Origin of the sequence: Streptomyces sp. NPDC088766 (assembly GCF_044750845.1) — a bacterium.
Lineage (GTDB): Bacteria > Actinomycetota > Actinomycetes > Streptomycetales > Streptomycetaceae > Streptomyces.
Window position 1 is genome coordinate 88,226 of record NZ_JBIVKQ010000003.1, and the last position, 56,494, is coordinate 144,719.

Below are 56,494 nucleotides of genomic sequence, written 5' to 3' on the forward strand. Positions count from 1 at the left end.
GGCAAGTCGATCATCCGGGTCACGCCCGAGCGCTGGGGCCCCGTCGCCACCGGCGGCTTCCCGGCACGACTCGCACCCCAGGACTGACCACCACCCCGGCCGACGGACGGAGTCCGGCGCGGCGTCCCGAAGCCTGCGCAGCAACGCGAGGGACGCAACAAGAAGGGGCCCGGGCGGCGATGGTGAAGCAGGGCAAGTCGATCATCCGGGTCACGCCCGAGCGCTGGGGCCCCGTCGCCACCGGCGGCTTCCCGGCACGACTCGCACCCCAGGACTGACCACCACCACCCCGGCCGGCGGACGGAGTCCGGCGCGGCCTCAGCCGCGTTCCACCATCGCCTCGATGCCCGCGACCAGCAGGTCCAGGGCGAAGGTGAAGTCGCGGTCCAGCATCTCCGCGACCGTGTCGCCGCCGCGGGCCGCCATGAGGTTCCTGGACTCCTCGACGACCTCGGCGGTCCGCGGCGCCTCGGTCGCCTCGCTCAGGGAGTGCTGGAAGTACTCGTCCGGGGTCATGCCCGCGTCCGCGACCCGGCCGAAGAAGTGGCCCTCGATCGTGCCGTAGCCGTACACGAACTGGAAGACCGCCGCGATCGCGCTCGTGATGCGGTGGTCGGGCAGGCCCGTGCGGCGGACCACCCGCTGGACCGTGCGGGAGAAGACCAGGGAGTTCGGCCCGATGTTGAGGTACCGTCCGGCCAGCGGCGACAGCCACGGGTGCCGCACCAGCAGCGCCCGGTACGCCGACGCCAGCGCCCGCAGCTGCCCGCGCCAGTCCTCGCCCGCCGCCTCCGGATCGGGCAGTTCCAGTTCGCCGAAGGCCGCGTCCAGGGCGAGTTCCAGCAGGTCGTCCTTGGTGTCGACGTACCAGTAGACGGACATCGCCGTCACGTTCAGCTCGGCCGCCAGGCGGCGCATGGAGAACCTGTCCAGGCCCTCCGCGTCCAGCAGCCGTACGGTGACCTCGGTGATCCGGTCCCGGTCGAGTCCCGACGGCTGGCTCCCGCCCCGCCCCCGGCGCGCCTTGCCCTCCAGCCACACGCTGGTCCGCCCGGCCTGCGCGGCAGCCTTCACCATGGCGCACCTTCCTGGGGGTTCTCCGGGTCGTTCCTGATGACGATGCTAGGTGGCGGCCGGGCCTTCAAGGCCGCGGGCCCGCGGCGCGGCAGCGCGACAGCGCCGCGCGGCACCGCCGCCACCGGTCCGCCCGGCGGTTCGGCCGGCGGTCCGCCCGGCGGTTCGGCCCCGGCGCGGCACGCGGAAAGGGGCGGTGACCGCGGTCACCGCCCCTCCCCGTGCCACCTGGCGGACGTCAGCGGGTCGCCTCCTGCGTCAGGTCGTAGAACGTGGCCGAACCGACCGTGACCTGCTTGAAGTTGGCCTCGATCCACTCGGTGATCTGTGCGGACGTGCCGTCGGCGCTGCCGCCCGTGCCGCCGCCGGATCCGCTGCTGATGAAGTAGTGGATCCTGCCGTCGGCGACGTACTGCTTGAACTGCGCCAGTGTCGGGGACGGGTCGGTGCCGTTGAAGCCGCCGATGGCCATCACCGGGTCGCCGGTGGCCAGCTGGTAGCTCGCGGCGTTCTGGGAGCCGATGGCCGCCGCGGCCCAGGTGTACTTGTCGGAGTCGGTGTCCAGCAGCTTCTTGGCCTCGTCGGTGACGGTGGCACCGTTGATGAGGCCGCCCATGCCGCCTCCGCCACCGCCCGCCGGGCCGCCGTCGCCGCCGGTCTGTCCGCCGGGGGCGGTCTGGCCCTGCCCCTGGCCCTGCCCCTGTGTACTGCCGTTGCCGTTCTGCCGGCCGGGCATGCCGCCGCCGGGGAAGCCGCCGTTCTGCCGGCCCTGGCCCTGGCCCTGACCCTGACCCTGGCCCTGCTGGCCGGGCATGCCGCCGAGGCCGCCACCTCCGCCGGGACCGCCCCGGCCGCCGCCCATCATGGACGCGCCGGCCGGGCCCGCCGTCGGGATGGATCCGGTGTGCGCGGAGTTCACGGTGCTCAGCGTGTACGCCGTCGGTCCGGCCAGCGCCGCGACGATGCTCGCGGCCGCCGCCACGAGGGCGAGCCACCGGGGCAGCCGGCCGGCGAAGACCAGGCCGAGCGCGCCCGTCAGGCCGCCGACCAGCACCAGCCACTTCAGCCAGGGCAGATGGTCCGGGGTGCGGTCGAGCAGGACGTATCCCCAGGCCGCGGCGGCCACCGAGGCGGCGGCGAGGGTGAGCGACGCCCAGACCTCGGTCCGCCTCTCCCACAGGAGGCCGGCGCCCATGCCGATCACGGCGGCCAGGTAGGGGGCCAGCGCGATCGTGTAGTACTGGTGGAAGATGCCCGCCATGTAGCTGAAGACCACCGTGGTGATCAGCAGCGAGCCGCCCCAGACCAGGAACGCGCCGCGGGTCACGGAGGTCCGCTTCCGCCCGCGCGTGGCCACCAGGCCCGCGACCAGCAGGATCAGCGCGGCGGGCAGCAGCCAGGAGATCTGGGCGCCGATCTCGGAGTTGAACATCCGGTCCCAGCCGGTCTCGCCCCACCGGCCGGTGCCGCCACCGCCGCCACCGCCGCCGACACTGCCGGTCTCGTCGCCGCTGAGGCGGCCGAGCCCGTTGTAGCCGAAGGTCAGCTCCAGGAAGGAGTTGTTCTGCGAGCCGCCGATGTACGGGCGGGAGGAGGCGGGCCACAGCTCGACGATCGCGACCCACCAGCCGCCGGAGACGACCAGCGCGGCCGTCGCCAGGGCCAGCTGCGAGAAACGCCTCCGCAGCGGAACCGGCGCGCAGACGGCGTACACGATCGCCAGCGGCGGCAGGATCAGGAAGGCCTGGAGGGTCTTGGCGAGGAACGCGAAGCCGATCGCGACACCGGCCCACACCAGCCACTTCGTGCGGCCGTCCTCCAGGGCGCGGACCACGAGGTGGCAGGCCACGGCCATCAGCAGGGCCAGCATGGCGTCCGGGTTGTTGAACCGGAACATCAGCGCGGCGACCGGGGTGAGTGCGAGCACGGCGCCCGCGATCAGGCCCGAGGCGGGGCTGAAGCGGCGGCGCACGGAGGCGTACACGACAGCGACCGAGCCGACGCCCATCAGCACCTCGGGGACGAGGATCGCCCACGAGTTCAGGCCGAAGATCCGCACGGACAGCGCCATCGGCCACAGCGCGGCCGGCGGCTTGTCGACGGTGATGGCGTTGGCCGAGTCCAGCGAGCCGAAGAAGAACGCCTTCCAGCTCTGGCTGCCGGCCTGCACGGCCGCGGAGTAGAAGGAGTTCGCGTAGCCGGAGGCGCTCAGGTTGCAGAGGTACAGGACGCAGGTGGCGAGCAGCAGGCCGAGGAGGGCCGGGCGCGCCCAGCGGGGGTCCTCGGGCCGGCCCCGCCACAGTCTGCGGGCGAGGGGCTGCTTCGGCTCGTCCGCGCCGGGGACGGGGGCGTCGGGTTCCCGCGGCATCGCGGGAGGGGCGGTCTCGGGCGGGCCCCAGGCGGTGGGCGTGGCCGGGCCGTCGGTCGTCCGCGCCGTGTCGTCGAGGTGGGTGGTCATCGGGCGTCCCCCGGATCGGTGTCGTGGGGGCGCACCGGCTGCAGCCGCATGGTGGCGTCCCTCCCCCACTCTCGGCTTCGCTCGAGCGGGGGCAGCCCCACGGTGCCGTCCGCGGCTTCGCCGGCGCGGAACTGGTTCGTGCCGCTGTCGCGCGGCGGGGTGTGGGGGTGCTGCGCGTGGGGGTGCTGCGCGTGGGGGTGCGGCCGCTGCGGCAGCGGACCGGGCGCGGGGTACGTCGGTGGGGCGGCGGTCCGCCCCGGGGGCTGGGACGGGACCGGGGCCGGGGGCTCCTCGTCGCCCCGCCGGTCCGGGAACACCCAGGCGCGGAAGAGGAGGAAGCGCAGCACGGTCGCCGCGAGGTTGGCGGCGACGAGGACGGCCAGTTCGGTGGCGTGCGCCGGGTCGGACGTCGCCGCGTCGAGCGCGACGAGCGAACCGCTGGTCAGCGCGAGGCCGATGCCGAAGACGACGAGTCCCTGCGCCTGGTGGCGGACGGCACCGCTCCGGCCGCGCACCCCGAAGGTGAGCCGGCGGTTGGCGGCGGTGTTGGCGACCGCGGAGACGAGCAGCGCGAGCGCGTTGGCCGTCTGGGAGCCGGAGAACTGCCGGAAACCGCTGTAGAGCAGCAGGTAGAAGAGGGTGGACAGGCCACCGACGACACAGAAGCCGACGAGCTGGCGGGCCAGGCCCTTGGGTACGTCCATGATCTCGCGGTCGCGGGGATCGTCGCCGAACGGCCTGGTCAGCCGGTCCAGGGGAAGCGAACCGGTGGCCAGCGCCCGGCCCACGCGCCATACCCCTTTCAGGTCGTCGGTCGCCGTCCTCACGATGTGCACCGTGGAGTCCGGGTCGTCGACCCAGTCGACCGGCACTTCGTGGATACGGAGACCGGCTCGTTCGGCGAGCACCAGCATCTCAGTGTCGAAGAACCAGCCGGTGTCCTCCACCAGCGGGAGCAGAAGTTGCGCCACGTCGCGGCGGATCGCCTTGAAGCCGCACTGCGCGTCCGAGAACCGGGCCTGGAGCGAGCCGCGCAGGATCAGGTTGTACGAGCGGGAGATGAACTCCCGCTTGGCCCCGCGCACCACCCGCGAGCTGCGGGCCAGCCGGGAGCCGATCGCCAGGTCGGAGTGGCCCGAGATCAGCGGTGCCACCAGCGGCAGCAGCGCGTTGAGGTCGGTGGACAGGTCGACGTCCATGTAGGCGAGGATCGGGGCGTCCGAGGCCGACCAGACGGTCCGCAGCGCCCGGCCGCGGCCCTTCTGCTCCAGGCGGACGGACCTCACCTGCGGGACCCGCGTCTCCAGCAGCCGCGCCACGTCGGGGGTGCTGTCCGTCGACGCGTTGTCCGCGATGGTGATGCGGAACGGGTAGGGGAACGTCCGTGTCAGATGGTCGTGCAGTCTGAGCACGCAGGGCTGGAGGTCCTTCTCCTCGTTGTAGACGGGGATCACTACGTCCAGGACAGGCGTACCGGCGGTGGCGGCCGGGAGGTGCTCCCGCGCCGGCAGGGTGCCGGGAGAAGAGTCGGTTCGCATGTCGACGACTCTCCTCAGGCGCCCTGTTGCACCCATGTGCCGGCCCTGTGCTGGCCCTGTGAGTCCCGTTGCCAGTCGGTTTCGGGCGCGGGCCGGGGCACGGCGGGGGCGAGGGCGGGCAGGTGCACGGTGAAGACGGTCCGTCCGGGCACGCTGTCGACGGTCACGGCGCCGCCGTGCGCGCCGGCGACGGCCTGCACGATGGCGAGGCCCAGGCCGGTGGAGCCGGTGGTGCGGGAGCGGGCGGAGTCGCCGCGGGCGAACCGTTCGAAGACGCGTGGGAGCAGGTCCGGCGGGATGCCCTGGCCGTTGTCCTGGACGTCCACGCACAGCCAGGGGCCGCGCCGTTGCACGCGCGCGGTGACGGTCGTGCCCGGCGGTGTGTGGGTGCGGGCGTTGGCGAGCAGGTTGACGAGGACCTGTTGCAGCCGCGCCGGGTCGGCGGACACCAGGGCGGGTTCCTCGGGGAGTTCGAGGCGCCACACGTGGTCGGGTCCGGCGGCGCGGGCGTCGCTGACGGTGTCGATGACGAGGGGGACGAGGTCGGTCTGCTCGAACTGGAGCGGGCGGCCCGCGTCGAGGCGGGCGAGCAGCAGCAGGTCCTCCACGAGGAAGGTCATCCGGCCGGCCTCGGACTCGATCCGGCCCAGCGCGTGCCGGGTGTCGGGCCCGACCTGCTCGCGTCCGCGGCGGGTCAGTTCGGCGTACCCCCTGATGGAGGCCAGGGGGGTCCTGAGTTCGTGGCTGGCGTCCGCGACGAACTGGCGGACCCGCATCTCGCTCTCCTGGCGGGCGTGCAGGGCGCCGTGGACGTGGTTCAGCATCCGGTTGAGCGCGGCGCCGACCTGGCCGACCTCGGTGTGCGGGTCGGTCTCGGACTCGGGGACCCGCTCGGAGAGGTTGACCTCGCCGGTGTGCAGGGGGAGTTCGGAGACCCGGGTGGCGGTGGCGGCGACCTTGCGCAGGGGGCGGGTGGCGAGGCCGACGAGCACGTAGCCGGCGATGACGGCGGCGCCGAGACCGGCTGCGGTGACGCTGATCTCCACGAGGATCAGCGTGTTGACGGTGCTGTCGACGGCGGCGGTGGGCAGGGCGACGTAGTAGCCGGAGCCGTCGTCGCCGTGCACGTACGTCACGAGGTAGTCGCCGAGGCCCGGAAGGGTCACGGTGTGGGTTCCGGTCACGGGCACGCCCTCGAACGCGGTCCGCTGGGACGCGCTCAGCTCGGTGGCGTTCATCCGCTGGCGGATGTCGTCGGACACCCGCTCGGCGACGACGGCCCTGGAGACCGTACCGTCGGCGGCGACCTCCGCGGCCACGGTCCGCTCCTGCGTCGGACCGTTGGTGACGAAGCCGTCGACGCGGTCCTCCGCCAGGGTGCTCTTCTCGCCGTCCCGGCCGAACGGCGGTCCCGACAGACGCTTGCCGGCTTCGACGACCTGATCGCCCAACTGCTCGTACAGGTGCGAGCGCAGGGCCAGCGTCGTCACCGTGCCGATCACCGCGCAGACCACCGCGATCAACACCACCGACGCCACGACGAGCCGGGTCCGCAGGGTGCGGGGCTTGCGGGACCTGCCTGCTCGCCTCTGCGCACGCGGCCGTCGTCGCCCGCTCATGACACCGCGGGCTTGATCAGGTAACCGGCGCCGCGCCGCGTGTGGATCATCGGCTCGCGCCCCGCGTCGATCTTGCGCCGCAGGTACGAGATGTACAGCTCGACCACATTGGCCTGGCCGCCGAAGTCGTACGACCACACGCGGTCCAGTATCTGGGCCTTGCTGAGCACCCGCCGCGGGTTGCGCATCAGGAAGCGCAGCAGCTCGAACTCGGTGGCGGTGAGGTGGATGTTGTCGCCGCCCCGCGAGACCTCGTGGCTGTCCTCGTCCAGGGTGAGGTCGCCGACGACGAGCACCGACTCGGAGCGGCGGTCGGCGGCGCCGGAGCGGCGGATGAGCCCGCGCAGCCGGGCCACGACCTCCTCCAGGGAGAACGGCTTGGTGACGTAGTCGTCGCCACCGGCGGTGAGGCCGGCGATCCGGTCCTCCACGGCGTCCTTGGCGGTGAGGAACAGGACGGGGACGTCCGGCAGTTCCCGGCGCAGCCGGCCGAGGACGGTCAGCCCGTCCATGTCGGGCAGCATCATGTCCAGGACGACGGCGTCGGGCCGGAACTCGCGGGCGGTCTGGATGGCGCCCGTGCCGTCACCGGCGCTGCGGATCTGCCATCCCTCGTAGCGCAGGGCCATGGACAGCAGTTCGGTGATCGACAACTCGTCGTCCACCACCAGCACGCGGACGGGGCTCCCGTCCGGCCTCAGCAGTTCGGTGCGCCCCTGGGGCGAGGTCGTGGTCATGCAGGACACCATGTCGGGGTCCTCTGAGAACACGCTTTCCGCTGTCTGTGATTTACCTGAGAAACACACAGGAAGCTCTCAGGGAAGCGCGGTGCGGGCGCGGACCGGCGGCCCGTCCGCCGCTGTTCGCCCCGGTCGCGCGGCCGGGGCGAACCTGTGAGGTGCCCGACTCCGTGCGGCGGACCCCTGGGGGTTCCTGTGCGCTCCTGGGAGTTGTCTGAGGAGACCCGTCCGGTCCGGCGCCCGCCCGGGGCTCAGTCCGGGAGGGCGGCGAGCCACTCGACGAGGATGCGGTTGACGTCCTCGGGCCGCTCCTGCTGGATCCAGTGGCCGCAGTCGTCGAGCAGGTGGGAGGAGACCAGGCCGGGCAGGGTGGTGGCGTGGGCGTCGATCGCGTCGGCGAGCCAGGTGGTGGAGGCGTCCAGACGGCCGGCGACGAACAGGGACGGCTGCGTGACGGGGGCGCCGTCGTGGTCGGCGAGGTCCTCCCAGTCCCGGTCCATGTTGCGGTAGCGGGCCAGTGCCCCGCTCAGCCCGGTCCGCTCGAACTCCGCCGCGCAGAGGTCGAGTTCCTCCTCGATGAGCCAGCCGGGCAGCCGGCCGGCGGGGAAGCGGTCGCGCATCCGGCCGCCGCGGGGCACGAAGTACGGGCTCGGCGCGTCGGGGGCGGGCATGGTGTCGGCGGACAGGGCCGCGTAGAACCCGGCGAGCCAGCCGCGTACGTCGGGCTCGATCTCGGCCTCGGCCCGGCCGGGCTCCTGGAAGTAGGAGACGTAGAACTCCTCCTGCGCGCCCGCCATCTGCGCGAAGACCTCGCTGGGCCGCGGTCCGCCACGGGGCGTGTAGGGGACGCCGAGCAGTCCGGCCGCGCGGAAGACGTCCGGGCGCAGCAGCGCGGAGTGGGCGGCGACGGACGAGCCCCAGTCGTGGCCGACGACCACCGCGCGCTCCTCGCCGAGGGCGCGCACCACGGCGGCGTTGTCCTCGACCAGTTCCCGCATGCGGTACGCCTCCGGGGCGGCGGGCCGGGAGGAACGGCCGTACCCCCTGACGTCGAGGGCGACCGCGCGGTGTCCGGCGGCCGCGAGGGCGGGCAACTGGTGGCGCCAGGAGTACCAGGACTCGGGGAATCCGTGCACGAGGAGCACCAGCGGGCCGGTGCCCTGCTCCACGAGATGGATCCGGCCCGCGGGGGAGGGAACGGTCCGATGGGTGACGTCCAAGGTCTGCTGCGACATGAGAGCTCCAGAAGTCCGGGCCCGGAAGGGGCCGGGCCGCCCGGCCACGGGGCGGCCCCCGTCCGGTGGAGCTCCGCCCGGGCGGAGCTCCGTCACCGGCATCCTGCGGGGGTGGTCCGAAGCGGTGCGAGGGGACTTGCCGGTTCGGCAAAACGGGGTCGGGGGCCGGGACCGGCCGGGTCGCGGGGCGGCAGGGACGGGACGGGCGCGCGGCGGGCGGCGGCCGGGAGGGCTGGCCGGCTGGATCGCGGGTCCGCCGGGGCAGACGGGAATCGGCAATCGGCCGGGGCGGGGACGGGGCGCGCGGCGGGCGGGCCGGCTGGACCGCGGGACTGCCGCGGGTCCGCCGGGGGCGGCTCAGCCCTCAGAACAGCTCGTCCTGGAGATGCCCCGTCGGCTTTCTGAACTCCCGCACCGGCACGTTCACTTCGTCCGTCTCCCCGGCCGGGACGAGTTCCCAGCCCCGCATCAGCCGGGTGTCCAGCACGACGACTCCCGCCGCCGTCGCCAGATGCAGATCCGGGCCGGCGGCGGCGACCAGTTCCCCGCTCACCGCGCCCCCGGAGGTCAACTCGCTCACCGCGCCGACGGCCGCCGGTGCCGCCGCGAGGCCGAAGACCCCCAGGTGGTCGACGGCCCGGAAGGGCTCCCGCGCCAACGACTCGGGCCAGCCGCCGAGTCCGGCCGCCCTGGCGTGCAGCTCACGGATCTCCAGGGCCCGTTCCCCCTCGTGCCGCGGCAACTCGGCCCGTACGGCCCGCTTCTCGGCGTACGGGACCCGGTCCGGGACGCGCAGCGCGGCCCGCAGCAGTTCCTCCGTGCGCCGGGCGGCCATCAGGGGTCCGGTGCCGAGCCAGCTGAAGGAGACGGCACCCTGCTCCAGCAGCCGCGCCGGCCCCCGCCCGGCCGCGGTGATCCCCACCTTGACCAGGCCGGGCCCGAACCAGGCCAGGTACACGCGGTACGGCCGCGGGTCGTCGGCGACACCGTCCGCGGCGACGGAGTGCGCCCGGTCCAGCCGCCCGCACTCCTCGCAGCGCGCCCCCGTGCTGCGGGCCGGCACGGCCGCCCGCACCGGGCAGGCGTGTCCCCGAGCCCCCGTACACGCCCGCACACCCCCCTCCGCGACCCCGAAGGCCACCCGCTTCCCCCACGACAGCGGGCTGCGACGCCCCCCGTCCCACAGCAGCTCGGGGCCGGCCCCCGACCAGCGCAGCCCCGCGCACTTCCATGCCTGTGCCATCACCCACCACGGTAGGCGCCACCACTGACAACGCCCCTGCGGCCACCCGCCGGAGAGACCGCCGGACAGCCCGCGGGCGACCACGACCGGGCCGGTTCCACCGATCCGGCCGACGGGGCCGGGTCGGGGTCAGGACCGCCGCCCCCCGAACTGCCACTCGTGGACCTCGATGCCGGCGTACCGGTCCGGGGTCAGCACGGCGCGTGCCGCGTCCGGATCCGGGGCGCGGAGCAGCACCGCCGTCCCGAGCCAGGCGCCGCCGTCGTCGGACAGCAGCGGCCCGTACGCGATCAGCTCGTCGCGGTCGTCCGGTACGTCGAGATCGGCGGCCTCCCCCGCACCGAGCCCGAGGACCAGGTACCGCTCGCCCCCGTCCCGGCCGCCGGGGAAGTCCCACATCGTGCGCCCCAGCAGGTTGCGCCACCGCCGCAGCAGCACGTCCCGGTAGGCCCCGGCCTGGTAGCCCGGCTCGTCGAACGCGAACGCACGCGCGGCGGCCGGGTCCGGCAGGTCGACGATGTGCACGCTGCCGCTGAGCACTCCCTCGTCGAAGGTCGGCCCCCGGGCGATCAGCTCCGCCTCGTACCGGTCCATGTAGGACCAGTGCTCCTCCACCAGCTCGGTGCGCAGGGCGAGAGAGCCGGGCCGGTCACGGTGATGACAGAAGAACTCCATGCGCCCAGTCTCGGCGACCGCCCCGCGGGCCGGGGCGGAACGGCCCGGCCGCCGTCCCGCGGTCCGATCCGGGTGAAAGGGCTCAGGCGGCGACGCGGGCGGCGAGCTGCTTGGCCTTCTCGGCTGCGCTGACCAGCGCCCGCTCGCGGGACGCCTCCGCGAGGGGGACGAGGTCCGCCATCGCGGGGTTGGCGGCGGCCATGGTCAGCTCGGGCACGATGAAGTCGACCTCGGCGCCGGCCATGTCGACCAGGACGGCCCGGAGGTAGTTCTGCACGTACTCGTAGCCCTCGCGCGGGGTGCCCGGCGCGTAGGAGCCGCCCCGGCTGGCGACGACGGTGATCGGGAGGCCCTTGAGGGTCGAGTCGGGTCCGGCCGTGCGGCCCATCAGGAGGACCTGGTCCAGCCAGGCCTTGAGGGTCGAGGGGATGGTGAAGTTGTACATCGGGGCGCCGATCAGCACGGCGTCCGCCTCCTCCAGCTCCTCCACCAGCTTCAGCCGCTCGGCGAACGCCGCGGCCTGCTCCGGGGTGTGGGTGGCCGGGTCGGCGAAGCCGGCCGAGGCGGTGAGGGCGTCCAGGTGCGGGACGGGTTCCGCGGAGAGGTCGCGGTGGTGCACGGTGCCCTGCGGGTGCTGCTCCTCCCACGCCTTGCGGAAGGCCTCCGTCACCGCACGGGACGCGGAGGCGGAGGCGGGGAGCAGCGACGAGTCCAGGTGCAGCAACGTGGCCATGGGGCACTCCAAGGTCGGGATACGTTTCCGTACGCAGCTATCAATAGCTACGTGACAACTAATAACATAGCTACTTACTTTTTTTTACCCCCGAACGGCAGGGCGGTACCCTGGAGGCATGGCGGACACGAGGACGGATCACGAGCCGGGGGCGTGCAGCCGGGTCGGCGACGGCATCACCAGCGTCTTCGGGCTGCTCGGCAAGCGCTGGACGGGCATGATCGTGGCCGCGCTGATGCAGGGCCCGGTCTACTTCGCCGCGCTGCGCCGCGGCATCCCCGGCATCAGCGAACGCATGCTGTCCGACCGCCTGACCGAACTGAGCGCCGCCGGTCTCGTGGTGCGCGAGGTCGACGAGGGCCCGCCGCTCCGCGTCTCGTACCGCCTGACCGACGCCGGGGCCGCCTTGGACCCCGCCCTCCAGGAACTGGGCCGCTGGGCGGAGAAGCACCTGCTCAAGACCGACGGCGCCTGCTGAGGCAGCCGCCGGAACCCGGCGTACCGGTACGGCGCCCCGGGGACGCCGGATCCGCACCGGAGGACCACGGCCGTCCCGAGCGGGCCGCGCACGGCTCCGCCGACCGCGACCGCACCGAACCACGTCGGACCGCGTCGGACCGCACCGAACCGCGTCGGACGGCGCCTCTGTCGTACCGGCAACCGGCGGCCGGGACCGCGCTCCTTCGGGACACCCGGAGAGTCGCGACGCGGCCGGCGAAGGCGGAGCCGGACCCGGCACAGGTCCACCGGCCCGCCGGAATGATCACGGCGCGGCCGGCGGTCGGCGCGGAGAGGGAGTTCCCGATGCTGTGGGCCGGGGTTTTCGCGCGGTCCGCGCCCCGATCGGGCCGAGGTCGCGCGGGCGGTCACCGGCCGGACGACGGACCCGCGTCCCGGTCGAGCGAAGACGGCCCCCGCACCGGCGGGACGCGCGGCGTCCCGGACGTCACCGCCGCGCGGCACCGCCGGCCGCGGTCGATCCCCACCGGGCCCGGCGGCGGCTACCGGACACGGCACACCGTCGCGCCGCGCGGCGGGGCTGCACCCGGCCGGCCACGCACGCCAGGGCGGGGCGCGTCCCGCCGGCACGGCGCACGCCCTGGACACGAGCCGCACCGCCGCCCCGGCCGTCCGCGTCGAAGACCCGCACGGCTCGTGAGACCAGGACCGAGGCCGGGGCAGGACAGCCCCGGATGGGAGCTAGGGCGTGTTTCGAAAGTCCCGTCTGCCCGGCGGGCAGACGACGCCACTTTCGAAACACGCCCTAGCCGGACCTGCGCCGAGCCGAACGCCGCTCGGGGACGAACTCCGGCACGTCCTCGAGCGGGAAGTGGTCGTTCTCCGCGGACTCCACGAAGTCTGCGAAGTCTCCGAAGTCCGGTGCCTGGAAGGGGTTCGCCGTCGGAGGCGGCGAGGTCGCGAGGGAACTGCGCGGCGCCCCTTCCGGAGCGGAGAACAGCGAGGTCGAGTCGATGAGAGGACTCCCATTCGTTACAGGGCCGTGAGAAAGCCGACGTGCCGTGAGCGGGCACTGCGGGTTCTACAGCTTGGTCAGCTTGGGGTATGGGCTGAGGATCCGCTGTTGCGCCGAGCCGAAATCGACGAGGACCGCGATCCCCTCCTCGATGCCGATCACCCGGCCGAGGCCGTACACGTCGTGCGTGACCTGGTCACCCACGGCGAACTGCTTGGGCGGCGGCGCGACCGGAGCCTTGAAGGGGCTGGTGGGCAGATGGCGCTTCGATGCAGCAGGCTTTGTCATTGCCCCCAGTATGCGCCCGACCACGGCCGCCCGGCAGCGCTCGAACACCTCTTCCGTCTCCCGGAGGGCTTCGATCGGTCCAACGCGAGAGGCCCCGGATCTCTCCGGGGCCTCTTCGTCGATGTGCACTCGGCAGGATTCGAACCTGCAACCTTCTGATCCGTAGTCAGATGCTCTATCCGTTAAGCTACGAGTGCTTGTTCTTCTTCTGTTTTCCGTCTCCGCTCCCGGCCCTTGCGGCCCGCTCGCGGCGACAGGAAGAACATTACATGACTGCCGCCGCCATGTGAAATCCGATTCCCGCACCCCTTGTGACCTGCGAGAAGACCCGATCCGGGGAGGTGCGGAACAGAGGCCGGGAACGACGGAGCCCCGGTCACGGAGGACCGGGGCTTCGAAGTCGAGCGGAGGCGGAGGGATTTGAACCCTCGATGGGCTTTGAGGCCCAAACCGCATTAGCAGTGCGGCGCCATAGACCGGACTAGGCGACGCCTCCACACAGCCGCTCGCATGACTGCGAGTGGCGCGTGCAGATGATGACACAGTCGAGCGTCGTGTCACCAATCGGCGTCCACGGTACTAGGCGGGCGGCCCACAGGGCAAAGGCATTCGCCGGGCGGAACGTCGCCGGGGGTGGGGCGTTAGACAGGTCATGGTCCAGGTCACACCGCTGCGGCGGCTCGTTCTCACCCTCTCCGCCGTCTCCGCCGTCGCCGTCACCGGCTCCCTCGGCGCGGGTTCCGTCACCGCCCACGCCGGACCCGGCCCGGCCCGGCCGTCCCTCGCGCCGCCGCCCCTCCGCGACGAGGACCGGCCCGCTTCCGGCGATCACCTCACCGTGACCGTCCGGGGCGCGGGTGGCGGCGCCGACGGGACCTTCGCGGTGCGGTGCCGTCCGGACCGGGGGACGCACCCGGACGTGTCGGGGGCCTGCGCGGCCGTGGACCGCAACACCCGGTGGGGGAGGGATCCCTTCGCGCCCGTGCCGGAGGGCAGTGTGTGCACCATGCGGTACGGCGGTCCGGCCACCGCCCACGTCACCGGCCGCTGGGCCGGGCGGCCCGTCGACACGACGTTCGAGCGCGGCAACGGATGTCAGATCGAGCGCTGGGACCGGTTCGTGCCGTTGCTGCCCGGGGCGGGACGGACGCCGGCCCGCCCCTGACGAGGAGCGCCGGGGCGGTCGGCGGGGCTGCGTTCCGCCGCCGACCGAGGACGCCCGCCGGGGCGGCGTACCGTACGCCCCGCGCCCCACGGAAGTCGCACAGGTTTCCCGTGGCGGGAGCACCCGTCGCGTAAATGTCACGCGAAGGTCCCGCGAAGGCGGGGCGGGCGGGCGTACGTTCTGGGGCACTTCGTCGTGCGAGCTGCCTCTCATCCGGCGCCGCGAGCACGGCCACAGGCCCTAGACTCGCTCGCGTGACACGCTGCGGGAGGGTTGGCAATATGGCCCGAGCGGTCGGCAAGGTGCGGTAACAGGGAGGAAGCGACTCGTGAGCAGCAGGCCATCCCGAGGCGCTGCTCGCCTCGCAGCCATACTCGACGCACTGCCCGACGCGTTGGTCCTGGTCAACGCCAACGGGACCGTCGTCAACGCGAACACCATCGCGCTGGAGGCGTTCGAGACGCCGGGCACCGCCCTCGTGGGGCGGGGACTGCTCGATCTCCTGCCGGAGTTCGACTCCAAGCTCATCCCCGGCTCGATGCGGCGCCCGGACCACATGGACCCGCGCGGCCGGACCAAGCCCACGCGGATGACCGCCCGGCGCACCGACGGCACCGAGTTCCCCGTCGAGGTCACCAGCGCCAACCTCGAGAACGGCCAGCAGGCCTACGACAGCTACGGCTACGCCAACGACGAGCTGCTGATGCTCGTGGTGCGCGACCTGTCGGGCACCGTCGACACCGAGGCCGAGCTGGCCCGGTCGCAGCGGCAGACCGAGATGATCCTGCGGGCCGCGTCCGAGGGCGTCGTGGGCACCGACACCGACGGGCGGATCGTGCTGGTCAACCCGGCCGCCGCCCAGACCCTCGGCTACCGGGCGAGCGACCTCGGCGGCAAGGAACTGCACACGCTCGTGCTGCACTCCCGCGCCGACGGCTCCCCCTTCCCCTACGACGAGTCGCCGCTCGCCGACACCCTGCGCTCCGGGCGCAAGCACCGGGTGCGCGGGCAGGTGCTGTGGTCCAAGAGCGGGGACAAGGTCTCGGTCGACCTGACGACCGCGCCGGTCCGCGACGGCGACCAGCTCGTCGGCGCCGTGATGACCTTCACCGACCGGCGGCCGTACGACTCCCTGGCCGAGGAGAAGGACGCCGTCGAGAAGCGGCACCGGGACGAGCTGGAGCGGCTCTCCGAGGAGCACGCCTCCGACCTCACCGCGCTGCGCCAGCAGCACGTCACCGAGGTGGAGGAGCTGCACGAGCGGCACCAGGAGGAGCTGGCGGCCGGCGAGGAGCGCTACGCCGCGCTCGGCGAGCGGGAGAAGGACCGGTACGAGGCCCTCGCCGCCCGCTACGACCAGCTGCTGACCCTGCTCGGACGGTCGCTGCGCGGCCCCCTGGACGAACTGCGCCGCGAACTGTCGGCGCTCGCCGCCGACGACGCCGGGCAGCTGTGGCCCGAGGCCAACCAGGTCCTGCACCACCTGTCGGCCGGGTACGCCCGCATCACCACCCTCATCGACAACGTCCTCGGCTACCAGCGTCTGGACACCGGCGGCGGGGCCATCACCCGTACGAAGGTGATGCTCGACGCCGTCGTCGCCGCAGGTGTCGACGGGGCCGTCGAGCTGGTCGGGCCCGGCCGGGTCCAGTTCGCCGTGCACGCGCCGCCCATCGAGGCAGAGGTCGACGCGCGGCTCCTCGCGACCGCGCTCGCCCACCTCGTCGCCGATGTCGCGGGTGTCGACGCCACCGGCAACGCGCCCGTCTCGGCGGGCGGTTACATGGACAACACGGTCGTCGTGGCCGCCGCCCAGCGCGGCGAGGTGGTCCGCATCGAGGTGCGCGGCCCGTACGCGGGCGGCGACCCGGTGCACGAGCCGATCGTGCGCGGGATCGTGCGGGCGCACGGCGGCGTGCTCCAGACGCACGAGGTGCCGGGCATGAGCGGCAGCGCGTACGTCCTCGAGGTCCCGTTGGGCGCAGGGGCGGGCGCCGTCGCCGCTCCCGCCGTCGGCTCCGCCGTCGCGCTGTCGGCCGGTTCGCCGGGCGGGGCAGCGGAGACGGCCGACGGCGTCGCCGCGGGTGACCCGGCCGACGGGCAGACCGCCGTCGCGGGGCGGCGACGGGCCCGGCGGTCCTCCGTGGACGCCTTCCTGGACGGCGAGGTCGCGGGCGCGGCGCCCGTCGGTGCCGAGGGCGAGTCCGCGGTACCGACCGGCCGGCGCCGCCGTCGCGGCCCGGCCGCCGAGGAGATGCCGGCCCCGGCGCCCGCCGAGGAGGCCGATGCCTCCGGCGTGATCGGCCGACGGCACGCGCGGTCCGCCGGACCCGGCCAGGACGCCGGGGTGAGCGAGGGCGCCGTGGTCACGGCCGCCGAGCACGCGGCGGGCACCGCCGCCTCGGGCACGGGACTCGGCGGCACCGTCCCGCCGCAGGGCGTGCCGGTGCCGGGCGGACGGCGGGCCCGGCGCGACGGCGACGAGCCGCAGGCGGCCCTGCCGCCCGCCCTGCCCGCGCTCGCGAGCACCCCGGTGCCCGCGGAGGGCGCAGAACAGCCGACGGGCCGCCGCCGGCGCGCCCTGGCCGCCGCGAACGAACGCGCCGCCGCGCAGGAGGCGGGGCCCCGCACGGTGTTCGCCCTGCCGCCCGCGGAGGCGGACCGGTCGGCCGAGGGGACGGCCGGCGCGGAGGGGACGGACGGCAGCGCGGGGGTGCGGGAAGCGGGGCAGGTTCCGGGGCGGCAGGGGCCGGTGCCGGTCGCTCCCGTTCCGGGGCAGGACGCCGTACCGGTTCCCGTTCCCGTTCCCGTTCCGCTGCCCGTTCCCGGGCAGGCTCAGGTGCCCGTTCAGGCCGCGGCCGACGACTCGCCGACCGACCACGGCCGGCACGACGCCGTCCCGCACGGCCAGGCCGACGACCACACCCCGCCGCAGCCGCACCCCACCACCGCGCCCACGGGCCGTCGGCGGCGGGCGGCCGGCCGGCCGGTGACGGAGGCGGGGACCGGGACCGAGGGCGTCGCGGCCGCCACCGTTCCGGCACAGGCGCAGGCTCCGCAGGCGCAGCCGCCTCAGGTTCAGGCACCACAGGCGCAGGCGCTTCAGGTTCACGCTCCACAGGCGCAGGCTCCGCAGACGCCTCAGGTCCAGGGCCCCGCGCCCGCACCGGCCGCGCCCGTCCAGGTCTCCGCGGAACTGCCGCTCCCGGCCCAGCCGCTCCCCGGCCAGGCGGTACCGGTACCCGCCCAGCCGCTGCCCGGTGGGCCGGCCGCCGGTCAGCCCGTCATCCCCGGCCAGGCCAATCCGGCCGGTCCGGGCGCTCCGGGCGCTCCGGGCGCTCCGGCCCCCCAGGCCGTACCGATCGTGCCGGGGCAGGCGGCTGCCCCCGCGCAGGTCCCGCCCGTCGGGCCGCTTCCCGCCGAAGCGGCCGTCCCGGCGACGCCGACCCCCGGTTCGGGCACCCCGCTGCCGCCCGAGGCGGCCACTGCACAGCCGCGGGTGGCTCAGCCCCTGCCCGCCGAGACCGCGCAGGTCCCGCCCGTCGACCCCAACTCCACCCAGGGCCGCGCGTTCAGCGTGCGGACGCTGGGCCAGGGCGTGCCCTTCACCCGGCAGGCCGCGCAGGTGCAGCAGGTGCAGCAGGTGCAGCAGGTGCAGCAGGTGCAGCAAGCACCGCAGGCCCAGCCGACGCAGCAGGCCCAGCCGGTCCAGCGGCTGCAGCAGCCCCCGCAGGCCGTCCCGCCCACGGCCACCCACTCCGCCTCCGCCACCCCCGCCCCGCACCATCCGAACGGCTCCGGGCGGCGCCGCAAGCTGGGCACACGGCCCGACCCGGCGGCGGGACAGGAGCAGGCGGCCCGTCCGCATCCGGTGGCCGAACAGGCCGCCGTACCGCAGTCGCCGGCGGCTCCGGGCGCGCCCGTCGCGCATCCCTCCCTCGCGGGTCAGCCGCTTCCCGGGCAGCCGACGGCCGGGCAGTCCCTGGCCGGTCAGGCACGGCTCGCACCCGGGACCGAGGGGGCGGGGCGGTCGTACGCCATAGGGGCGCCGGACAAGAACGCCGCCGAGGGGCCGGAGCCGCTGGACGGGCCGGGCGGGGCCGTCGAGGTGGCCGATCCGCCGCGGCCGCAGCCGATGGACGACGAACTGCCGCCGGAGCCGCTGGACAACCCGCGCCGGCTGCTGGTGTGGCCGGCTCCGGACGTCAGTACGCAGCAGGCGCTCAGCGACCGCGGCTACCGGCCGGTCGTCGTGCACTCGCGCGAGGAGGTCGACGCCCAGATCGCCGCGTTCCCGGCCGCGCTGTTCGTCGATCCGCTGACCGGGCCGATCACCCGGACCGCGTTGCAGTCGCTGCGTCAGGCGGCGGTGGCGGCGGAGGTCCCGGTGATGGTGACGGCCGGGCTCGGACAGGCGACGCGCGAGGCGGCGTACGGCGCCGATCCCGCCGTACTGCTGAAGGCGCTCGCGCCGCGGGACAGTGAGCAGCATCCGCCGCGGGTGCTGCTGATCGAGGAGCACGCGGAGATCGCGCTGGCGCTGACCGCGACGCTGGAGCGGCGCGGCATGCAGGTCGCGCGGGCGGCCGGCGACGCGGACGCGGTCACGCTCGCCGGGCAGCTGCGGCCGAACCTGGTCGTGATGGACCTGATGCAGGTGCACCGGGGTCAGGCCGGGATCATCGACTGGCTGCGGGCGAACCGGCAGCTCAACCGCACGCCGCTGGTCGTCTACACGGCCGCCGTCGACCAGGCGGACCTGCCCCGGCTGGCCTCCGGCGAGACCGTCCTCTTCCTCGCGGAACGCTCCACCAGCGAGGAGGTGCAGGTCCGGATCGTCGACCTGCTGGCGCGGATCGGCACCAACTGAGGGGCCGGCCCCTGCGTCACGGCCGGGCGACCAGCCTGCGGGCCGCTTCCTTCACGGAGGCGCGCAGGCGGTCGCGGTCGGGCGCGTCCCCGCCGACCAGGATGCGGCGCATCTGGGGGACGACGGTGGCCCAGTTGGCGAGCGCGACCAGCAGGAAGAGCAGGTCGCGGGCGGGGATCGCGTCGTCGATGACCCCGCGGTCCTGGCCGTCCTGGAGGGCGGCGACCTTACGGGTGTAGTGCTCCTGCCGTTCGGCCTCGTCGGGGAGCTCGGCGGTGCCGTACTCGATGCCCTCCCAGTACAGGAGCCGCAGGAGTTCGGGGTGGGCGGCGTGGTAGTCCATGAGCCGGTCCATCCAGCCCTCGACGTCGTCGGGGTCGACGGGGACGGCGGCGGCGAGGTCGACCATGCTGCGGCCGAGGACCTGGGTGAACAGCTCAGCCTTGTTGCCGAAGTAGGCGTAGATCAGCTGTTTGTTGGCCTTGGCCTCGGCGGCGATGCGGTCGATGCGGGCGCCCGCGATGCCGTACCGGGCGAACTCGGCGGTCGCCGCTTCGAAGATCCTGGCCTTGGTGGCCTCGGGGTCGCGGGGGGTCCTGGTCGTTGCCATGGGGCCAGGGTAGCGCGCGGGTAACCAACTGGTTGGTTGACAGGGAATGGACGCACGGCCGAGACTGTTGCCCCCACTGTTCCAACCAGCTGGTTGGTTATTGGAGTCGGCTCGAAGGAGCACATCCACCATGCCGTCCGCAGTCACCGTCAGGCAGCAGCACGCCCGGCCCGTCGGGCGGGCCCGGCTCGCCCACCGCCTGTTCCTCCCCCTCATCGCCCTGTGCACCGCCGTCACCGCCGCCAACATCTACGTGGCCGCCCCGCTCCTCCCCCTCATCGCCCACGACTTCGGCTCCGCGCCCTCGGCCGTGGCCTGGATCGCGTCGGTCGCCCAGTTCGGCTACGCCGCCGGTCTCCTCTTCTTCGCCCCGCTCGGCGACCGCGTGAACCGCCGCCCGCTCGTCGCGGCCCTCTCGCTGGTCACCACGGCGGCGCTGGTCGCCGGTGCCGCGGCGGCCGGCACGGCCGCGCTCGCGGCCGCCGTGTTCGTCGCCTCGGCCGCCACCGTCGTGCCGCAGCTCCTGGTGCCGCTGGTCGCCGAACGCGCCCCCGCCCACCACCGCGCGCGGCACGTCGCCGCCGTCATCGCCGGCCTCTTCACCGGCATCGTCGCCGCCCGCGTCCTCGGCGGACTCGCCGGACAGGCCTTCGGCTGGCGCGCGGTGTTCGTCGGCGCCGCCGGCCTCACCGCGGTCCTCGGCCTGCTCACCGCGGCCGCCCTGCCCTCCGAACGCCGCCGCCCCCGCGAAGGCGGCCTCTTCGCCGGGCTGCGCGCCATGCCCGGCCTGGTGCGCCGGTCGCCCGACCTGTGGCGGGCGTGCGTGCGGCAGGCCGGCATGTACGGCGCCTGGAGCGCACTGTGGACCTCACTGGCCCTGCTGCTGACTGGCGGGTCGTACGGCCTCTCCACCGCGACCGCCGGCCTGTTCGGCCTCTTCGGCCTCGCCGCCAGCGTCGTCGCCCCGCTGGCCGGCGGTCTGGTCGACCGCTTCGGCGCCGCGAAGGTGGTCCGCAACGCGTATCTGCTGGCCGCCGTGTCGGTACCGCTGTTCTGGCTGGGCGGTCAGGTGATGGTCGCGCTGTTCGTCGCCGCGATCGTGATCCACACGGCCCTCGTCGCCTCCCACGTCGCCAACCAGACCCTCGCCCTCACCACCACCGACGCCCCCGCCACCGCCAACAGCGCCTACGTCGTCGCGGGCTTCGCCGGCGGAGCCACCGCCTCGGCCCTGGCAGGCCTCGCCTTCACCCACTTCGGCTGGACCGGCGTGGTCACGATCGCGGGACTGTGGCTGACGGCCGGATGGGGAACCACGACGGTCGGGCGCGCGTAGGCCTGCGGCACCGCGGCGGCATGACGGCCCGGCAGGACACCGTCGCCGGTCGAGCCCCGTCGCCGGTGCCGGTCGAGCCCCGTCGGCGGCCGCGTCCCCCGGCCGGCACCGGCCGGCCCTCTGCGAACAGCCGTCCGCCCGGCAGGGGCCGCGAGGTGCCCTGCCGGGCGGACGGGGTGTGTCAGAGCCGGGTGACGTCCAGGTCGCCCGCCGCGTACTGCCTGCGCAGCACCTTCTTGTCGAACTTGCCCACGCTCGTCTTCGGGACCGCCTCGACGATCGTCCAGCGCTCCGGGAGCTGCCACTTGGCGACGCCGCCCTCTTCGGCGAGGAAGGCGCGCAGGGCCTGGAAGTCGGTGGTGGCGCCCTCCTTCAGGACGACCGTGGCCAGCGGGCGCTCGCCCCACTTGTCGTCGGGGACGGCGACCACGGCCGCCTCGGCGACGGCCGGGTGGGACATCAGCGCGTTCTCCAGGTCCACCGACGAGATCCACTCGCCGCCGGACTTGATGACGTCCTTGGCGCGGTCGGTGAGGGTGAGGAAGCCGTCGGCGGAGATGGTGCCGACGTCCCCCGTCTTCAGCCAGCCGTCCTCGCTGAACTTGTCGGCGGGGCGCAGGGGTTCGCCGTCGGGACCGTTGTAGTAGGCGCCGGCGATCCACGGACCGCGGACCTCCAGCTCGCCCGCGGACTCCCCGTCCCAGGGGAGCCGCTCGCCGCCGGGCCCGGTGAGGCGGGCCTCGACCCCGGCCGGGAAGCGGCCCTGGGTCAGGCGGTACCCGAACTCCGCGTCCGTGCCGACCGCGGAGGCCGGCGGGCGGGCGATGGTGCCCAGCGGGGAGGTCTCCGTCATGCCCCAGGCGTGGCAGACCCGCATGCCGAGCCGGTCGAAGGCCTCCATGAGGGAGGGCGGGCAGGCCGAGCCGCCGATGGTGACCTGGGTGAGGGAGGAGACGTCCCGCGGCTCGGCGGTCAGCTCGGCCAGCAGGCCCTGCCAGATGGTGGGCACCGCGGCGGCGTGGGTCGGCTTCTCGCTCGCGATCATCTCGGCGAGGGGCGCGGGCTGGAGGAAGCGGTCCGGCATCAGCATGTTGACGCCGGTCATGAAGGTGGCGTGCGGGAGGCCCCAGGCGTTGACGTGGAACTGGGGGACGACCACCAGGGACGTGTCCTGGTCGGTCAGACCCATCGACTGGGCCATGTTGACCTGCATGGAGTGCAGGTAGATCGAGCGGTGGCTGTAGACCACGCCCTTGGGGTCGCCGGTCGTGCCGGAGGTGTAACACATGGCGGCGGCCTGGCGTTCGTCCAGCTCGGGCCAGTCGTAGGCGGTCGGCTTCCCGGCGATCAGGTCCTCGTACTCGTGCACCCGCGCGGTGGCGCCCGCGAGGAGCGAGCGGTCGCCGGGGCCGGTCACGACCACGTGCTCGACCGTCTTCAGGTGCGGGAGCAGCGGGGCCAGCAGCGGCAGCAGCGAGCCGTTGGCGATGACGACCCTGTCGGCCGCGTGGTTCACGATCCACGCCAACTGCTCGGCGGGCAGCCGCAGGTTGAGGGTGTGCAGCACCGCTCCCATGGAGGGGATCGCGAAGTAGGCCTCGACATGCTCGGCGTTGTTCCAGGCCAGGGTCGCGACCCTGGCGTCGCCGGTGACACCGAGGTCCTCGCGCAGGGCGTGCGCCAGCTGGGCCGCGCGGGCGCCGATCTCGGCGTAGGTGCGCCGCTGCGGCTCGCCCTCGCCGGTCCATGTCGTCACCTGCGACGAGCCGTGGATCGTCGACCCGTGGGTCAGGATCCTCGAGATCAGCAGCGGTACGTCCTGCATGGTGCTCAGCACGGCGTCCTCCCAGGTGCGGCGACATTGCCTACGCGGTGGTAACGGTTGCGCTGATTCTGCGCACATACCAAGCGGTATGTCACTAGGGGGCGAGGATCGATCGGGTCACGTTGCCGCCCACGCCGTACCGCGACGTCGGCGCGCTAGCGGACAACGCCCAGCTCAGGGTCCTCCCGGAGCTTGCCGAGCGCCCGCGACACCGCCGATTTCACCGTGCCCACCGAGACGCCGAGCACCTCGGCCGTCTGCACCTCGCTGAGGTCCTCGTAGTACCTGAGGACGACCATCGCCCGCTGCCGGGCCGGCAGCTTCATGATCGCCCGCCACATCGCGTCGTGCAGCGCCTGCCGCTCGGCCGGGTCCTCGCCGCCGGGCTGCGGCTCCGGCTCGGGCAGCTCCTCGCAGGCGAACTCGTCGACCTTGCGCTTGCGCCACTGCGAGGTGCGCGTGTTCAGCAGGGCCCGGCGGACGTACCCGTCGAGCGCCCGGTGGTCCTCGATCCGCTCCCACGCGACGTAGGTCTTGGCGAGCGCGGTCTGCAGCAGGTCCTCGGCGTCGCTCGGGTTCGCGGTCAGCGACCGCGCGGTGCGCAGCAGCACCGGCTGGCGGGCGCTGACGTACGACGTGAAGGACGGGTACGGAGATGGCCGCGTCTTGCCGTTCGAAGCGCGGGTGCAGACGGGTGTGGTCATGGGCTCCACGCTAGGTTCGCACCGGACTCCCGCGGATCGGCCGCAGGTGCCGAAGGCGAGTCCGCCTCAGGTTGTAGGGGTGGTGCCGGCTCCACCTCCTGAAGGTGGACGAGACCACGCCCGCTCCTGCGGGATCACCCCTGGGGGCCGCACACCGGCGGCACCGGCGCACCCCGGTCCCGGCCCAGCCGCCGGCCGGCGGCACCGGCCCCGGGCTCGGCACCCCGCACCCGCCGCGTCCAGGGCACGGGCGGCACCCCGGACGGCCGCGGCGGCTGCGGCCGTCGGGGCCGGCCGCCCTCCGCACACACGAAAGCGTCTGCGCGGCGGCACCAAAGCACCGCCGCGCAGACGCGTTCCCACCCCACGGAGCACACCCGGCGCGGAAGGAGGCGGACCGGCACCGGAGGGCGCCCGACCCTCTTCCCTTTTTCGAACTCGCGTACGAAAATAGAGTCATGGCCACCACGGACCGGTACCCCCGGCAGGCCACCACTCCGGCCCTCGCCCACGCCCTGTCGGCCGCCGAACGCGGCCTGGCCGTCATCCCCCTGTCCCGGACCAAGCTCCCCGCCCTGCGTTCCCCCCACCCGCCCACCCTGCGTTCCCCCCACCCACCGACCCTGCGTTCCCCCCACCGCGACGACCCCACGGCCCCGCCCTGCCGCGGCGAATGCGGCCGCCCCGGCCACGGCGTGTACGACGCCAGCACCGACCCCGCGCGCATCCGCGAACTGTTCGCCGCCGCCCCCTGGGCCACCGGCTACGGCATCGCCTGCGGACTCCCCCCGCACCACCTGATCGGCGTCGACCTCGACACCAAGTCCGGCACCGACTCCACCACCGCCCTGCGCGAACTCGCCCTGCGGCACCTCTTCACCATCCCGCCCACGATCGTCGTCCTCACCCCCTCCGGCGGCCGCCACCTCTGGCTCACCGGCCCCGCGGACGTCGTCGTCCCCAACTCGGCCGGCCGCCTCGCCCCCGGCATCGACATCCGCGGCGCCGGCGGCTACCTCGTCGGCCCCGGCTCCCGCACCGACCGCGGCGTGTACGCCATCACCCCCGGCACCGGACACCTCGTCCCCGCCCCCTGCCCCCGCGCCCTCCTGCGCCTGCTCCTCCCCCCGCCCCGCCCCGCCCGCCAGGCGCCCCCGGCAGCCGGCGGAACACACGGCCACGGCCTCGTCCAGTTCGTCCTCGCGGCCCACCGGGGACAACGCAACACCCGCCTGTACTGGGCGGCCTGCCGGGCCTACGAGGACGGCATCGGCGAGGCACTCTCCGAAGCCCTCGTCGACGCGGCCGTCCGCACCGGACTCCCGCCCCGAGAGGCCCACTCGACCCTGGCCTCGGCGGCCCGCACGACCCGCCACCGGCCCCCGCCCCCCGGCACCGACCACCGGGCCACCGGCCCCCACGAGCCACCGTGACGGGGGAACACGGAAGGGGTGCCGCTTGGGAGGGTGGCACCCCTTCCCACCTCACGACGCCTCACCACGCCTCACCACGCCTCACGCCACGAGCAGACGGAGACCGGGCTCCGCCGCGTCGAGGGCGACGAGGCCGGGGTTGCGTTCGGCCCACCGGCCCGAGGAAGGTTCGTCGCGGAGCCTGTTCACCACCCGCTCCCCGGCCTCCGGCCCGACTCCGGCCCATACCGACACCGCGCGGCGCACACGTTCCTCCAGGTACGCCTCGGGCCTGCGCCAGTGGGCCTCCAGGAAGCCGTCCGCACAGTCCCACGGAACGAGCACCGGCTCCACACGGGCCCCGATCGCCCGGGCCGGCCGGTCCGCCGAGGGCCGGCCCGCGACCAGACCGGCGACCTCGGGCAGGTGGTCACGGGTGAGCCAGAACCGGAGACGCCATCCGGCGTCACTGGCGTCGTGCGTGAACACCACCACGCGGCGGGCCGCACGCCGCATCTCGCGCAGCCCGGCGATCGGGTCCCGCCGGTGATGGACGGTGCTGAAGGCCGTCACGGCGTCGAAGGACCGGTCCGCGAACGGCAGGCTCTCCGCGACGACGGCCACACACGGCGCCGCGCCCACGGGGCATTGCACCCGCATGACCGCCGGCGGTTCCACCACCGTGACGTCACGGCCACGGGGCTCGTAGGAGCCGGTGCCGGCCCCGACGTCCAGTACCGTCCGCGCGGCCCCGAGCGCGTCCCAGGCCCTCGCGGTGATCCGCTGCCGTGCGCCGCGTCGCTGGGTGGGCGGACCCGATCGCGTCGTACAACTGCGCCCCGAAAAATCTCAGTTGTTCCTCCGGCGTCGACCTGATCCGCATCGCCCGCGCCTCCAGCTCCTTGGCGATGGCCGTCACCGCGGCGGTGGCGTCGACGGCCGTCACCGCGGCAGCGGCGCGGTCGCACTGTTCCAGCAGCAGGCCGCGCAGTCCGCGCAGGGGCGCGACAGCGTCGGTGGCCGGGTCGTCCACCGGATCCGCGCTCTCGCGCAGTCCGAAGCCCGGCCGCCGGTGGGCGAGCACCTCCCGCAGTCGCTCCACGTCACCGGCCGAGCAGGCCCGGTACCCGGCCGCCGTCCGCGCGGACGGCCGCACGAGGCCGATCTCGTCGTAGTGGTGCGGCGTACGGACGGTCACCTCGGCCGGCTCGGCCACGCGTCCCACGGTCAGGTGCTCTTCCACACCGCCGCCCATGCGGCATCACGTGACATGAGGGTCAAGCACTCCGCTCGCCCTGCCGTCGTGACCGACCGTCACCGGCGTCCGCACGGCGTCCGGTGACGGGGACACGGTGCAATACACACGTACGGAGTGCCGTCCACCGAAGCATCATCACCCGTACGGTGGGCGTCGAGGCGGGACGACGGGGTACCCGATCACTGTTCCGTGCTCGGCGCGACGCCGGGGTCCGGTGACTCCCCGAGGGCCGAAAAAGCCCGCATCCAAGGGTGTTTCCAAAAGAATCGGTGTCGCGGAAAGCGTTTCCGGCCTTCTTCGGTCAACAGTGTGCGCGTGTCTACACCGAGTTAAACGTCCTGATTGTTCAGAATGTCATCAACTGCCCCAGTTGAAACTATGAAGTTTCGTGCCGAGGAGCATGACATGCAGGCTCGCAGATGGCACCCAGACCAGCCCACTCGTATCGGTCGGCACGACTGGCCGGACGAGGGTGACAACGGAACACACATGCGGCTGCGGGCCGGCTCCATCGTGGTACTCGACCGGCAGGCATGGCGGATCCTGGAGATCAACAGCTACACCGGCGACCGGTGGCCGGACATCTACGAGAAGGCGTGGCGCGACCACGTGGAGTTGTGGTGGCACGCCAACGAGCTGCGCCGGGCCAACAACCAGGCGGGCAAACCGGCGCCCGAACGGGCCGAGTTCTACAAGCGCCCGGTGGTCCTCGTACTGCGCAACGAGAACCTGCCCCGGTCCACGCCGAAGCACTGGTGCGCCCCCGCAAGCCACGACTGGCAGGTCCTCCCGGAGCACTACGCCGTCTGCCGCGCCTGCGGCGAGCTGCCGCCCTGCCATCACGGCGAGTACCGCTGGGAGGGCGGCCCCCGTTGGCCGGAGCAGAACGGCGGCATCCCGCTCATGGTGCCGGAGGGCTGCTGCATGGGGTGCGCCGAGCCGATCAGGCCACGGGTGCGGACCGTGCGCTTCCCGGGGCCGAACCTCTGGTACCCGCCCCTGGGGGAGGACACGGCGGTCTTCCACGCCCGCGCCGCCTGCGCCGACCAGGTCGACTGCTACCGCATGCAGTGGCAGACCGAGTACAACCCGCGTCCCGCCACGCACCCCGCCACCATGGCGTTCCCCGGTTTCGAGCACTTCGTGCTGCCCCGGACCCGCAACGCGCCGGACCTGGGCCCGCACACCGAGCAGATCTCCCGGAACATGCACCCCGCGCCGGTCGCACCGTCACGTCCGGGGGAGGAGGACTGCGTCTCCATGACCGGTGACTCCGGCGCCTTCCACGTCCCGTTCGACCGGTACCGGGGGGAAGCGACGAGGGGCGCGATGCCGGCCGGTCCGCCGGCGCCGGTCACCCCCGAGCCGACGCCCGCGGCCTCCGGCGTACCCGCGACGTCCGGCGTATCCGCGGTCTCCGGTGCGCACTCGCTCCCCGGTGCGCACTCGCTGCCCGACGCACCCACGGCGGCTCCGGTCGCGCCGGGCCGGCCCGCCGCGCCGCAACCGTCTCCCGCGGCCGAGGCGGCCGTCCCCGCCGTCTCCCCCACCGCCGAGGACGCCGGGCAGGCCCTCCAGGCGGCGGAGAAGCTGGGCCTGTCCCTGGCCGGGCGCCCGGCCTTCCACAACGCCGAGCAGGCGGCCCGGGTGATCGAGGAACTCACCGCCGCGGTCCGGAACATCGCGCTCTGTCTGCACGACCCGGCCGCCGGCGCCCGCACCTGACCGCCGACGGCCCGGGCGGCCCCCCGCCACGGCCGTCACGAGCCCCCGGCCCGGCACCCCCTCGGGAGGCGGGGACCGCATGGCCGGACCACGGTACGGCGGACGGCACGCGAAAAGGGCGCCCCTGACGGAGGGACACCCCTTTCGGCCGGCACGTCCGCGACCAGCGGAGGCGGTGAGATTCGACCTCACGGTGACATCGCTGCCACGACCGTTTACGAGATCGACCGCATGAAGGAAGTGCTGTCCGCGCGGGTCCCACGGCCGACGAGGTGAGACTCCTCCGACTGCCGCCGGGTGAACCCTTCGTCGAGCTGCATCGAACACGGCGGTGGACCCGTACAAGCGCGGCATGGCTCCGCTGCTCCTCTTCACGGGAGCCACCAGCCCCACGACGCGGGAACGCATGCCGAGAGGCGAAGCCGTCCACTGTCGCGAGCGGGCGCTCGAACTCGGCGCCCCCGGCTCGGACCTACTCGTGGAACCGCAGGCCCGCAACACCGGAGAGAACATCCGTTTCTCCACCTCGTCGAGCGGCCCGTCGAATGGCGGGTCAGCCGCAGTGATGCGGGCCACTGGCAGGCGTGATCGGCGAAGGTTGCCTGATCCGCGCAATGCGCCGGCCCGTCCCTTCCTGGGATGATCCCAGCACCGCACACTCCTTGAAGACGACAAAGGTGGTTGACCTCATGAGATCGACTCGCGTGATCCTTGCTGTGGCCGCAGGCGCTCTTGTCCCGGCGCTGTTACTCGCCACACCGTCCATGGCCGCCCCCGTCGCCCCCGCAGTCGCCGTCGCGACGGCCGGCTCGTCCTGCGACGGGATGAGTGCGGACGACCTGCGGGTGGCGATAGCCCGCACCCTCGCCGACCCCGACAGCGGCAAGCGCGTGATCGAGGAGGCGAACGCGCTCCTCGACAGCGGCACCGTGGAGGAGATGTGCACCTGGCTGGAGACGGGCTACCCCCTCGCCCAGGGCGAGGACGACCGGGTGGCGATAGCCAGACTTCTCGCCGACCCGGACAGCGGCAAGCGCGTCCGTGCGGAAGTCAACCAGCTTCTCGACGCCAACGATTCCCAGCAGATACGCGCCTGGCTGGAGACGGGCTACCGCCTGGCCCAGGCCGAGGACGACCGGGTGGCGATAGCCCGCATCCTCGCCGACCCCGGCATCAGCGACGCCCTGCGCGCAGCGGCCGGCTCTGCCCTCGACGACAACTCCCCGGAAGCGCTGCGCCACTTCCTGGAGGTCGGCCGGTACGAGGTCGGCCAGTGACCGGTCCGACGGATCAGGTGGCGGGCGTGGGGCACCCTGCGTCGACTCCTCGTCCGCGAGACCACGGTGTCGCCGTCTGCGGCGATGTCCATCCCACGGTTCCTGCTTCGGGACCGTCGATGAGCCCGACCGCTCCGGCGCGTGACATCAGCAGCTGACACCGGCAGACACGGACCAGCCCGGCCACTGCCGAATCTCGACGGACGCCCAGCCTGCGGTCAACGGCGAAGATCCATGGCTGAGCGATGTCCGTGATCGACCTGATGAGGATGAGGCCGCACCTCAAGTGCCGTGCCCCGCTCGTGCCCGATCGAGCGGGGCACTACGGAAAGCAGCGGAAAGTCCCGGAGTCCGGGCAAGCGAACGGCCCCCGACCATCAACCCAGGTCGGGGGGCCGTTCTCACTGCTCACCATGCGGAGGCGGTGAGATTCGAACTCACGGTGACATCGCTGCCACGACGGTTTTCAAGACCAACCAAGTTCCTGTGGCCAGGCGCGCTTTGACCTGCGTCTTCGCATGTTTCTGTCACTCGGTCCGGTCACTGTTGGCCAGAGGATGGCCGCCAGCGGGGTATGGCCCGGTGCTGGCGCCGTGGGTTGTTGCGTGCCGTGCTGCTGTCAGGGATTGGTGTCAACGGCCCTTTTTGGCCCAGGATGCGGTCCCGGCTGGCTAGGAGCTGCGATGCGCAGGAGCTGGAGACCGTACATGGCGGCGTGGAACGCGGCTCCGATCTCGCGTGCCCTCTCTTCGGTCTCAATCGGCCACATGGAGATGTAGTCAGCTCCGATGTTGGCCTGCTCCACGGTGCCGTCCAGTACGAGCGCTTCAGCCGCTGCTTGCAGGACGGTCATCGCCTGATCCGATACGTAAGGCTTGCGGCTGGCCATGGCATCAAGTTGCACCTTCCAGCGCTGCCCGTGACGAGCAATGCACACAAAGATCGCATCGTTGGCCTTGGCTGTTTTGTAGGCAACACGGTGGGCTTCCGGCGTGGTGCAGTCGGGGATGAGCGCGGCTTGGAGAGGCATTCCAGGCTTCGACATGACCACATCGTCGCAGCCGCTCACGGCGTTGATCAGGCGAACGCCTCGACTGTCACCGCCCGACGCCAAGCTGCCGGCAGGAGCGGGCGGGGTACTGGTGGGTCGGCCAGCAAGACGATAGGTTCAGCCCAGATTAGCTCACGTGTTCGGTTTACTTGGGCGCACCGCGACGGGCGGTTGGTTCATTTTGACGCGCCACTTACTGGGATGGGGTAGAGTCATGCAGCATGAGCGAACAGCAGGATGCGCTTGAGGACCTTGAGTCCAGCGGTGTTCTCGCGACCCTCGCATGGGCTAGCGCGTCGGCCTACCGACGCACCATGGAGGACTACGACCCCGAAACGGGGCATGACCAGGGCTGGGTCGGCTCTACCGCCCACAAGCTCTTCGTTGACCGACTGCACCGAGCATTCTCCACAGGGAAGCACAGCGTGGACTCACCCGAGTCTGCCTCAGCCGGCCTGGACCTCGTGGCTGCCGGACTGGCCCCGGGCGAGCACCGCAAGATGCCGCTCATCGCCCCAGGCACAGTCGTCTGGTCTGACCTCAACCAGTCACCGGGGTGGCGGTGCGGGGATTGGCGGTTCCTGCTCACGTCGTTCGTATTCGGGGAGAGCAATCGCATCCCGTGGCCCCAGAAGAGCCCCACCAAGCAGCGTGTTGCTTCTCAGGGGAAGCCAGCAGGATGGCTGGACCCTCACCCCACCCTTTGGGAGGACGAGGCCGAGTCGGTCGCCGCCACCATCCAGGCCCTGAGGGAAGAGAACGCGGAGCTCAACGCGACAACGCTGATCGTCGCCCACAGCATCGAACGCGAGCTGAACATCCGAGAACTTTACTTGGGGCGCTCTCGTTTGAATCGTGGGGGCGGAGATGCCTGGTACTGGAAGCATGATCTACTTGCAGCCGAACCGGGTACTCCTACTTCGGTACCGATTCCCACCTCGCCCGACCCTCGTCCCGGATTGTCCGGCATCCAGGACGCACCCGTTCGCCTTCGCCGCCAGTCGTCGGAAGGGAGCGGAGAGCGTCGCCTGACGTCGGGAGAGAACGACAAGCAATGAAACGAGTGGATGGTCATGGATTCCTCACGCCGCACAGATGTGCAGGTTAGTGACGCCTCTCGCCTATTCGACGGACGACGTTTGACGCTCGCGCGACAACTGATCGGCCTTAGAAAGAACGCACTCGCGACGAAGATCGACAAAAGCGCTACCGCTGTCGCGGCGTATGAAAACAACACGAAACGCCCAGCGCCCGCGACGGTCGCTCAGCTATGCCTGACACTTGGAGTGGATCCGGGTTTCTTCCTCCCGGGTCCTCACCAATCGACAGCCAGCGACTCCGTACCTCACTTCCGCTCGTTGCGTTCGACAACGCAGTTGGCGCGAGACCAAGCCTTCGCGTACGGAGTTATCGCTGGAGATGTGGGCGCCGCTCTCGAACGGCACGTCGAGTTCCCGGAACCCGATCTGCCGCGGCTAAGCGTCGACGTGGAAGACGAGTCGAGCACGCTCCCCGAGGAGGCGGCTCGCCTTCTTCGCAAGCATTGGGACATTGGCTCGGGTCCGGTTGGCCACCTGGTGCGCCTAGCGGAAAACCATGGCGTCGTGGTGGTGTTCAGCCCCGCGCAAACTGCCGCAGTTGACGCTTATTCTTTTGACGACGGTTACAGGCCGACGGTCGTATTGAATCCTGCCAAGGAAGATTATTACCGTCAACGCTTCGACGTTGCTCACGAAATTGGGCACCTCGTGATGCACGTAGATGCCGAACCAGGGAGCAAGGTCGTCGAAAACCAGGCGCACCGGTTCGCGGCTGAACTCCTCCTCCCGGAGGATGAGTTGCGTGACCTTTTGCCCAGTAAGGCAGACTGGAGAATCCTCGCAAGACTGAAGGAGACTTACGGGGTAAGCCTTCAGGCTCTCCTGTATCGCTCTAGGGCTCTCGGCATAATGAGTGACGTGACATATCGCAACGCTGTCGCCTATTTGTCATCGAAGGGATGGCGCCGCCGAGAACCAGGAGAAATGCCCGCCGTGGAGCAACCGTCACTCTATCCCAAGGCGGTGGAAATTCTATCGAGCGTAGGAATGGACGAACTTTCACTAGCCAAAGAATCTCGGGTAACTCCGGGGATCTTTCGAACAGTGACAGCAAGGTCCCCCGTGCGTGAAGATCTATTTCTTGAGCCTCAAGAAGTAGATAGACAAGACGGCGTAATTCCCCTGTTTGCAAGCAAGCTTGATAAGCCCGGGACCTAAGTCCCGGGCTTGATCAGTTCCTGTTTGACGCCGTATACCCGCTACCGCCGTCAGGAATAGCGGGCGCTCCCATTCTCGGCAGTCTGCGGCGCCGTTGGCGCCGCAGACGACGCCGGGGAGGGAGCCCGCCCTACGGCGAGCAGATGCGAACTGGCGGCTAGCAGCTCTGGGTACGGCTCCGCCATGCGCGCTGCCTCCATGGCAGACGCAATGAGGTCGTCCGTCGGCCCTTCGCCCGGCTGTTGCTCGACTGTCTTTACAAGTGACCACGCTGGCCCTTCGATCCCGAAGACCTGCACGTCCTCCAGACCGGAGGCCACCAACTCCGCCACCAGCTCTTCAGCGCGGTGGAAGTACGACAGAGTGAACCCGCGCACCCCGTCGTAGACAGCCGTTTCAAGGATCTCGGAGACCGAATCCCGAATCCGCTCAGTGTGCAGGTGGGCATATGTCACGTGCTCGAAGAGCGACGCGTACCGATTGATCGCCGCTGCAGCCACCAACCCACCCGGCTTCACCACTCGGTTGGCTTCCGCCAACGCCCTAGTCCGGTCCTCGGGATCGGGCAGGTGGTACAGAGGTCCAAGAAGCTGCACTACGTCAAAGCTGTCGTCCGGCTCACGAAGATCACGAGCGTCCCCAACGATCGCCGAGCACACAGCTGAGGCGATCTCGACATGGCGCGGCACCGGATCCACAAGCGTGACGTCGTAGCCGTCTTTGACCAGCCATTCAGCGTGGACCCCGGTCGCCCCTCCCACGTCGAGGACGCGCGCCGGCGAGGGGGGCAAGAAGCGTCGGAGGAGCTCCTGCGTCCTGATCAACTCCATGCGCCCGTCTGCCGAGCTACGCAGACGACTGTCCTCGTTCACTGTCTCGCCGTAGAACCGCATCACGGAGGGAGCCAATTCGAGATTCGACATGCCCGCAGTATCGTGTGTACCGGTGGACCAGTCCAGCGTGCGGAATAGGGGAAGCCATGGCTGTTCTGAAGTACGAAGAGATCGCCGAGTCTCTGCGCGCCCGCATCGCCGCTGGCGAGTTCGCTCCCGGGGACACCATCCCGTCCGGCCGCGACCTGGCTGAGCAGTGGGACGTGTCACGAGCCACTGCCATCAAGGCCGTGGACGTGCTGCGCAATGATGGCGTTGTGGTGGCCAAGCAAGGCACCGGTTTCGTCGTCACGGAGACGCCCGTGGCGCGCCCTGCCGGCGCCCGTCGTGCCGGCTCGGCCCGCATCTTGGGCGGTATGCCGTTCCTGCGCGTCGGGGCGCCCGACTGGTCAGAACCTCCCGCCCGCATCGCCGCCGCGCTCAAGCTCTCCGCTGGGGTCCAGGCACTTCGACGCATCCGTGTTCTGCAGCTACCCGACGGAACGCCCAATAGTTGCGTCGAAGCGTGGTTCCCTCCCGAGATCGCAGAGGCGTCTCCACGCCTCGCCGACACCGCCCCCATCGCCGAAGGCACGACACGCTACGTCCGTCGCCAGACCGGACGGTTTCCGGTCGAGGGGGTGGATGTGACCACAGTGCGGCTCGCCACAGACGAGGAGGCGGACCGGTTGGGCGTGCCGCCAGCAAGCGCAGTGGCTGTACTCCTTCACACGGCTTACGACCAGGAGGGTCGCCCGCTGGTCTGCGAAGAGGGAGTCACACCTTCCTCGCTCTTCGAGCAGGTGGACACCTACTCCATGTAGAGACATCGCAACCCGGAGCTGGACCGGTCCTCCGGTCCAGTTTTTTTGACGCCATTTTAGGCGCTCTGAGCTGCGCAAACTCTTTTTTCCATCCACCAACTCCGTTTCCATCACTTGACTGGACCGGTCCACCGGTCCAGTCTGTGGTGCAACGCCGCCCGGCCTTGAAGGAGAGCGGCAGCACCGCCCTTTGGCCGTCGTCGGAGGGGAGTGGCAGACGCAGCCCGTTGGCTGTCAGACCCGGTGCGAACAACTTGGACAGCGGTCCACGAGCGCGGAACCGAACTCCGCGGGCTCGTGAGTGCACTGGCACTGAGACACCGAATCCCGAGCGAGGGCGACTCCCCGCGATGACCGGTCGGTGGATAGGACCGCGGCGACGAAGCTTCCAACTGTCGCCACGAACGGACTAGGCACTCCCTCACGTTGCGCGTGAGAGCTGAAACGGGCGATGTCACCGGAAGAGATCACGGCCGCCGCGCTTCAGCGCTCACGCGGCCTTCTTGCACTGCTTCACCCCTGGTGGCCGCAACTGATGGGACATCCAGTGCACCAACGAAGACGGTGGGTGCCGCCGTGACGGATCGGCCGACGAGCGCCAAAACCCCCTCCCAGCCGTGAGCGGAACCACGCTCACGACCAATCCGATCCACCCCTCTACCTGCCATCGCAGCGGCTAGCGCTGCGGCCGGTTGCCTCCCCCGCCCGTCCGGCCCCGCGGGGTCGTACGGGCGGGGTTGCAGGGAGCTGGAATCCACTGGTTCCACAACGACGAGCGGCCCCGGGTGGCTAGACCCGGGGCCGCGATTCGGGCCGTTCCACCGGCTAAGGAGACACGACCCATGAACCACATCGTGACTGTTCAGGACGCTGTTACCGCGTTCGCGGACTGGATGGAGCCGACCGACGCCGAGCTGGACGCGATCGAGTCGGAGATGCCGCGGATCCTGGCGGACATCGAGACACTGGACGACCAGATCACCCTGCTCGACCGGGCACCGAACGCGCTGGACGAGCGGCGCGCGCGCCGCGACCGGCACCGGACGCTGTCCGAGCGGGCCGCCCTCGCCAACCGCGCCGTCCCGGGCGAGGTGGCGTGATGGCGCGGGAGCTCCGAGCGCAACTATCCATGAGCCAGGGCGGCTGGCGCCTATTCGTGGCGGTGCACGGCTCCCTCGACCCGTGGCCTGAGCACAGCTTCGGACCGGGTGGGCGGGTGCCGACGTTCACGGAACGCGCGCAGGCGCTCAAAGCGCTCGGGTTCGTTCAAGCGCCGGCCGCGCAGTGGGAGTGGACGGAGTTCAGCACGGACCCCGCCGACCCCGCCTCGCCTGTGTGGCTGCTCGCCTCCACCTGGGTGGATTCACGGCCGGAGGCCGCCGCGTGAACACTGTTCAGATCCGTTCAGCGGAGCGCGCGCTGTCGGTGGGCACGTGGCTGATCGTGTGCGGCGCGATGCTGTACTCGGTCCTGACCGTCACCCCGCTCATGGCCTCCCACACCCCCGCCCGGTGGGCGTGGACGGCGCCGATCCTGCCGCTGGTGGTCGACGCCGCGGTCGTCATCGTGGTCCGTCTCGACTCGGTCCTGGCCCGCCTGGGCGGGCACGGGGGACGGTGGCCGGTGGCTCTGCGGTGGATGACCGGCACCATGACGCTCGCCCTGAACACCGCCGACTCCGCCCTGGCGAAAGACCTGGTCGGGGTGGCTGTCCACTCGGTGGCGCCGCTGCTGTTGATCGTCACCGCCGAGACCGGACTGGCCTACCGCCGCGCCATCACGGCCGCCGTGACCGCGCTGGAAGCGAAGCAGCGGGCCGAGCGTGAGGCGGCCGAGCAGGCGGCCCGCGAGCGCGCGGAGGCCGCACGCCGGCAGGCGCGGGAGGAGCGCGAGCACGCCGCCCTGTTGGCGCGTGAACAGCGTGAACACGAAGCCCGCCTTGCCGCGGATGCGGCGGAGCGGGAGGAGCGCCGGCGCCGGGAGGAGCGCGAGGAGCGGGCCGCCCGCGAGGAGGCGGAGCGGGTGGAGCGTGAACGCCGTGAACGCGAGCGTGAACAGCGCGAGCGGGAGCGTGAACGCGCTGAACGCGAGGCTGCCCAGCGCGCCGAGAACGAGCGCCGTGAGCGTGAGCAGGCTCTCGCGCGTGAACAACGCGAGCGTGAGGAGCGCACCGCCCGTGAACGCGCCACGCTGCTGGAGCGCGGTCCGGCTGCGGGCAAGCTCCCGGAGGACGAGGCCCGCGCGATCGTGACTGCCGCGTTCGAGGCGGGGCTGTCGGTGCGGGCCGCGGCGGAGTTGTGCGGCTGGTCGGTCGGGTGGGTCTCCACCCGCTACGCCGAGCTGCGCGACCCCGGCCACGGTGGCGCCGAACTCGCGATCGCGAGCCGCTGATGCCGACCGCCTACAGCCGCTGTTTCGACCCGACCGGTGCCCGTTACGGCATACCGACCTACCCGTGGCGCATGGCACCGGACGGCTACGCCACCCGCCGCCAGCTCCGCACCCGCGGCTTACGGCCCGGCGGACAACCGGTCGCTGCTCAGCTAATGGTGGTCAACCGCCGCCAGGGCACGCCCCGTGTCGCCTACCTCTACCGCGTCGACCTGGCCAAGCCGGTCCGGCCGATGACGTCGCGCAAGTGGGGAGCTCTCGCGTTGGCGATGCTCGCCCGCCGCACCTGCCCGCGCTGCCGGCTCGATGTCGGCTACTGCATCCCGACCTCGCACGGCATCTGCGGCATGTGTCTGGCCACCGAGGAACAGCGCGCCGCCTAGAAACCCCATGTCAGCAGGCCCGACCGCAACTTTCCAGGGCTCCGGTCGGGCCCTACTCCCCGATGAGGAGTGCAAGCAGCATGACGGAAGTCAGCATGGAACCGGTAGCCGTTGAGGCTCCCGCCGCACCGCCCTCACCCTCGCAGGCACCCCCCGCACCATCCGCGGCCGCCACGGAGGTGGATCACACCCCCGGTGGGTGGCCGGTGGTGCCGCTCGCCCTGTCGGGAGCGAACACGACCGTGGGCGTGCTCGCTGCCGCCTCTCTGCTCGGCGGGCCGTTCGCCGCGGCTGTCGCCAGCACCGGCATGGTCGCCCTCGGTGTCGCCGCGGCCTCCCGCTCCCGCAAAGCGGGCCCGCGTCACGAGGCGCGCCGCACCGCCGCCCGCACCGCCGGTCGCGCGGCGGGCGGCGGCCGTCCGACCCGTTCGGGCAGCGTGGCCGGACGCATACCCGCCCAGTCCTCCCGCCGCGGGTCAGCGAGCGCGTCCCGCACCGGCACAGCAGGCGCCAAGTCCAACCGGGCTGCGGCCGGCTCGCCGAAGCACAGCACCGGCGCCCGACGCAGTGCCGCCTCAAGCGGAACCGGTGCCAAGGCCGTTGGCCGTGCCGGTCAGGTTCGGGCGCTGCGGGCGGCACAGCAGGCCGCGGGTGGGTCGCGGGCCGCACGGCGAGCGCAGACCACGGCCGCGCGCCGTGCGGTCGCCGACGCCCGCCGCAACGCCAACACCCCGACCAGCAAGAACCGTTCGGGTGCTCGCCGCGGCGTGACCGGGCGGCTGCTGGGCGGGGCCGCCCGCAAGGCGCGTGCCGCACAGCGGGCTGCGGTCGACAAGCAGCGGGCCCGGCGCGACGCGAAGACCGCCGATCAGGTGGCCGCCAAGCGCAGGGCTGTGCGCAAGGCACCGGCCCGGAAGGCGGCCCGGCAGGCGCTGCGCCGGTCCGCGGCCCGCTTCCACGGCCGCCGTCTGCTCGCCGCCCTGCTCGCTCTGCCGGTGGGCCTACTGGGCTGCCTGACCACTCCGATCGGGCGCAAGTTCGGCATCCCGTGGCTGATGAACCCTGGCCGCCGCCTGTACCGGCAGATGGTCCGCACGGCGGCCGAGCAGCGCGCCGAGCGGGACGAGAACACCCGCAAGACCCTGCGTGAGCAGGAGGCCGCCGCTGATGCGGAGGCCGAGCAGGACGGCACGGAGGGGCCGGGTGAGCAGGTGGAGCGCCCGGCCATCGAGACCCCCGCCAGCAGCACACCCGAGGTGAGTGAAGGAGAGCACGTGTCCGGTTTCCGGTTCGAAGAGGCCGCGGCCGAGATGGAGCAGGCCGCCACACAGTACGACCCCGAGAACGCCATGGAGATCCTCGCCATGGTCGAAGGTTTGCCGGCCGCGCTGACCAGCGTGGCGAACGTCATGAAGATCCTCGCCGAGCGCTCCGACTCCGAGTTCCCGCTGGAGAAGGAAGTCGCGGACGGCTTCAACGACATCTTCGGCGCCCTGATGAGCGCCGTCGCGGTCGCCGAGGACATGGGCCCGCTGTTCCGGCAGGCCCACGAGCAGGACATCGCCCGCCACGAGGACCCCCGCAACGGCACCGAGGCAGAGAAGGGCTGGAACGTCTGAGATGAGCAGCACCGCCACCGCCAACAAGAACGCGAGCAGTGGCCCGGTGCTGGACTGGGCGGCCGGTCACGGACCCGTGACCGGCGCCCTGTCCGCCACCACCGGAGCCTTCGCCGTCGCCACCACCGGCGCCGCAACCGGCATGCCGCCTGGCTGGGCTGTGGTTGTCGGTGCGGCCGGCGCCCTCGGTCACACTGTCGCGGGCCTGCGCGTGCGTAACGCCGGCCGCACGCTTGCCACCCGCGCCGCGTCCTGGCTGGTCGGGGCCGGCTGGACCACTTGGGCCATGACCACCGGCCCGCTGACCTGGGCTGCCCTCGGCTCCCTCGCCGCCATCGGCGTCGGCATGGGCGCCGCTGCCCGCTCAGTCGCGCTGTATGAGGAGGCGCGGGAAGAGGAGGCGATCGCCGCCGAGCAGCGGGCCATCGCACGGGAGCTCTCCGCGGAGCGCCGTGCGATCGCCGCGGAGTGGGTGGAGCGGATCCAGCGGATCTGCAACATCACCGTGCGCGTGCTCGCCGTGGAGAAATGGCCGACCGGCGCGGGCTACTCACTGGATCTGGAGCCGCAGGGCGGGATCACCTACGACCGCATCGCGCAGTTCTCAGTGCAGCTCTCCGCGGATGCCAAGCTCCCGCACGGCTGCACCGCCACCGCGAGCCCAGGCATCCACCAGGGCAGGGCGATCCTGGACGTGACCACGGTCAACGTCCTCAAGGAGGACTGCCCTTACCCCAGCGAGTACGGGCCACTGTCGGTGCTGACCGGTCTGCCGTGGGGGGTGCGGACCAACGGTGAGATCGTCTCCGCCTACCTGCGTGAACAGTGCGCGCTGGTCGTCGGGCCGACCGGATCGGGCAAGACGAACATGGTCCACACGATCCTGGCCGGGTTCGCCCGCGCCGAGGACGTTCTCACGTGGGTGATCGACCTCAACGCCGGCAGTGCAGGCCTGCCCTGGGTCCTGCCTGCGCTGAACGGGGAGCTCCAGCAGGCCGACGGCAAGCCCGTGCGGCCCGGCATCGACTGGCTCGCCGCCTCGCATGAGGAAGCCATGCTGATGCTCGATGCCGCGCTGGCCGTGGGTCTGCACCGGAAGAGGGCGTATCAGGACCTGCTGGCCAAGGCGAACACGGACCTGCTCCCGATCAGCGCCAAGATCCCTCAGATCCTGCTGGTCATCGATGAGGGCGCGGAGATCCTGGTCAGCACCGACCGACAGATGAAGCAGCTCGCGAAGAAGATCCTTGAAGTCATCCGCATGCTGCGCGCCATGGGCGTCCGCACCGTGCTCACCGCCCTCGGCGCGACCGGCAGTGTGCTGGGCAACCTGATGATCCGCCGGGAAGGCAAGGTCCGTGTTGCCCTGACCGGTGGTGAGACCGAGGGCATGGACCTGGGCAAGATGTTCCCCGGCCGCCGTGGGCTGCGCGTCGAGCAGGCGCCCTACAAGGGCGCTGGGTTCATGGGCACCCCGGAGTCGCCGGCCGCGCTGTTCAAGGCGTGGCGGATCCTGCCCAACCAGATCCGTGAGATCACCGCCGCCACCTCCGACCGGCACCCGAGGCTGGACGACATCTCCGCCAAGGCGGCCGGGCCCGCCTACGCCCGCCGCTGGGACACCGACCGCACCGCATGGATGCGCGACCTCACCGCGGACGACACGGACGCCGACCCCATGGCGTCCGCCGGGGGAGGGCTGAACCTGTCCGCCCTGCGCAGCCCGCAGACCGAGCAGGGCTCGCCGGAAGACGAGATGCTGCGCCGCTTCCGCGAGCAGATCGACGCCGAGTTCGCCACCGCCCCCGACCCCCACACCGTCGAGGAGCAGGCTGCGCCGACCGCGGAGGGCCTGAACCTGTCCGCGCTGCGGCGGGAGCGCGAGCAGGGCCCGGTGTGGCTGCCCCAGGTGCTGGAAGCGATCAAGGCGACCGGGGCGGAGGGCATGAAGCCGTCCGCGGTCGCCGAACTTGTTGGCAAGGACCGCAAGACCGTCCGCGCCGCTCTCCAGGCCGCCGTGGAACGCGGCCAGTTGGTCTACCGCGACAACGGGCCGCACTCGGTCTACGTCCACCCCGACCACGCCTGAGCGCCCTCACACAGCGCTACTGAGTAGTGGGTAGTGGGGGGACGCCCCACTACCCACTAAAGGGTCCTACTGGGGCGCACAGGGCTTTGAACAGGAATCCCCCACTGGGGCCCCACTACCCAGTACGCCCCACTAGATCAGTCACGCAACGTCACCGAACCCTGAGTCGAAGGGACCCCGTTGTGCACGCCGACACCCCCGCCGAGAGCACCCCCGACCCGCTCCCCTCGTACACGCGGATGAGCGACACCGAAGCCACCGAAGAGGCCCGCCGCATCATCGCCGAGGCCTACCGGCCCGTGCCGCAGTTCCCCACCGCCTACCGCGACACCACCCCGCCGCCCGCCTACGGCACCACCCCGCCCGTCCCCCAGCCGGACAACCGGATCGTGCCCGCCTGGGCCGCCGGGACCGCGGTCGTCGGGATCGGCGTTGGCGCCGGCTGCGTCGGGCTCGGGTGCGGGATCTGGCTCGCCTGCCAAGGATTCGCCGCCGTGACCCTGACCAGCGTCCTGTTCGTCACCCTCCCGATCGGCGCCGTCGCCGCCGTGGCCGCCGCGATCAGCTCGGCCGTGCGCGCGATCAAGGCCACCCACAACCAAACCCACCACCACTACACCGGGCCCGTCCAACAGCAGAACAACACGATCACGGCGCCCGCGTATGGGCTGATCGCCCGCAACCGCAACGAACTTCACCACTGACACGGCAACGGCGGCCCCCATCCGACCAAGAACCGGGGCCGCCGCCAATCCAGCACGCTTTCACCGAACTGGAGACATCCAGCATGACCCAACCCACCGTCCCTGGGCGAGTTCTCGCCTTACTCTCCCCCGCGCTGGAGGTGGCCGCGTGACCGCCGTTCCGACCCTGATGGACACCGCGCTCATGCTCGCCTCGCACGACGTGCCAGTGCTGCCCCTACGAGCGGGAAAGGTCCCGTTCGGCAACTGCCCCACCTGCACCAGCAACGCGTGCGGCGGACGGCCGAACATGAAGGCCCCAGGCCCCTGCCGCTGTCCCGGCGTCTGCCACGCGTGGGCCGCCGCCACCACCGACCCGCACGTGCTCACCTCGCCGTCGTGGGCGTCCGCGTGGCGGGATGCCGTGGCGGTCGGCTACCACCCCGGCGGGGCCGGAGTAACCGTGGTCGACCTCGACAACGCGGACGCTGTCACCTGGGCCCGCACCACCCTGCCCACGACCCGCGTTGTGCCGACGCCCCGCGGCGAGCACTGGATCTACCGGGGCGTGATGCGCTCAGCCAACGCCGTGCGGCCCGGAGTCGACATCAAGTCCCACATGTCATACGCCCGATGGCTGGGCCACGGCACCGGCTCTCTTCGGGAGCTCCCGCCGGCCGTCCGCGCGCTGACCGCGAAGGAAGACACCACCCCCGCCCGCGGGGAGGTGGTCTCTTCCCTCCCCCGGCGGGCCACCTGGGACCGGACGGTTGCCACCGGATGCCGGCACACCGAGCGCTTCGTGCGCACTGGCCTCGAACGTGGTCTCGCCCTCGTACGGGCCCGTATCGAGTCGGGGGCGGGATCGCAGGCCTTCGGGGTTGCGCGGTTCCTCGCCGTCCAGCACACCGCGTGCCCTGGCCCCTGCGGGCTGGAGCTGCTCGGCGAGGAGATCGTGGCCGCCGCCGTCATGGTCGGCGTCCCCGAGACGTACGCGCGCAGGGCGGTCGCCAACGGCCTCAACGCCAACCAGGGAGCGGCAGCATGACTCATCAGCCGCACACCCCGACGGACGGCCCGCAGGACGCTGTACCGGCCGCGCCGACTGCGGTCGTAGGCGGGAAGGTCGCCGCCCGTCAGGGCGTCCTTTCTGCCCTTGGTTCTGACCCGCACTGCGGCGACGGCCGGTACCCGATCGGATGGCTGCACATTGCCGCGCCGCGCGGTGCGACACCGACGGCCACCTCGAGGTGTGCGTGCGGCCGGGACCGCAGCGCCGTCGGCCATGGCCGGGTGCTCGCCCTGATCGCCTCGCACACCGCTCACCGCGACCTATGCCCGCTCCGGAGCTCCCAGGAAGGGAGGAACGCCGCATGAACGCGACCAGCACGACCACGCCGCCCATCGACGGAGCCGCGCTGCTGAACGAGGTGGAGGCATTCCACCGCCGCTTCAACGTCTTCCCCACCGAGGCCGCCTACGTCGCCGTAGCTCTGTGGGACGCCCACGCCCACCTGATCGACTGCTTCGAGACCACACCCCGGATCGCCTTCCTCTCCCCCGAGCCGGGATCGGGAAAGTCCCGCGCGCTGGAGATCGTGGAGCTCCTCACCCCTCGCCCAGTCACCACCGTTTCCGCGTCCGCCAACGCCCTCTATCGGCTGGTCGAATCCGCCGAAGGCCTGCCCACCGTCCTGTTTGACGAGGTCGACACCATCTTCGGCCCCAAGGCCGGCGCCGATGAGGCACTGCGCGGCTTCCTGAACGCCGGCTACCGCCGCATCGGCGGCGCCCTGCGCTGCGTGGGCGACGGCTCGAACCAGAACGCGCAGGTCTTCGGCTCCTACTGCGCCGTGGCCATGGCTGGACTCGGCTCCCTACCCGACACCGTCCTGACCCGCTCGGTCATCATCCGCATGCGCAAGCGCGCCCCGAACGAGAAGGTGGAGCCCTACCGGCAGCGCATCCATGACAAGCAGGGACACGCCCTGCGGGACCGCCTCGCCAAGTGGGCCGACACCGTCCGCGAGCAGGTCACCGACGCCTGGCCCGAGATGCCCGAGGGCGTCACCGACCGGCCCGCCGACGTGTGGGAGCCCCTCCTCGCCGTCGCCGACGCGGCCGGCGACGACTGGCCGGCCCGCGCCCGCGCCGCCTGCCTGGAACTGATCAGCGCAGCCCACGACAACGACGAAGCTTCCCTCGGGGTCCGGCTGCTGACCGACCTGCGCGACAAGGTGTTCTGCGGCGCCGACCGCATGCCCACCGCCGCGATCATCGAATGCCTGCTGCGCATGGACGACGGCCCGTGGGGAGACCTGGACGATAAGCCGATCAACTCCCGCACCCTCGCCCGGCTGCTCGGGCAGTACGTCACCCCAGCCAACAAGCCGATCAAGCCCCGCGGCATCCGCACCCCCTCGGGCTTCCCCAAGGGGTACTACGCGGAAGACCTCACGGACGCCTGGACCCGCTACTGTCCTCCGCCCCCCGGAGAATCCGCCACGTCCGCCACGTCCGCCACATCGCAGGTCAACAGGGGTGAACTTGTGGCGGATACCGCCACGGCGATCCGCCACGTGTCCGCGGAAACCGCCACACAGCCCGCCTTCACCGGCTGACCGAACCAACTTCCCCAATGCCGCCGCACCTGCCGGGTGTGGCGGCATCTATCCGCCACAAAACCGCTATCCGCCACACGATCAAGGCTCTGACCTGCGATGTGGCGGCGTGGCGGACGTGGCGGATTCCCCAGAGGAGAGAGACCAGAGAAGGAGTCGCACCTTGGCCCGCCCCCAGATGCTCAAGCTCCCCGAAGTCCTCGAAGAGATCGACATGAGCCGCGCCGCCTTCTACCGCATGCGCGCCCGTGGCAAGGCGCCGAAGCTCATCAAGCTGCCAAACGGGCAGATCCGATGCCGACGCAGCGACTTGGACGCGTGGTGGGCCGAGCACGAGATCGCAGCCTGACCATTGACCGACCCGAAGGGGACCCCGCTGTATGGCGGGGTCCCCTTCCCCGTGAAGGAGCACAATGCACAGCTACGACGTGCGCATTTGGAGCGTCCGGAAGCGTCCGAGCAAAGCCGCTCCGTTCCAACTCCGCTGGCAGGTCGACGGGACGGAGCGTCAGGAGAAGTTCACAACCAAGACGCTCGCCGACGCCCGCCGCGCGGAGCTGCTGACCGCAGCCCGCAAGGGCGAGCCGTTCGACACCGAGACCGGACTCCCGGTGTCGGAGGTGCGCGAGCGGAACCGTACTAGCTGGTACGCCCACGCGCGTTCGCACGCTGCGCGGAAGTGGCCGACTGCGGCGGCCAAGCACCGTGCGAGCATCGCGGAGAGCCTGACCATCGCCACGATGGCTCTGTGTCCGACAGGGAAGGGACGTCCGGCAGATGACCTCTTGCGCCGTGCGCTCTATCAGTGGGGATTCAACGCCGGACGCCACGACCAGGAACCGCCGGAAGCAGAGGCCAAGGCCTTGGCGTGGGTGGAACGGAACGCGCCGGCCGTGGTCGACCTGGACAGTGCGAAGCGCGTACGCATCGTGCTGGAACACCTGGCCAAGCGGCAGGACGGCAAGCCGGCCGCCGCCAACACGTTCCGGCGCCGCCGCGCGGTTCTGAGCAACTGCCTGCGCCTCGCCGTGGAACACGAGCTGCTGCCCGGCAACCCTCTGCACCGCGTGCACTGGGAGACACCCAAGGCGGTAGAAGAGCTGGACGTGCGCAGCGTCGCGACACCGGCACAAGCGCGAGCGCTGCTGGATGCGGTCCGCGCTCAGGGCCCGCGCGGCGCCCACCTGGTCGCGTTCTTCGCGTGCATGTACTACGCGGCCATGCGCCCTGAGGAGGTGTCCATGCTGAGCGCTGAGCAGTGCGACCTCCCCGAGAAAGGGTGGGGACGGCTCATGCTCGCCGGCGCCCGGCCGCAGGTGGGATCTGCCTGGACGGACGACGGCAAGCCGTACGAGGAGCGGCAGCTCAAGCACCGGGCCCGCCGTGCGGTCCGACCGGTGCCCATCCCTCCGGTGTTGGTCGCCATCCTGCGCGCTCACCTCGAAGAGTGCGGGACCACGACCGAGGGGCGGCTGTTCAGCGCCGTACGGGGTGGGCCCGTCCGGTCGCAGGAGTATGGCGCAGTGTGGAAGGAGGCTCGAAGGAAGGCGCTCACCGCCGCGCAGGTCGCCTCTCCTCTGGCCGCCATCCCGTACGACCTGCGGCACGCCTGCGTGTCCTTCTGGCTCCGCTCTGGGGTGAGCCTCGCCGAGACAGCCCGGCGCGCGGGCCAGAGCGTTGCCGTACTCCAGCGCTACTACGCCAAAGTCCTGGACGGCGAGGAGGCGAGGATGAACACGCTGATCGAGCAGGGGTTGGCGGAGCACGAGGGCGGGACCGAGGAGCCGTAAATCTTGGCCGCAGGTTGGCCGCACGCGCTGGTCAGAGGTGGGATACCGGCGGGCCAGGGTGAGACAAGGTGCACGCAGAAGGGGTGCCGCTCCGGAGAGTGGCACCCCTTCTGACCTGCAACGCTTCTGACCTGCGCGGAGGCGGTGGGATTTGAACCCACGGTGACATCGCTGCCACGACGGTTTTCAAGACCGTTCCCTTAGGCCGCTCGGGCACGCCTCCCCGCGTCGGCCTCGGCCGGACGACGCGGGGACAAGAGTAACGGGTGGCCGTGAGCGCGTGGTGCCCTGCGGGGGCGCCGGAGCGTCAGCTGTCGCCCTTGCGGGAGCCGAGGGTGAGGTCGACGGTGCGGGTCTTGCCGTCGCGCTCGTAGGTGATCGTGACCTTGTCGCCCGGCTTGTGGGTCCAGATCTCGCCGATGAGGGTCGGGCCGCTGTCGATCACCCTGTCGTCGAGCTTGGTGATCACGTCGCCGGGCTTGAGGCCGGCCTTGGCCGCGGGGCCGCCCGCCTCGACGGCGGCGGCGCCGCCCGCGCCCTGGTCGGTGATCTTCGCGCCGTCCGTGGACTCCTCCAGGGAGACGGAGGCGCCGATCTTGGCGTACACCGGCTGCCCGTCCTTGATCAGTTCCTGGGCGACGTACTTGGCCTGGTTGATCGGGATGGCGAAGCCGAGGCCGATCGAGCCGGACTGGGTGGTGCCGCCCAGGCCGCCGCTGCCGGTGGACTGGATCGCGGAGTTGATGCCGATCACGTTGCCCTGGGCGTCGAGCAGCGGGCCACCGGAGTTGCCCGGGTTGATGGAGGCGTCCGTCTGGAGGGCGCTCATGTAGGAGGAGCTGCTGCCGGTGCCGTCGGAGGAGGCCACGGGGCGGTTCTTCGCGCTGATGATGCCGGTCGTGACCGTGTTGGACAGGCCGAAGGGCGCGCCGATGGCGATCGTCGAGTCGCCGACGGCGACCTTGTCGGAGTCGCCGAGGGTGAGCGGCTTGAGGTCGGAGGGGGCGTTCTTCAGCTTGATGACCGCGACGTCGTAGCCCTGGGCGTGGCCGACGACCTCGGCGTCGTACTTCTTGCCGCTCGGGAAGGTGGCGGTCACCTTGCCGCCGTCGACCGCGTCGGCGACGACGTGGTTGTTGGTGACGATGTGGCCCTGGGTGTCGAAGACGAAGCCGGTGCCGGTGCCGCCCTCGCCGTCGCTGGACTCGGCCTGGATGGTGACCGTGGAGGGCAGTGCCTTGGCGGCGACGCCGGCGACGGTGCCCGGGTCGCGCTTGACGGAGCCGCCGCTGTCGGAGGCGGAGACGGTGGTCGAGCCGGTGTCGTCGTTCTTGGCGAGGGTGTAGCCGAGACCGCCGCCGAGACCGCCCGCGACGAGGGCGGCGACCAGGACGGCGGCGGCGAGGCCGCCGCGGCCGCGGCGGGCCTTGGGCGGGACGGGCTGCTGGTGGGCGGCGCCCCAGGCGGTGGTGCCGGCTCCGGGGCCACCGGGGTTCCCGGGGTGCGCCGAGTGCGCGCCGAAGCCGTCGTCGGCGTAGGCCGGGGCGGGTGACTGCGGGGGCGGCCAGGCGGCGTCCGCCGGGGCGGCCGCGCTGGGGGCGGTGGGCGGCGGCCAGTCGCCCTCGGGGGTGCTGCCCGGCGAGGCGTGGGGCGCGGCCGGCGGAGGCGTCGTGGGCAGTGGGGCGGCGGGCAGTGGTGTGGTGGGCGCGCCGGTGTCGGGGGCGGCCTGATGGGGGGAGGCCGTGGGAGATTCCACCGGCACGGGGGGTGCGGACGGGGCCGGGGGAACCGGGGTGCCCTCGTTGGTGCCCTCGTTCTCGGTGCTCACAGCTCTTCTCCTCGGTCCACGGCTGTTTTTCTCGGTCGCACTCGGTCACGCTCGTTCACGCTTGTCGTCGACCCCGCGCGATGCAGCTGTGCATGTGCTTTTGTACGTGTCAGCTTTTCCCACGGGCCGTCAGAGCACCATAAGCGGTGCCTGTGGGTCCTTGACCATTCTTTATATGGTGCATTTTTCTACATGAACGGCACATCGTCGGAACATCTCAGCGGGTTCTCACAGGGTTCTCAGACGGCCGCTCGCCGACGCCGGCGATCCGGCCCGCCGGACGCGTACCCCGCACCGGTGGCACCATGACGCGGTGACCCATGCACGGCAGCAGCAACGCATCCAGGTCGTCGCCCACCGCGGGGCCTCCGAGGATGCCCCCGAACACACCCTGGCCGCGTACCGCAAGGCGATCGAGGACGGCGCGGACGCCCTCGAGTGCGACGTACGACTGACCGCGGACGGCCACCTCGTCTGCGTCCACGACCGCCGCGTCAACCGTACGTCCAACGGCCGCGGCGCGGTCTCCCAGCTGGAGCTCGCGGACCTGGCGGCCCTGGACTTCGGCTCCTGGAAGACGCGGGCGGCGCGGGAGGCCTGGAACACGCGCGACGAGGAGCCCGACTGGGAGGTACGGCCGGAAGACCGGGACGCCACCTCCGTCCTCACCCTGGAACGACTGCTGGAACTGGTCGCCGACGCGGGGCGCCGGGTGGAGCTGGCCGTCGAGACCAAGCATCCGACGCGCTGGGCGGGACAGGTGGAGGAGCGGCTGCTGGTGCTCCTGAAGCGGTTCGGCCTGGACGCGCCCACCACGGCCGACGCCTCCCCGGTGCGGGTGATGAGCTTCTCGGCGCGCTCGCTGCATCGCGTGCGTGCCGCTTCGCCGACGCTGCCCACGGTCTATCTGATGCAGTTCGTCTCACCCCGGCTGCGCGACGGCCGGCTGCCGGCGGGCGTGCGGATCGCGGGGCCCTCGATGCGGATCGTACGCAGTCATCCCGCCTACGTGGAGCGGCTGAAACGGGCCGGCCACCAGGTGCACGTATGGACGGTGAACGAACCGGAGGACGTGGACCTCTGTGTCCGGCTGGGCGTCGACGCCATCATCACGAACCGCCCGCGCGGGGTGCTGAACCAGCTGGGCCGCTGAGCGCCCGGTCTCACGGTCGGCACCCGCGCCGCTTCCGTGGGAAGAAACAGAAAGTCTCGGAAGCCCCACTGGTCCCATCCACACCTCTTGACCACAAGCGCCGCCTGAACCATCCTCGCTTCTCAGCCATACTGAAGAAATCCAGCCACACGACGACCTTCTGCTCACCAGGAGTGCTCCGGCGCATTCGCTCCGTGTTCGACCGTTGTGAGTGCGTCACGGGACGGGGATTGGCCGGTTTCCGGTACAGGCCAATGGGGCATCCACACCGTGGCGTGGGGCGAAGGAGGTCTCGGGGGTGGCGTTGGTGGTGGCACAAGAGGTGCCCACGTCGTCAAGCATGGCCGTACCCTATGGCCCTGCGGGCGTGGGTGAGGCGAGACACCGTATGCGCGATCAACTGCGTACGGGCGGGGTCTCGGAGGCGATCATCGACGATGCCGTACTGATCCTTTCCGAACTCCTGAGCAACGCGTGCAAACACGGCCGTCCGCTGGGCGACGCCCTGGCCGGGGACGGGGATGTGCGGGCCGCGTGGCGGGTGGACCCCGCCGGCCGGCTGGTCGTCGAGGTGACCGACGGCGGCGGGCCGACCCGGCCGGCCCCGGCGACCCCCTCCGTCACGGCGCACGGCGGACGCGGACTCAACATCATCACTGCGCTGGCCGACGACTGGGGCGTCCGGGACGACGCCCGCGGTGAGGTCACGGTGTGGGTCGTGGTCCACGCGGATGTGTACGACCCAGACGCGGGCTGCCGCCGGGACGACTTCGCCTCCCGGGTCGGGGCACCGCCGGTGGCCTCGATGCCGGGCCTGGACTTCACGGACGCGTTCGACGACCTCGACTAGGCCCTGCCGTCGCGTTCCCGCCGTCCGGCACCCCGTCCGGCGGGCGCTGCGACCGGGCCGGGTGACCGGCCCCGGTGCGACCGCCCGCCGGCCGTTGCGGCGGCCCGCCGCGGCTGTCCACAGGCCCGGTCGTCGTCCACAGGGTCCCGTGACTCCCGGCGCGAACGGCTAGGCTCCCGCCAGTACCAGACGAGCCGTACCCGGGAGACACCCAGATGGCCAAGAAGCGACCTCAGACGAAGGCCACGCGGCCGCAGCTCACCGAGGGAGAGATCCCGGTCGTCGGCGCGCGGGAGCCCTGCCCCTGCGGCAGCGGCCGCCGCTACAAGGCCTGCCACGGCCGGGCCGCCGCCCACGCCGTGACCGAGCTGGTCCAGCGCCCCTTCGAGGGCCTGCCGGGCGAGGGCGACTGGGTGGCGCTGCGCGAGCTGGTCCCGGCCGCCACGGTCGAACTGCCCCTGAAGGACGGCCTGCCCGAGGGCGTCCCCTCCGTCACGCTCGCCACGGTGCTGCCGATGGCCTGGCCGGCCCTGCGCCGCGACGACGGCTCGGTCCTCCTGGGGCTGCAGAACGACACCCCCTCCGGCGACATCAGCCGCGACCTCGCCGACACCCTCCTGCGGGCGCTGGAGGCGGAACCGGGCACGCCCGTGCAGGCCCGGCGCGCGCCGGCCGACGGCCCGCGGATGCAGGATCTGCTCGACCCCGAAGGCGCCTTCGAGCCAGTTGTGCACAGCGGGTTCGAGTTCTGGGTCCCGGACCCGGAGAACGCCACGCCGGAGGTGGCCGCCTCCCTGGAGCGGGCCAACGCGGCGGCGATCCCGACCGTGAAGCTGACCGGCGTCGACGCCGCGTACTGGTGCGAGACCCCGGAGAAGAACCACCTGCGCTGGGTCATGCCGCATCCGGAGGAGCGGCTTCTGGACGCGCTCGCGCGACTGCACGCGGCGGGTCGGTCGAGCCTGGGCGAGGGCACCCGGCTGGTGGGTTCCTTCCGGGCGCACGGCCTGACCGTGCCCGTCTGGGACCTGCCGAGCGGGGTCTCGGCCGCGGACGTGGAGAAGCCGGCCGCCGAGTTCGCCGAGCGGCTCGCCACCGCGCTGGCCTCGGACACCCCGCTCACGACCGACGAGCGCCGCGCGCGCGGAGGCCTGACCAACCGGCAGGTGACGCTCAGCTGACGCCCGGACGCGGCCCGGTGCGGCGTGACTCCGCTCACAACTCCCGTTGAAACAAGGCGAGTCGACGCCATAAGCGCCGATCTGCCGGTGTCCGGAAAGCCGATGAAAACATGAGATCGAATTTGCTTGGAGCCGATCTCTTGTTACCGTTCCAATAGCCCGGTTGCTGGTGCATCCCCCGTCGCCAGCAACCGGGTCTTTCCATGCCCGGCCCCGTCCCGGCCCCGTCACCTGGCCCGGCGCCCCGTCCCGAGCCCGTCCGGCGCATGTCCTCAACTGCTCTCATCCGCACCGGAGTTGCTGGCGGAACGCAGCAGCAGCGGTCCGGCACCGGCCGCCCGCGCGAACTCCGCCACCGCGGTGTGGTCCGCGGGCCCGCCCCGGCTTCGTCCACGGGGTGTCTCACAGGTGCCCGGCTCGTCGTCGGCGCCCACCGCGCACCGCGTCTGCACCGTGCGCCCGTCGGGCCCCATGAAGCTCAGGGCGGCCTCCAGGGCGCTGCCGGTGACGTTGCGGTAGTAGGTGCGCGCCCAGGTGGCCTCGCCCTGGGTGAGCACGCAGGTCTGCGCCTCGACACCCTCGGGCGAGGTGACTTCGGGACCGCAGCGGGCCGCGGTGGCCACCCCGAGACCGAGCAGCAGAGGTGTGCGGGAGGGTTCGGCGGGGGGCGCCTTGGCGTCCGTACCGTGGCCGGCCGACGGCCGGCCGGCGCGGTAGTCGGTGCCGGGGGCCACGTCCCGCCGCTCGGCCGGGCGGGGTCCGCCGCCCGCCGGCCCCGCGGACGCCATCGCCAGGGGCAGGGCGATCACGCACACCACGGTGCCCCCGAGGCCGAGGAGACGGAGCCATCGGGGGCCCGGGGGCGGTCCCCCAGAATGTCGCTGCATGGTGCGGAAGATAACGAGCGGAGGCGGGCATGCCCTCCGGTGGGCGCCCGACACCCTTACAACTCGGGCGCGCTCACACCCGTACGAGTGAGGGCGTCGACGACCGCGTCCACCACGGCCTCCACGTCGGGCACCCAGGGCGAGGCCGAACCGGGCAGCGGCGCGCGCTCCCAGCGGATGTCGCCCTGGCCGGTCTCCGAGGGGGGCAGGGCGAGGTAGCCGCCCTCCCCGTGGAAGCGCAGTGAGCCGGGGACGAAGTCCTTGGCGTACAGCAGCTCGCCCAACTGCTCCATGGAGTAGGGCCGGACGAGGATCGACCAGCGGGTGGCCGAGGCGACCACCGGACCGAGGCGCATGCCCTGCCGGTCGAGCGCGACGAGCGCGTGGGAGGCCGCGAGGGCGGGCAGGCTGACCGCGCAGGGCGCCTTCCCGCCGGTGGCCAGGACGATCGGTGCCGTCGGGCGGTTGGCCCACCACCAGCGGAGCATGCGCGCGTCGGTGGTGGCCGTCAGAAGGCCGGGGTCGAAGGGATGGGCGCCGGGCACCGAGCATTCCGGGTCGGGGCAGCCGCACCGGGAGGTGCCCCGTGGGTTCGCCGTCACGCCCGGGAGTACGGGCCACTGCCACTCCGTCGCGAAGGTGAGGGCCGCGTCGATCAGTTCAGGCCCCCCGTCGCTGCGCCGGGACAGGAGCCTGCGTCGCCTTCCGAGGATCTCGCGCATGAGCGCTCGTTCCTTTCCGTTGCACCGCTGGCAACACCGTGGGTCACATCACACCATGTGTCGATCACTTCACTGTGCGTACCTGTTGGCGCATCACACCCCTGTCCGAGACAAGGGAAACCCCCTGGGGGTCGAGCACTGGCTGCGCTTGCGCGGCCACTCCGTCCAATACTGCGCCCACCTCGAGCATGGGCCTGGCGTGGGGTGGCGAAGTCTGGCGTTTTGCCGTGCGCGTATTTCTCTCCGCCTCCACCACGGGAGGATGGGGCACGGTCGTCGGTGGCTAGGACGCCGGGGCGGGTCACCAGGTTCCGGGTGGCTCCCAACGACCCCTGGTCCTAACCGAGTACGTACCCATCACGACCGCTGTGACGCTCCGTGGAGCAAACCCAGTCGACCGCAAACACCTGTTACCTGATGCAGTTTTCAGCCAACTTCGCTATTGCGCAAGGGAGCCGGACAAAGCGTGACCGACAAACCCTCCGACCCCGCGGACACCAGCGATCCCAGCAGGACAATGCTGGACATCCCCTCACGAGTGCGTGTACATGTGGAGACACCGCTGGCAGCGCAGAACGACATGGGGGTTTGCGATGCTTTTGAGCAATACGCACCGGTCCGAGAGCCGGACGCCATGAACGCCCCTCACCCCTCCAAAGTGGCCGGAATCGATTCAACGGTTCCCTCGCCCGCACACACTGTCGCGCCCGCATCCGCCGCCCCGGCCGCCCCACCGGTTCCCCCCGGCGCGGGAGCCCTCCTCCAGGACCGGCTGGCCGGCTGGGTCTCCGATCTCACGACCCTCCACGAACTCACCGAACGCCTGGCCCGTACGGCCACCCTGCCCGACGCCCTCCAGGAAGTGCTGCGGGCCGGATCCGCCCTGGTGGGCGCCCGGCGCGGGCTCGTCGTCCTGGAACCCGCCGACGGCCTCGGCCCCGACACCACGATCGGCCTCGGCCTCGGCCGCGCCGACCTCGGCCACATCGAGACCGTGCCGCGCAGCTCCATGCCGTACGGCCGCATCCTCGACGGGCTGCCCGGCGGCGAGGGCGAGATCGCCCAGCCCGACCTGCTCTCCGAGGACGGCCTCGACCCCCGGCACCGCGAGGTGGCCGCCCGCCTCGGCTACGCCGCCAGCTACGCCCTGCCCCTGACCGCCGGCGAAGGCGCCGACCGCCTGGGCGCGGCCGTCTGGCTCTACGACGAGCCCGCCGAGCCGGTCGAGCGCCGGCGCCACCTGGTCGGGCTGTACGTGCGCCACGCCGCCGAGCACCTCGCACGCCTCCTCGAACTCGAACGCGCCCGCGCGTGCATGACGACGATGACGGAGGAGCTGCTGCCCTCCCGGCTGCCGCGGGTGGCCGGCGTCCAGCTCGCCGCCCGGCACCGCACCGGACCGCACGGCGGCGGCGACTGGTACGACGCGCTGCCGCTGCCCGACGCGGCGCTGGGCCTGGCCGTCGGCTCCGTCACCGGCTCCGGGCCGAGCGCGGTGGCCGCGATGGGACGGCTGCGCGCCTCCCTGCGGGCGTACGCCGTGATGGAGGGCGAGGACCCCGTCGCCGTCCTGTCCGACCTGGAGCTGCTGCTGCGGCTGACCGAGCCCGCCCGGTCGGCCACCGCGCTGTTCGCCTACTGCGAGCCCGCACTGCGCAAGATCACCCTGGCCGGTGCCGGACACTGCCCGCCACTGCTGGTGGGCGCGCGGCGCACCGAGTTCGTCGAGACGTCCGTGTCCGCGCCGCTGGGCATGCTGGCCTGCTGGGAGGCGCCGAGCGTGGAGCTGGAGGCCGAGGCCGGGGAGACGGTACTGCTCTACACGGACGGCCTGCTGCACCGTACCGGCGACCCCGTCGACCGCGCCTTCGCCCGGCTGCACGCGGCCGCGGCCGGGGTCCCCCGGTCGATCCGGCACGACCCGGGCGCGGTCGCCGACCACGTGCTGCGGACGGTACTGCCGGAAGGGCTGGACGCGGCCGACGTCGCGGACGACGTCGTCCTGCTCGCGGCGCGCTTCGAGTGAGGACCGGAGCAGGGCGTCCGGCCCGCCCCCTTCCCGGAACGGCAAGAGGTCCTTCGCCCCTGGGCCCCCTTCTGTACGACCGTACGATGGAGGGGGCCCAGTGCCGTATCGAGGAGGATGACCGTGGCGGAAGAGCTCCCGGAGACCCCGGAGACCGCTGAAGAAGAGACCGTCAAGCCACGCAAGAACGGCCTGTACCCGGGCGTGTCCGACGAGCTGGCCGAGAACATGAAGTCCGGCTGGGCCGACACGGAGCTGCGTGACCTGGAGCCGATCGCCCAGGCCGCCGAGACCGCCGCCCGCCGCGCCGCGCTCTCCGCCCGTTTCCCCGGCGAGCGTCTGGTGATCCCCGCCGGCAACCTGAAGACCCGCTCGAACGACACGGAGTACGCCTTCCGCGCCTCGGTCGAGTACGCCTACCTCACCGGCAACCAGACCGAGGACGGCGTGCTGGTCCTGGAGCCCAGGGGCGAGGGCCACGCCGAGACGATCTACCTCCTGCCGCGCTCCGACCGTGAGAACGGCGAGTTCTGGCTCTCCGGCCAGGGCGAGCTGTGGGTCGGCCGCCGGCACTCCCTCTCCGAGGCCGAGAAGCTGTACGGCATCCCCGCCGCCGATGTCCGTGAGCTGGCCGCCCTGCTGCGCGAGGCCACCGGCCCGGTGCGGGTCGTGCGCGGCCACGACGCCGGCATCGAGGCCGCGCTGACCGACAAGGTCACCGCCGAGCGCGACGAGGAGCTGCGCGTCTTCCTCTCCGAGGCCCGCCTGGTCAAGGACGAGTTCGAGATCGGCGAGCTGCAGAAGGCCGTCGACTCGACGGTCCGCGGCTTCGAGGACGTCGTGAAGGTCCTCGACAAGGCCGAGGCGACGAGCGAGCGCTACATCGAGGGCACGTTCTTCCTCCGCGCGCGCGTGGAGGGCAACGACGTCGGCTACGGCACCATCGCCGCCGCCGGCCCGCACGCCTGCACGCTGCACTGGGTGCGCAACGACGGGCCCGTGCGCTCCGGCGACCTGCTCCTGCTGGACGCGGGCGTCGAGACGCACACGTACTACACCGCCGACGTCACGCGGACGCTGCCGGTCGGCGGCCGCTTCAGCGAGATCCAGAAGAAGATCTACGACGCCGTGTACGACGCCCAGGAGGCCGGCATCGCGGCCGTGCGGCCGGGCGGCAAGTACCGCGACTTCCACGACGCCGCGCAGCGCGTGCTGACCGAGCGGCTCGTCGAGTGGGGTCTGGTCGAGGGGCCCGTGGAGCGGGTGCTGGAGCTGGGCCTGCAGCGCCGCTGGACGCTGCACGGCACCGGGCACATGCTCGGCATGGACGTCCACGACTGTGCCGCCGCGCGCGTGGAGTCGTACGTCGACGGGACGCTGGAGCCGGGCATGGTGCTGACGGTCGAGCCGGGGCTGTACTTCCAGGCCGACGACCTGACCGTGCCGGAGGAGTACCGCGGGATCGGCGTCCGGATCGAGGACGACATCCTGGTCACCGAGGACGGGAACCGCAACCTGTCCGACGGTCTGCCGCGGCGGTCCGCCGAGGTCGAGGCGTGGATGGCTTCGCTCAAGGGCTGACACCGGGCCGATGGCCGGGTACCGGTACGGTGCCCGGCCATCGCCGTGTCCGCTTCACGTACACGTGCACGTACCCGGGGGGAGGGCTTCGTGGACGGCCTCTGGTCAGGGGCCGGTGTCGACCTGCATCTGGAGACCGACGGCAACGAGGGGCGGCGGGCCGGGCTGGAGCGGGCGCTGCGGGACGCCGTGCGGGGCGGGCGGCTCGCCCCGGGCACCCGGCTGCCGGCCACCCGGCGGCTCGCGACCGAGGCCGGCATCTCGCGCAACACCGTCAAGGCCGCCTACGACCAGCTGGTCGCCGAGGGCTACCTGACCGCACGCCAGGGGTCGGGCACCCGGGTCGCCGCGCTGTCCTCCGCCGCCGCCGAGCCGCCGGCCGTCGCGGCACGCGCGCGTGAGCCCCGCTTCGACCTGCGGCCCGGC

At 72.1% G+C, this 56,494-nt stretch carries 44 protein-coding genes, 3 tRNA genes and 4 pseudogenes (1 of these 51 only partly in view); 29 read left to right on the forward strand and 22 right to left on the reverse strand.

From position 1 onward, the window contains the following. Positions 1–87 (forward strand): annotated as a pseudogene (locus ACIP5W_RS05690) (PPOX class F420-dependent oxidoreductase); the annotation flags it as partial. 231 nt (positions 88–318) lie between these two features. On the opposite strand, the gene ACIP5W_RS05695 reads toward ACIP5W_RS05690, so the two are convergent. The 9 genes from ACIP5W_RS05695 to ACIP5W_RS05735 form a co-directional block, all read right to left on the reverse strand. Then, entirely contained in the window at positions 319–1,077 is a 759-nt protein-coding gene (locus tag ACIP5W_RS05695) for a TetR/AcrR family transcriptional regulator (RefSeq protein ID WP_401467214.1), read from the reverse strand. 235 nt (positions 1,078–1,312) lie between these two features. After that, entirely contained in the window at positions 1,313–3,532 is a 2,220-nt protein-coding gene (locus ACIP5W_RS05700) for an ArnT family glycosyltransferase (protein WP_401467217.1), read from the reverse strand. Beyond that, positions 3,529–5,070 (reverse strand): glycosyltransferase, encoded by a 1,542-nt coding sequence (locus ACIP5W_RS05705; RefSeq protein ID WP_401467220.1) that lies wholly within the window; start codon positions 5,068–5,070, stop codon positions 3,529–3,531. Before ACIP5W_RS05705 ends, ACIP5W_RS05700 begins: the two co-directional genes overlap by 4 nt. A gap of 14 nt (positions 5,071–5,084) precedes the next feature. After that, positions 5,085–6,689: a sensor histidine kinase gene (locus tag ACIP5W_RS05710; RefSeq protein ID WP_401467223.1), complete on the reverse strand. Its 1,605-nt coding sequence runs from the start codon at positions 6,687–6,689 to the stop codon at positions 5,085–5,087. Then, entirely contained in the window at positions 6,686–7,426 is a 741-nt protein-coding gene (locus ACIP5W_RS05715) for a response regulator transcription factor (RefSeq protein ID WP_401467226.1), read from the reverse strand. The genes ACIP5W_RS05710 and ACIP5W_RS05715 overlap by 4 nt, the downstream gene beginning before the upstream one ends. A gap of 254 nt (positions 7,427–7,680) precedes the next feature. Beyond that, a complete protein-coding gene (locus ACIP5W_RS05720; protein WP_401467229.1) occupies positions 7,681–8,664 on the reverse strand; it encodes an alpha/beta fold hydrolase in 984 nt (327 codons plus the stop codon). A 364-nt stretch (positions 8,665–9,028) separates the two neighbouring features. Next, entirely contained in the window at positions 9,029–9,907 is an 879-nt protein-coding gene (locus tag ACIP5W_RS05725) for a DUF2797 domain-containing protein (protein ID WP_401467232.1), read from the reverse strand. A 129-nt stretch (positions 9,908–10,036) separates the two neighbouring features. Continuing rightward, complete coding sequence (locus ACIP5W_RS05730; RefSeq protein WP_401467235.1) at positions 10,037–10,582, reverse strand: YciI family protein; 546 nt, start codon at positions 10,580–10,582, stop codon at positions 10,037–10,039. 82 nt (positions 10,583–10,664) lie between these two features. Further along, complete coding sequence (locus ACIP5W_RS05735) at positions 10,665–11,315, reverse strand: FMN-dependent NADH-azoreductase (RefSeq protein WP_401467238.1); 651 nt, start codon at positions 11,313–11,315, stop codon at positions 10,665–10,667. Positions 11,316–11,433: 118 nt separating this feature from the next. On the opposite strand from ACIP5W_RS05735, the gene ACIP5W_RS05740 reads away from it, so the two are divergent. Further along, the gene (locus ACIP5W_RS05740) at positions 11,434–11,793 is read left to right on the forward strand and encodes a winged helix-turn-helix transcriptional regulator (protein WP_401467241.1); all 360 of its coding nucleotides are present in this window, start codon (positions 11,434–11,436) and stop codon (positions 11,791–11,793) included. A gap of 1,062 nt (positions 11,794–12,855) precedes the next feature. Here ACIP5W_RS05740 and ACIP5W_RS05745 read toward each other — a convergent pair. The 3 genes from ACIP5W_RS05745 to ACIP5W_RS05755 all read right to left on the reverse strand — a co-directional run bounded on the left by ACIP5W_RS05745 (position 12,856) and on the right by ACIP5W_RS05755 (position 13,573). After that, positions 12,856–13,077 (reverse strand): hypothetical protein, encoded by a 222-nt coding sequence (locus ACIP5W_RS05745; protein WP_363090880.1) that lies wholly within the window; start codon positions 13,075–13,077, stop codon positions 12,856–12,858. Between the two features lie 124 nt (positions 13,078–13,201). Then, positions 13,202–13,274: transfer RNA gene (locus ACIP5W_RS05750), tRNA-Arg, on the reverse strand. A 208-nt stretch (positions 13,275–13,482) separates the two neighbouring features. Further along, positions 13,483–13,573: transfer RNA gene (locus ACIP5W_RS05755), tRNA-Ser, on the reverse strand. A 156-nt stretch (positions 13,574–13,729) separates the two neighbouring features. Here ACIP5W_RS05755 and ACIP5W_RS05760 point away from each other — a divergent pair. Together ACIP5W_RS05760 and ACIP5W_RS05765 are read left to right on the forward strand one after the other, a co-directional pair. Next, positions 13,730–14,242, forward strand: coding sequence for an SSI family serine proteinase inhibitor (locus ACIP5W_RS05760; protein WP_401467245.1), 513 nt, complete (start codon positions 13,730–13,732; stop codon positions 14,240–14,242). A gap of 328 nt (positions 14,243–14,570) precedes the next feature. Further along, the gene (locus tag ACIP5W_RS05765; RefSeq protein WP_401467248.1) at positions 14,571–19,112 is read left to right on the forward strand and encodes a PAS domain-containing protein; all 4,542 of its coding nucleotides are present in this window, start codon (positions 14,571–14,573) and stop codon (positions 19,110–19,112) included. 16 nt (positions 19,113–19,128) lie between these two features. Here ACIP5W_RS05765 and ACIP5W_RS05770 read toward each other — a convergent pair whose 3' ends face one another. Then, a complete protein-coding gene (locus tag ACIP5W_RS05770) occupies positions 19,129–19,722 on the reverse strand; it encodes a TetR family transcriptional regulator (protein ID WP_401467251.1) in 594 nt (197 codons plus the stop codon). 130 nt (positions 19,723–19,852) lie between these two features. On the opposite strand from ACIP5W_RS05770, the gene ACIP5W_RS05775 reads away from it, so the two are divergent. Then, the gene (locus ACIP5W_RS05775) at positions 19,853–21,058 is read left to right on the forward strand and encodes an MFS transporter (protein WP_401467254.1); all 1,206 of its coding nucleotides are present in this window, start codon (positions 19,853–19,855) and stop codon (positions 21,056–21,058) included. A 181-nt stretch (positions 21,059–21,239) separates the two neighbouring features. Here the strand turns inward: ACIP5W_RS05775 and ACIP5W_RS05780 are convergent, their stop codons facing one another. After that, entirely contained in the window at positions 21,240–22,883 is a 1,644-nt protein-coding gene (locus ACIP5W_RS05780) for a long-chain fatty acid--CoA ligase (RefSeq protein WP_401467978.1), read from the reverse strand. 155 nt (positions 22,884–23,038) lie between these two features. Continuing rightward, entirely contained in the window at positions 23,039–23,587 is a 549-nt protein-coding gene (locus tag ACIP5W_RS05785) for a SigE family RNA polymerase sigma factor (protein WP_401467257.1), read from the reverse strand. A 458-nt stretch (positions 23,588–24,045) separates the two neighbouring features. Between ACIP5W_RS05785 and ACIP5W_RS05790 the strand changes: the two genes are divergently transcribed. Beyond that, positions 24,046–25,020 carry a bifunctional DNA primase/polymerase gene (locus tag ACIP5W_RS05790; protein ID WP_401467260.1) on the forward strand — a complete coding sequence of 325 codons (975 nt, stop codon included), beginning with the start codon at positions 24,046–24,048 and terminating at the stop codon, positions 25,018–25,020. Between the two features lie 81 nt (positions 25,021–25,101). On the opposite strand, the pseudogene ACIP5W_RS05795 reads toward ACIP5W_RS05790, so the two are convergent. Then, positions 25,102–26,254, reverse strand: a pseudogene (locus ACIP5W_RS05795) (methyltransferase domain-containing protein). A gap of 408 nt (positions 26,255–26,662) precedes the next feature. Between ACIP5W_RS05795 and ACIP5W_RS05800 the strand changes: the two are divergent. The 3 genes and pseudogenes from ACIP5W_RS05800 to ACIP5W_RS05810 all read left to right on the forward strand — a co-directional run bounded on the left by ACIP5W_RS05800 (position 26,663) and on the right by ACIP5W_RS05810 (position 29,259). Beyond that, positions 26,663–27,982: a hypothetical protein gene (locus ACIP5W_RS05800; RefSeq protein WP_401467263.1), complete on the forward strand. Its 1,320-nt coding sequence runs from the start codon at positions 26,663–26,665 to the stop codon at positions 27,980–27,982. Positions 27,983–28,310: 328 nt separating this feature from the next. Next, positions 28,311–28,505, forward strand: a pseudogene (locus tag ACIP5W_RS05805) (ElyC/SanA/YdcF family protein); the annotation flags it as partial. Positions 28,506–28,671: 166 nt separating this feature from the next. Then, entirely contained in the window at positions 28,672–29,259 is a 588-nt protein-coding gene (locus ACIP5W_RS05810) for an ALF repeat-containing protein (RefSeq protein ID WP_401467265.1), read from the forward strand. Positions 29,260–29,878: 619 nt separating this feature from the next. On the opposite strand, the gene ACIP5W_RS05815 is transcribed toward ACIP5W_RS05810, so the two are convergent. Next, positions 29,879–30,304, reverse strand: a complete 426-nt coding sequence (locus ACIP5W_RS05815; protein ID WP_401467268.1) for a hypothetical protein — start codon at positions 30,302–30,304, stop codon at positions 29,879–29,881. 227 nt (positions 30,305–30,531) lie between these two features. On the opposite strand from ACIP5W_RS05815, the gene ACIP5W_RS05820 reads away from it, so the two are divergent. Then, entirely contained in the window at positions 30,532–31,368 is an 837-nt protein-coding gene (locus ACIP5W_RS05820; RefSeq protein ID WP_401467271.1) for a hypothetical protein, read from the forward strand. 9 nt (positions 31,369–31,377) lie between these two features. Continuing rightward, positions 31,378–32,568, forward strand: coding sequence for a helix-turn-helix domain-containing protein (locus ACIP5W_RS05825; protein WP_401467274.1), 1,191 nt, complete (start codon positions 31,378–31,380; stop codon positions 32,566–32,568). 50 nt (positions 32,569–32,618) lie between these two features. Here ACIP5W_RS05825 and ACIP5W_RS05830 read toward each other — a convergent pair whose 3' ends face one another. Further along, positions 32,619–33,491, reverse strand: a complete 873-nt coding sequence (locus ACIP5W_RS05830) for a class I SAM-dependent methyltransferase (protein WP_401467277.1) — start codon at positions 33,489–33,491, stop codon at positions 32,619–32,621. A 56-nt stretch (positions 33,492–33,547) separates the two neighbouring features. Here ACIP5W_RS05830 and ACIP5W_RS05835 point away from each other — a divergent pair, with 56 nt between their 5' ends. The 12 genes from ACIP5W_RS05835 to ACIP5W_RS05890 all read left to right on the forward strand — a co-directional run bounded on the left by ACIP5W_RS05835 (position 33,548) and on the right by ACIP5W_RS05890 (position 45,840). Next, on the forward strand, positions 33,548–34,264 hold the full coding sequence (locus tag ACIP5W_RS05835) for a GntR family transcriptional regulator (RefSeq protein ID WP_401467280.1): 717 nt from the start codon (positions 33,548–33,550) through the stop codon (positions 34,262–34,264). An 842-nt stretch (positions 34,265–35,106) separates the two neighbouring features. After that, positions 35,107–35,364, forward strand: a complete 258-nt coding sequence (locus tag ACIP5W_RS05840) for a DUF6284 family protein (protein WP_401467283.1) — start codon at positions 35,107–35,109, stop codon at positions 35,362–35,364. A gap of 29 nt (positions 35,365–35,393) precedes the next feature. Next, complete coding sequence (locus ACIP5W_RS05845; RefSeq protein ID WP_401467981.1) at positions 35,394–35,651, forward strand: DUF6303 family protein; 258 nt, start codon at positions 35,394–35,396, stop codon at positions 35,649–35,651. After that, positions 35,648–36,655 carry a DUF2637 domain-containing protein gene (locus ACIP5W_RS05850; RefSeq protein ID WP_401467286.1) on the forward strand — a complete coding sequence of 336 codons (1,008 nt, stop codon included), beginning with the start codon at positions 35,648–35,650 and terminating at the stop codon, positions 36,653–36,655. Before ACIP5W_RS05845 ends, ACIP5W_RS05850 begins: the two co-directional genes overlap by 4 nt. Further along, positions 36,655–37,038 carry an RRQRL motif-containing zinc-binding protein gene (locus ACIP5W_RS05855; RefSeq protein WP_401467289.1) on the forward strand — a complete coding sequence of 128 codons (384 nt, stop codon included), beginning with the start codon at positions 36,655–36,657 and terminating at the stop codon, positions 37,036–37,038. Before ACIP5W_RS05850 ends, ACIP5W_RS05855 begins: the two co-directional genes overlap by 1 nt. Positions 37,039–37,217: 179 nt before the next feature. After that, entirely contained in the window at positions 37,218–38,657 is a 1,440-nt protein-coding gene (locus ACIP5W_RS05860) for a hypothetical protein (RefSeq protein ID WP_401467292.1), read from the forward strand. A 1-nt stretch (position 38,658) separates the two neighbouring features. Next, on the forward strand, positions 38,659–40,746 hold the full coding sequence (locus ACIP5W_RS05865) for a hypothetical protein (protein WP_401467295.1): 2,088 nt from the start codon (positions 38,659–38,661) through the stop codon (positions 40,744–40,746). A gap of 182 nt (positions 40,747–40,928) precedes the next feature. Beyond that, complete coding sequence (locus ACIP5W_RS05870) at positions 40,929–41,450, forward strand: hypothetical protein (RefSeq protein ID WP_401467298.1); 522 nt, start codon at positions 40,929–40,931, stop codon at positions 41,448–41,450. A gap of 169 nt (positions 41,451–41,619) precedes the next feature. Beyond that, complete coding sequence (locus tag ACIP5W_RS05875; RefSeq protein ID WP_401467984.1) at positions 41,620–42,477, forward strand: DNA primase; 858 nt, start codon at positions 41,620–41,622, stop codon at positions 42,475–42,477. 325 nt (positions 42,478–42,802) lie between these two features. Continuing rightward, positions 42,803–44,050 (forward strand): DUF3631 domain-containing protein, encoded by a 1,248-nt coding sequence (locus tag ACIP5W_RS05880; RefSeq protein ID WP_401467301.1) that lies wholly within the window; start codon positions 42,803–42,805, stop codon positions 44,048–44,050. A 163-nt stretch (positions 44,051–44,213) separates the two neighbouring features. After that, positions 44,214–44,399 carry a helix-turn-helix transcriptional regulator gene (locus ACIP5W_RS05885; protein WP_401467304.1) on the forward strand — a complete coding sequence of 62 codons (186 nt, stop codon included), beginning with the start codon at positions 44,214–44,216 and terminating at the stop codon, positions 44,397–44,399. Positions 44,400–44,463: 64 nt separating this feature from the next. After that, positions 44,464–45,840 carry a tyrosine-type recombinase/integrase gene (locus ACIP5W_RS05890; RefSeq protein ID WP_401467307.1) on the forward strand — a complete coding sequence of 459 codons (1,377 nt, stop codon included), beginning with the start codon at positions 44,464–44,466 and terminating at the stop codon, positions 45,838–45,840. 136 nt (positions 45,841–45,976) lie between these two features. Here ACIP5W_RS05890 and ACIP5W_RS05895 read toward each other — a convergent pair. Both ACIP5W_RS05895 and ACIP5W_RS05900 read right to left on the reverse strand, forming a co-directional pair. Continuing rightward, positions 45,977–46,063: transfer RNA gene (locus ACIP5W_RS05895), tRNA-Ser, on the reverse strand. Positions 46,064–46,147: 84 nt separating this feature from the next. Further along, on the reverse strand, positions 46,148–47,668 hold the full coding sequence (locus ACIP5W_RS05900; RefSeq protein WP_401467310.1) for a S1C family serine protease: 1,521 nt from the start codon (positions 47,666–47,668) through the stop codon (positions 46,148–46,150). Between the two features lie 313 nt (positions 47,669–47,981). Here ACIP5W_RS05900 and ACIP5W_RS05905 point away from each other — a divergent pair, with 313 nt between their 5' ends. From ACIP5W_RS05905 to ACIP5W_RS05915, 3 genes are all read left to right on the forward strand, one after another. Continuing rightward, positions 47,982–48,821, forward strand: a complete 840-nt coding sequence (locus ACIP5W_RS05905) for a glycerophosphodiester phosphodiesterase (protein ID WP_401467313.1) — start codon at positions 47,982–47,984, stop codon at positions 48,819–48,821. A gap of 211 nt (positions 48,822–49,032) precedes the next feature. Beyond that, positions 49,033–49,671, forward strand: a complete 639-nt coding sequence (locus tag ACIP5W_RS05910; protein WP_401467316.1) for an ATP-binding protein — start codon at positions 49,033–49,035, stop codon at positions 49,669–49,671. 215 nt (positions 49,672–49,886) lie between these two features. Next, positions 49,887–50,852 (forward strand): DUF5926 family protein, encoded by a 966-nt coding sequence (locus tag ACIP5W_RS05915; protein ID WP_398094559.1) that lies wholly within the window; start codon positions 49,887–49,889, stop codon positions 50,850–50,852. A 272-nt stretch (positions 50,853–51,124) separates the two neighbouring features. Here the strand turns inward: ACIP5W_RS05915 and ACIP5W_RS05920 are convergent, their stop codons facing one another. Both ACIP5W_RS05920 and ACIP5W_RS05925 read right to left on the reverse strand, forming a co-directional pair. After that, the gene (locus ACIP5W_RS05920) at positions 51,125–51,739 is read right to left on the reverse strand and encodes a hypothetical protein (RefSeq protein WP_401467319.1); all 615 of its coding nucleotides are present in this window, start codon (positions 51,737–51,739) and stop codon (positions 51,125–51,127) included. A gap of 56 nt (positions 51,740–51,795) precedes the next feature. Beyond that, positions 51,796–52,461 (reverse strand): bifunctional DNA primase/polymerase, encoded by a 666-nt coding sequence (locus ACIP5W_RS05925; RefSeq protein ID WP_401467322.1) that lies wholly within the window; start codon positions 52,459–52,461, stop codon positions 51,796–51,798. A gap of 517 nt (positions 52,462–52,978) precedes the next feature. Between ACIP5W_RS05925 and ACIP5W_RS05930 the strand changes: the two genes are divergently transcribed. The 3 genes and pseudogenes from ACIP5W_RS05930 to ACIP5W_RS05940 form a co-directional block, all read left to right on the forward strand. After that, the gene (locus tag ACIP5W_RS05930; protein WP_401467987.1) at positions 52,979–54,487 is read left to right on the forward strand and encodes a PP2C family protein-serine/threonine phosphatase; all 1,509 of its coding nucleotides are present in this window, start codon (positions 52,979–52,981) and stop codon (positions 54,485–54,487) included. A gap of 117 nt (positions 54,488–54,604) precedes the next feature. Continuing rightward, positions 54,605–56,068 (forward strand): aminopeptidase P family protein, encoded by a 1,464-nt coding sequence (locus tag ACIP5W_RS05935; RefSeq protein WP_401467325.1) that lies wholly within the window; start codon positions 54,605–54,607, stop codon positions 56,066–56,068. A 90-nt stretch (positions 56,069–56,158) separates the two neighbouring features. Then, positions 56,159–56,494 (forward strand): annotated as a pseudogene (locus tag ACIP5W_RS05940) (GntR family transcriptional regulator) (its annotated part continues 153 nt past the right edge of the window); the annotation flags it as partial.

What these genes read in the sequence shown, in the direction of transcription:
- ACIP5W_RS05695 (WP_401467214.1), bottom strand. Translation starts at nt 1,077, where the DNA reads ATGGTGAAGGCTGCCGCGCAGGCCGGGCGGACCAGCGTGTGGCTGGAG.
- ACIP5W_RS05700 (WP_401467217.1), bottom strand. Translation starts at nt 3,532, where the DNA reads ATGACCACCCACCTCGACGACACGGCGCGGACGACCGACGGCCCGGCC.
- ACIP5W_RS05705 (WP_401467220.1), bottom strand. Translation starts at nt 5,070, where the DNA reads ATGCGAACCGACTCTTCTCCCGGCACCCTGCCGGCGCGGGAGCACCTC.
- ACIP5W_RS05710 (WP_401467223.1), bottom strand. Translation starts at nt 6,689, where the DNA reads ATGAGCGGGCGACGACGGCCGCGTGCGCAGAGGCGAGCAGGCAGGTCC.
- ACIP5W_RS05715 (WP_401467226.1), bottom strand. Translation starts at nt 7,426, where the DNA reads ATGACCACGACCTCGCCCCAGGGGCGCACCGAACTGCTGAGGCCGGAC.
- ACIP5W_RS05720 (WP_401467229.1), bottom strand. Translation starts at nt 8,664, where the DNA reads ATGTCGCAGCAGACCTTGGACGTCACCCATCGGACCGTTCCCTCCCCC.
- ACIP5W_RS05725 (WP_401467232.1), bottom strand. Translation starts at nt 9,907, where the DNA reads ATGGCACAGGCATGGAAGTGCGCGGGGCTGCGCTGGTCGGGGGCCGGC.
- ACIP5W_RS05730 (WP_401467235.1), bottom strand. Translation starts at nt 10,582, where the DNA reads ATGGAGTTCTTCTGTCATCACCGTGACCGGCCCGGCTCTCTCGCCCTG.
- ACIP5W_RS05735 (WP_401467238.1), bottom strand. Translation starts at nt 11,315, where the DNA reads ATGGCCACGTTGCTGCACCTGGACTCGTCGCTGCTCCCCGCCTCCGCC.
- ACIP5W_RS05740 (WP_401467241.1), top strand. Translation starts at nt 11,434, where the DNA reads ATGGCGGACACGAGGACGGATCACGAGCCGGGGGCGTGCAGCCGGGTC.
- ACIP5W_RS05745 (WP_363090880.1), bottom strand. Translation starts at nt 13,077, where the DNA reads ATGACAAAGCCTGCTGCATCGAAGCGCCATCTGCCCACCAGCCCCTTC.
- ACIP5W_RS05760 (WP_401467245.1), top strand. Translation starts at nt 13,730, where the DNA reads ATGGTCCAGGTCACACCGCTGCGGCGGCTCGTTCTCACCCTCTCCGCC.
- ACIP5W_RS05770 (WP_401467251.1), bottom strand. Translation starts at nt 19,722, where the DNA reads ATGGCAACGACCAGGACCCCCCGCGACCCCGAGGCCACCAAGGCCAGG.
- ACIP5W_RS05775 (WP_401467254.1), top strand. Translation starts at nt 19,853, where the DNA reads ATGCCGTCCGCAGTCACCGTCAGGCAGCAGCACGCCCGGCCCGTCGGG.
- ACIP5W_RS05780 (WP_401467978.1), bottom strand. Translation starts at nt 22,883, where the DNA reads ATGCAGGACGTACCGCTGCTGATCTCGAGGATCCTGACCCACGGGTCG.
- ACIP5W_RS05785 (WP_401467257.1), bottom strand. Translation starts at nt 23,587, where the DNA reads ATGACCACACCCGTCTGCACCCGCGCTTCGAACGGCAAGACGCGGCCA.
- ACIP5W_RS05790 (WP_401467260.1), top strand. Translation starts at nt 24,046, where the DNA reads ATGGCCACCACGGACCGGTACCCCCGGCAGGCCACCACTCCGGCCCTC.
- ACIP5W_RS05800 (WP_401467263.1), top strand. Translation starts at nt 26,663, where the DNA reads ATGCAGGCTCGCAGATGGCACCCAGACCAGCCCACTCGTATCGGTCGG.
- ACIP5W_RS05810 (WP_401467265.1), top strand. Translation starts at nt 28,672, where the DNA reads ATGAGATCGACTCGCGTGATCCTTGCTGTGGCCGCAGGCGCTCTTGTC.
- ACIP5W_RS05815 (WP_401467268.1), bottom strand. Translation starts at nt 30,304, where the DNA reads ATGTCGAAGCCTGGAATGCCTCTCCAAGCCGCGCTCATCCCCGACTGC.
- ACIP5W_RS05820 (WP_401467271.1), top strand. Translation starts at nt 30,532, where the DNA reads ATGAGCGAACAGCAGGATGCGCTTGAGGACCTTGAGTCCAGCGGTGTT.
- ACIP5W_RS05825 (WP_401467274.1), top strand. Translation starts at nt 31,378, where the DNA reads ATGGTCATGGATTCCTCACGCCGCACAGATGTGCAGGTTAGTGACGCC.
- ACIP5W_RS05830 (WP_401467277.1), bottom strand. Translation starts at nt 33,491, where the DNA reads ATGTCGAATCTCGAATTGGCTCCCTCCGTGATGCGGTTCTACGGCGAG.
- ACIP5W_RS05835 (WP_401467280.1), top strand. Translation starts at nt 33,548, where the DNA reads ATGGCTGTTCTGAAGTACGAAGAGATCGCCGAGTCTCTGCGCGCCCGC.
- ACIP5W_RS05840 (WP_401467283.1), top strand. Translation starts at nt 35,107, where the DNA reads ATGAACCACATCGTGACTGTTCAGGACGCTGTTACCGCGTTCGCGGAC.
- ACIP5W_RS05845 (WP_401467981.1), top strand. Translation starts at nt 35,394, where the DNA reads ATGAGCCAGGGCGGCTGGCGCCTATTCGTGGCGGTGCACGGCTCCCTC.
- ACIP5W_RS05855 (WP_401467289.1), top strand. Translation starts at nt 36,655, where the DNA reads ATGCCGACCGCCTACAGCCGCTGTTTCGACCCGACCGGTGCCCGTTAC.
- ACIP5W_RS05865 (WP_401467295.1), top strand. Translation starts at nt 38,659, where the DNA reads ATGAGCAGCACCGCCACCGCCAACAAGAACGCGAGCAGTGGCCCGGTG.
- ACIP5W_RS05875 (WP_401467984.1), top strand. Translation starts at nt 41,620, where the DNA reads ATGGACACCGCGCTCATGCTCGCCTCGCACGACGTGCCAGTGCTGCCC.
- ACIP5W_RS05880 (WP_401467301.1), top strand. Translation starts at nt 42,803, where the DNA reads ATGAACGCGACCAGCACGACCACGCCGCCCATCGACGGAGCCGCGCTG.
- ACIP5W_RS05890 (WP_401467307.1), top strand. Translation starts at nt 44,464, where the DNA reads ATGCACAGCTACGACGTGCGCATTTGGAGCGTCCGGAAGCGTCCGAGC.
- ACIP5W_RS05915 (WP_398094559.1), top strand. Translation starts at nt 49,887, where the DNA reads ATGGCCAAGAAGCGACCTCAGACGAAGGCCACGCGGCCGCAGCTCACC.
- ACIP5W_RS05920 (WP_401467319.1), bottom strand. Translation starts at nt 51,739, where the DNA reads ATGCAGCGACATTCTGGGGGACCGCCCCCGGGCCCCCGATGGCTCCGT.
- ACIP5W_RS05925 (WP_401467322.1), bottom strand. Translation starts at nt 52,461, where the DNA reads ATGCGCGAGATCCTCGGAAGGCGACGCAGGCTCCTGTCCCGGCGCAGC.
- ACIP5W_RS05930 (WP_401467987.1), top strand. Translation starts at nt 52,979, where the DNA reads ATGCTGGACATCCCCTCACGAGTGCGTGTACATGTGGAGACACCGCTG.
- ACIP5W_RS05935 (WP_401467325.1), top strand. Translation starts at nt 54,605, where the DNA reads ATGACCGTGGCGGAAGAGCTCCCGGAGACCCCGGAGACCGCTGAAGAA.